The organism is Streptomyces sp. IBSBF 3136 (assembly GCF_036815105.1).
GTDB lineage: Bacteria > Actinomycetota > Actinomycetes > Streptomycetales > Streptomycetaceae > Streptomyces.
Window position 1 is genome coordinate 1 of sequence record NZ_JAJSZC010000042.1, and the last position, 43,542, is coordinate 43,542.

Annotated in this window: 36 protein-coding genes, 1 tRNA gene and 1 pseudogene; 15 read left to right on the top strand and 23 right to left on the bottom strand. The window is 71.9% G+C overall.

The window, feature by feature from the left end:
• Nucleotides 1-132: 132 nt before the first annotated feature.
• Both V7E45_RS11920 and V7E45_RS11925 read left to right on the top strand, forming a co-directional pair.
• Nucleotides 133-867 (top strand): IclR family transcriptional regulator, encoded by a 735-nt coding sequence (locus V7E45_RS11920; RefSeq protein WP_333774121.1) that lies wholly within the window; start codon nt 133-135, stop codon nt 865-867.
• 98 nt (nt 868-965) lie between these two features.
• Nucleotides 966-1,403 (top strand): SsgA family sporulation/cell division regulator, encoded by a 438-nt coding sequence (locus tag V7E45_RS11925; RefSeq protein WP_333774089.1) that lies wholly within the window; start codon nt 966-968, stop codon nt 1,401-1,403.
• A gap of 109 nt (nt 1,404-1,512) precedes the next feature.
• Here the strand turns inward: V7E45_RS11925 and V7E45_RS11930 are convergent, their stop codons facing one another.
• Complete coding sequence (locus tag V7E45_RS11930) at nt 1,513-3,102, bottom strand: YibE/F family protein (RefSeq protein ID WP_333774090.1); 1,590 nt, start codon at nt 3,100-3,102, stop codon at nt 1,513-1,515.
• 236 nt (nt 3,103-3,338) lie between these two features.
• Between V7E45_RS11930 and thiC the strand changes: the two genes are divergently transcribed.
• A complete protein-coding gene (thiC, locus tag V7E45_RS11935; protein WP_333774091.1) occupies nt 3,339-5,123 on the top strand; it encodes a phosphomethylpyrimidine synthase ThiC in 1,785 nt (594 codons plus the stop codon).
• Nucleotides 5,124-5,236: 113 nt separating this feature from the next.
• On the opposite strand, the gene V7E45_RS11940 is transcribed toward thiC, so the two are convergent.
• From V7E45_RS11940 to V7E45_RS11950, 3 genes are all read right to left on the bottom strand, one after another.
• A complete protein-coding gene (locus tag V7E45_RS11940; RefSeq protein ID WP_333774092.1) occupies nt 5,237-6,100 on the bottom strand; it encodes a hypothetical protein in 864 nt (287 codons plus the stop codon).
• Between the two features lie 182 nt (nt 6,101-6,282).
• Entirely contained in the window at nt 6,283-7,362 is a 1,080-nt protein-coding gene (locus V7E45_RS11945) for a metallophosphoesterase (RefSeq protein WP_333774093.1), read from the bottom strand.
• Nucleotides 7,363-7,658: 296 nt separating this feature from the next.
• Complete coding sequence (locus V7E45_RS11950; RefSeq protein ID WP_333774094.1) at nt 7,659-8,771, bottom strand: LacI family DNA-binding transcriptional regulator; 1,113 nt, start codon at nt 8,769-8,771, stop codon at nt 7,659-7,661.
• Nucleotides 8,772-9,199: 428 nt separating this feature from the next.
• On the opposite strand from V7E45_RS11950, the gene hisC reads away from it, so the two are divergent.
• On the top strand, nt 9,200-10,279 hold the full coding sequence (gene hisC / locus V7E45_RS11955) for a histidinol-phosphate transaminase (RefSeq protein WP_333774095.1): 1,080 nt from the start codon (nt 9,200-9,202) through the stop codon (nt 10,277-10,279).
• Between the two features lie 59 nt (nt 10,280-10,338).
• Here the strand turns inward: hisC and V7E45_RS11960 are convergent.
• A pseudogene (locus V7E45_RS11960) lies at nt 10,339-10,713 on the bottom strand (cyclophilin-like fold protein).
• A 168-nt stretch (nt 10,714-10,881) separates the two neighbouring features.
• Between V7E45_RS11960 and V7E45_RS11965 the strand changes: the two are divergent.
• The 3 genes from V7E45_RS11965 to cydD are packed head-to-tail and all read left to right on the top strand — an operon-like array spanning nt 10,882 to nt 17,084.
• Nucleotides 10,882-12,390, top strand: a complete 1,509-nt coding sequence (locus V7E45_RS11965; RefSeq protein ID WP_333774096.1) for a cytochrome ubiquinol oxidase subunit I — start codon at nt 10,882-10,884, stop codon at nt 12,388-12,390.
• A gap of 15 nt (nt 12,391-12,405) precedes the next feature.
• Nucleotides 12,406-13,425 (top strand): cytochrome d ubiquinol oxidase subunit II, encoded by a 1,020-nt coding sequence (gene cydB / locus V7E45_RS11970; RefSeq protein WP_333774097.1) that lies wholly within the window; start codon nt 12,406-12,408, stop codon nt 13,423-13,425.
• 59 nt (nt 13,426-13,484) lie between these two features.
• Nucleotides 13,485-17,084, top strand: a complete 3,600-nt coding sequence (cydD, locus tag V7E45_RS11975; RefSeq protein ID WP_333774098.1) for a thiol reductant ABC exporter subunit CydD — start codon at nt 13,485-13,487, stop codon at nt 17,082-17,084.
• A 43-nt stretch (nt 17,085-17,127) separates the two neighbouring features.
• On the opposite strand, the gene V7E45_RS11980 is transcribed toward cydD, so the two are convergent.
• The 6 genes from V7E45_RS11980 to V7E45_RS12005 form a co-directional block, all read right to left on the bottom strand.
• Nucleotides 17,128-18,015 carry a Cof-type HAD-IIB family hydrolase gene (locus V7E45_RS11980; RefSeq protein WP_333774099.1) on the bottom strand — a complete coding sequence of 296 codons (888 nt, stop codon included), beginning with the start codon at nt 18,013-18,015 and terminating at the stop codon, nt 17,128-17,130.
• Nucleotides 18,016-18,097: 82 nt separating this feature from the next.
• Nucleotides 18,098-19,000: an LLM class flavin-dependent oxidoreductase gene (locus tag V7E45_RS11985; protein WP_333774100.1), complete on the bottom strand. Its 903-nt coding sequence runs from the start codon at nt 18,998-19,000 to the stop codon at nt 18,098-18,100.
• A 70-nt stretch (nt 19,001-19,070) separates the two neighbouring features.
• Nucleotides 19,071-19,619 carry an RNA 2'-phosphotransferase gene (locus V7E45_RS11990; RefSeq protein WP_333774101.1) on the bottom strand — a complete coding sequence of 183 codons (549 nt, stop codon included), beginning with the start codon at nt 19,617-19,619 and terminating at the stop codon, nt 19,071-19,073.
• 110 nt (nt 19,620-19,729) lie between these two features.
• Nucleotides 19,730-20,710 (bottom strand): MerR family transcriptional regulator, encoded by a 981-nt coding sequence (locus V7E45_RS11995; protein WP_333774102.1) that lies wholly within the window; start codon nt 20,708-20,710, stop codon nt 19,730-19,732.
• On the bottom strand, nt 20,707-22,461 hold the full coding sequence (locus V7E45_RS12000) for an SDR family oxidoreductase (protein WP_333774103.1): 1,755 nt from the start codon (nt 22,459-22,461) through the stop codon (nt 20,707-20,709). The genes V7E45_RS11995 and V7E45_RS12000 overlap by 4 nt, the downstream gene beginning before the upstream one ends.
• Nucleotides 22,458-23,300: a M24 family metallopeptidase gene (locus V7E45_RS12005; RefSeq protein ID WP_333774104.1), complete on the bottom strand. Its 843-nt coding sequence runs from the start codon at nt 23,298-23,300 to the stop codon at nt 22,458-22,460. Before V7E45_RS12005 ends, V7E45_RS12000 begins: the two co-directional genes overlap by 4 nt.
• Nucleotides 23,301-23,534: 234 nt before the next feature.
• On the opposite strand from V7E45_RS12005, the gene V7E45_RS12010 reads away from it, so the two are divergent.
• The 6 genes from V7E45_RS12010 (at nt 23,535) to V7E45_RS12035 (ending at nt 27,759) form a co-directional block, all read left to right on the top strand.
• Nucleotides 23,535-24,497 carry an ABC transporter ATP-binding protein gene (locus tag V7E45_RS12010; protein ID WP_333774122.1) on the top strand — a complete coding sequence of 321 codons (963 nt, stop codon included), beginning with the start codon at nt 23,535-23,537 and terminating at the stop codon, nt 24,495-24,497.
• Nucleotides 24,487-25,404 carry an ABC transporter permease gene (locus V7E45_RS12015; RefSeq protein WP_333774105.1) on the top strand — a complete coding sequence of 306 codons (918 nt, stop codon included), beginning with the start codon at nt 24,487-24,489 and terminating at the stop codon, nt 25,402-25,404. The genes V7E45_RS12010 and V7E45_RS12015 overlap by 11 nt, the downstream gene beginning before the upstream one ends.
• Nucleotides 25,401-26,312 carry an ABC transporter ATP-binding protein gene (locus V7E45_RS12020; protein ID WP_333774106.1) on the top strand — a complete coding sequence of 304 codons (912 nt, stop codon included), beginning with the start codon at nt 25,401-25,403 and terminating at the stop codon, nt 26,310-26,312. Before V7E45_RS12015 ends, V7E45_RS12020 begins: the two co-directional genes overlap by 4 nt.
• Nucleotides 26,313-26,322: 10 nt before the next feature.
• Nucleotides 26,323-27,042, top strand: coding sequence for an ABC transporter permease (locus V7E45_RS12025; protein WP_333774107.1), 720 nt, complete (start codon nt 26,323-26,325; stop codon nt 27,040-27,042).
• Between the two features lie 130 nt (nt 27,043-27,172).
• Complete coding sequence (locus V7E45_RS12030) at nt 27,173-27,415, top strand: SGM_3592 family protein (protein WP_333774108.1); 243 nt, start codon at nt 27,173-27,175, stop codon at nt 27,413-27,415.
• 259 nt (nt 27,416-27,674) lie between these two features.
• A tRNA-Ser gene (locus tag V7E45_RS12035) sits at nt 27,675-27,759 on the top strand.
• 35 nt (nt 27,760-27,794) lie between these two features.
• Here the strand turns inward: V7E45_RS12035 and V7E45_RS12040 are convergent.
• The 9 genes from V7E45_RS12040 to V7E45_RS12080 form a co-directional block, all read right to left on the bottom strand.
• On the bottom strand, nt 27,795-28,598 hold the full coding sequence (locus tag V7E45_RS12040; protein WP_333774109.1) for an HAD family hydrolase: 804 nt from the start codon (nt 28,596-28,598) through the stop codon (nt 27,795-27,797).
• Entirely contained in the window at nt 28,595-29,872 is a 1,278-nt protein-coding gene (gene serS / locus V7E45_RS12045) for a serine--tRNA ligase (protein ID WP_333774110.1), read from the bottom strand. The genes V7E45_RS12040 and serS overlap by 4 nt, the downstream gene beginning before the upstream one ends.
• 552 nt (nt 29,873-30,424) lie before the next feature.
• Nucleotides 30,425-31,357: a prephenate dehydratase gene (gene pheA / locus V7E45_RS12050; protein WP_333774111.1), complete on the bottom strand. Its 933-nt coding sequence runs from the start codon at nt 31,355-31,357 to the stop codon at nt 30,425-30,427.
• Between the two features lie 81 nt (nt 31,358-31,438).
• Nucleotides 31,439-32,734, bottom strand: a complete 1,296-nt coding sequence (efeB, locus tag V7E45_RS12055; RefSeq protein WP_333774112.1) for an iron uptake transporter deferrochelatase/peroxidase subunit — start codon at nt 32,732-32,734, stop codon at nt 31,439-31,441.
• Between the two features lie 7 nt (nt 32,735-32,741).
• Nucleotides 32,742-34,688, bottom strand: a complete 1,947-nt coding sequence (locus V7E45_RS12060) for a copper resistance CopC/CopD family protein (RefSeq protein WP_333774113.1) — start codon at nt 34,686-34,688, stop codon at nt 32,742-32,744.
• A gap of 13 nt (nt 34,689-34,701) precedes the next feature.
• Nucleotides 34,702-35,175 (bottom strand): copper chaperone PCu(A)C, encoded by a 474-nt coding sequence (locus tag V7E45_RS12065; RefSeq protein WP_333774114.1) that lies wholly within the window; start codon nt 35,173-35,175, stop codon nt 34,702-34,704.
• On the bottom strand, nt 35,172-35,825 hold the full coding sequence (locus V7E45_RS12070) for an SCO family protein (RefSeq protein ID WP_333774115.1): 654 nt from the start codon (nt 35,823-35,825) through the stop codon (nt 35,172-35,174). The genes V7E45_RS12065 and V7E45_RS12070 overlap by 4 nt, the downstream gene beginning before the upstream one ends.
• Before the next feature lie 89 nt (nt 35,826-35,914).
• A complete protein-coding gene (locus tag V7E45_RS12075) occupies nt 35,915-36,658 on the bottom strand; it encodes a YcnI family copper-binding membrane protein (protein ID WP_333774116.1) in 744 nt (247 codons plus the stop codon).
• Nucleotides 36,659-36,873: 215 nt separating this feature from the next.
• On the bottom strand, nt 36,874-37,719 hold the full coding sequence (locus V7E45_RS12080) for a hypothetical protein (protein WP_333774117.1): 846 nt from the start codon (nt 37,717-37,719) through the stop codon (nt 36,874-36,876).
• A 265-nt stretch (nt 37,720-37,984) separates the two neighbouring features.
• Between V7E45_RS12080 and V7E45_RS12085 the strand changes: the two genes are divergently transcribed.
• Nucleotides 37,985-38,428, top strand: a complete 444-nt coding sequence (locus V7E45_RS12085) for an ATP-binding protein (protein ID WP_333774118.1) — start codon at nt 37,985-37,987, stop codon at nt 38,426-38,428.
• 38 nt (nt 38,429-38,466) lie between these two features.
• A complete protein-coding gene (locus tag V7E45_RS12090) occupies nt 38,467-39,039 on the top strand; it encodes a GNAT family N-acetyltransferase (RefSeq protein ID WP_443056016.1) in 573 nt (190 codons plus the stop codon).
• Between the two features lie 31 nt (nt 39,040-39,070).
• On the opposite strand, the gene pdxR is transcribed toward V7E45_RS12090, so the two are convergent.
• The 3 genes from pdxR to V7E45_RS12105 form a co-directional block, all read right to left on the bottom strand.
• The gene (gene pdxR / locus V7E45_RS12095) at nt 39,071-40,435 is read right to left on the bottom strand and encodes a MocR-like pyridoxine biosynthesis transcription factor PdxR (RefSeq protein ID WP_333774119.1); all 1,365 of its coding nucleotides are present in this window, start codon (nt 40,433-40,435) and stop codon (nt 39,071-39,073) included.
• A gap of 118 nt (nt 40,436-40,553) precedes the next feature.
• On the bottom strand, nt 40,554-42,059 hold the full coding sequence (locus V7E45_RS12100; protein WP_333774120.1) for an aminopeptidase P family protein: 1,506 nt from the start codon (nt 42,057-42,059) through the stop codon (nt 40,554-40,556).
• Nucleotides 42,060-42,218: 159 nt separating this feature from the next.
• On the bottom strand, nt 42,219-43,542 hold a 1,324-nt coding region (locus V7E45_RS12105; protein WP_443056017.1), incomplete at its 5' end, for a PP2C family protein-serine/threonine phosphatase.

Genomic DNA, 43,542 nt, shown 5'->3' on the forward strand with positions numbered 1-43,542 from the left:
GCCCCGTCCCGCTCCTGCGCTCCCCCGGTGCAGCGGCCCCCCGGCGCGGCCGTCCCGGGACAACCGCGCGCCGCGACCGTCGCCCCGTCACACCCCGCCGACGGCCCCGGGCACTCGTCCGCCGCGACCCTCATCGGATCCGTCCAGCGCGCGATGCGCCTGCTGGAGACCGTCGCGGACCACGAGTACGGCGCCCCCGCCAAACAGCTCGCCCGCGAGACCGGCCTCGCTCTGCCCACGACCTATCACCTGCTGCGCACCCTCGTGCACGAGGGCTATCTGCGCCGGGAGAAGGGGCTGTTCTTCCTCGGTGACGCGGCCGAGCGGCTCGGCAGCAGCGGAGCGAAGGAGAAACGTCGCAGCACGGTGGCGGACACCCTCGCGCACTGGCGGGATTCGATCGGTGTGCCGATGTACTACGCGATGTACCGGGACGGCGAGATCGAGGTCATGTGCGTCTCCGGCTCGCGCGAGGCGCCGGCGGTCGAGGAGTGGGCCGACTTCCGCGAGACCGGGCACGCCCACGCGATCGGCCAGTGCCTGCTCTCCCAACTGGACGAGGACGCCCGCCGGGACCACCTGGCCCGCTACCCGGTGCGGTCGCTGACGCCCTACACGGTGCGTGACAACCACGCCCTGATGCGCCGGCTGGCCAGGATGCCGCGGATGGGGCCGGTGGTGGAGCGCCAGGAGTACGCGCTCGGCACGGTCTGCGCGGCGATCCCGATCACGGTCGGCGCCACGGCGGCCACGATGGCCCTCTCCCTCCCCGCCCGTCAGGCGGAGCGGCTGCTGCCCGCCGCCCGCCTGCTGCAGGGCGAGATCGGGCGACATCTGGGGGCCCTTACCCTCTCTATCAGTATCTGAAAACTCACTCCTTGTGATCTCCCGAGTACTTTCAGCAAGATTTGACCACGGTCGAGGGATCAATCCCGGCCAGTCGATGTCATATGACGGGGTAGGCGATGCGCGAATCCGTACAGGCAGAAGTCATGATGAGCTTTCTCGTGTCCGAGGAGCTCTCCTTCCGCATTCCGGTGGAGTTGCGCTACGAGACCTGTGATCCCTATGCCGTGCGGCTCACCTTCCACCTCCCCGGTGATGCCCCCGTGACCTGGGCCTTCGGCCGGGAGCTGCTGATCGACGGGGTGGGGCGGCCGTGCGGGGAGGGCGATGTGCACATCGCTCCCGCCGATTCCGAGGTGCTGGGAGAGGTGCTGATCCGGCTTCAGGTCGGCTGTGACCACGCCCTGTTCCGCTCCTCGACGCCGCCGCTCGTGGCCTTCCTCGACCGTACGGACAAGCTCGTCCCGCTCGGCCAGGAGGGTGCGCTGGCGGACTTCGACGCCCACCTCGACGAGGCGCTGGACCGGATCCTGGCCGAGGAGCAGAGCGCGGGCTGAAACGCCACGGCGGAGCGGGGCGCGGCGGTGTCCGCCGAGCCGCGTCCGGGCCTGTGCGGGACCGCCAGACACTGCGCAGGAACGCTTCTTCAGGGGGCGCCCCCGCTGCTCACCGCTTCCGGCGGTGGCCCTTGCCGGTGCGCACGGGAGCTGTGTCCGTCCCCGGGGCCGCCTTCGCCGGTCCCGGCCGGTCGGCCGACACCACGACGGCGGCCAGGACCGTGGTGAGCGGGACGGACGCGACCAGGCCGATCGAACCGACCAGCGTGCGCACGATCTCCTCGGCCACCAGCTCACTGTTGGCCACCGTGCCCACGCTGCTCCGCGCGATCGAGAACAGCAGCAGCAAGGGGAGCGCGGCACCGGCGTAGGCGAGGACCAGGGTGTTGACCACCGAGGCGATGTGGTCCCGGCCGATCCGGATGCCCGCCCGGTACAGCCCGCGCCAGCCCATCGCCGGATTGGCCTCGTGCAGCTCCCAGACCGCCGAGGTCTGGGTCACCGTCACGTCGTCCAGGACGCCCAGCGATCCGATGATGACGCCGGCCAGCAGCAGACCGCTCATGTCGATCGACGGGTACAGGCCGTGGATCAGGCCGGTGCTGTCGTCCGTGTTGCCGGTGAGCGCGGCCCAGTCGATGAACTCCGAGCCGAGGAAACCGATCAGCAGGAGGGAGACGAGCGTGCCGAGCACCGCGACCGACGTACGGGCCGACAGCCCATGGCACATGTAGAGCGCGATGAGCATGATCGCGCTCGACCCGACGACGGCCACCAGCAGTGGGTTCGATCCCTGGAGGATCGCCGGCAGGATGAACAGGGTGAGCACCAGAAAGCTCACGGCGAGCGCGACCAGCGCCATGACGCCCCGCAGGCGGCCCACCACCACGACGGCGAGCGCGAAGATCCCCGCGAGCAGGGCCATCGGGAACTTCCGGCTCACGTCGGTCACGGAGTACTGCAGTTCCCTGGGCGCCGAGGGCTCGTAGGCGACCACGACCTTCTCGCCCAGGTGCAACTGCCGTGTCTGGTCGGGCTGCACGACCTCGGTGAACGTACGGCCCTTGTCCTTGCCGGTGTCGACCCTGACCGTGGCCTTCTTGCAGGTGCCCTTCGCCCCCTGCGGAGCCGTGCCGCCCGTGGTCCCGGCGGTGCCGCCGGCCGGGGCGCCGCCGCCGGAGGCGTTCACCGAACTGCAGCTGACCTCCACCACCCGGGCGACGGTGGCCTGCTGCGTCTGGCGGTCGAAGCCGACACCGGTGCGCTCGTGCGACGGGGCTCCCCCGGGCCACAGCACCACCAGGCCGACCACGACGGCCGCGGTGAACGGGATCAGGACGGCCGCGATGACCTTGCGCAGGTGCTTCGAGACGGGGGCGGCCGGCCCATGGTTGTGACTGTGACCGTGGCTGTGGCCTTGGCTCTGGCCGTGTGTACGGCCGTGACCGGGTGCCGGACCATGGCCGTGCGCCGGGTCATGCCCGGGGTCATGCCCGGAGTCACGGCCATGGCCTGGAACGGGGCCTGGGGCGGGGTGTGCGGGCCTCTGGTGGTGAACGGCGCCCCGGTCGTCGGGGCGGGCCCGCACCGACCCACCACGCGTTCCGTGGCCGTCATGGCCGTGTCCGTCGTCCTGTCCGGAGCCGCCTTCGTGCGGTGGCTCGGGCGGCGGATAGGGGTACTGGTCCATGGTGGTCACCGCCCGATCATCGCAAGAACGACAGAGGCCCTCTGTTCACCGCGCCCGAGTTGACGCTAGCGTGGAGGCACCTTTGCACACGCGGGAGCTCGGAGCACCGGGCTGAGAGGGCGCTGACCTCCGTATCAGCGATGTTTCACGTGGAACGTGTTTCACGGGAAGCATCGGCAGACGGAAGCCGCTGCGTCGACCGCCGAACCTGTTACCGGGTAATGCCGGCGTAGGGAGTAGGTCTCATGACCAACAAGGACGCACGCACGCCTGCCTCCGTTCAGGACGACACGTCCCAGGAGGCCGGGAAGTCCATCGGCTGGCACAAGGCGTATGTCGAGGGCACCCGCTCCGACCTGCGCGTGCCGGTCCGTCAGGTGCATCTCACCAACGGGCGGTCGGTCACGTTGTACGACACGTCGGGCCCGTACACCGATCCACTCGTCGAGACCGATGTCCGCAGGGGGCTGTCCCCCCTGCGGGAGAACTGGATCATCGCCCGCGGCGACACCGAGGAGTACGCGGGCCGTCCCGTCCGGCCCGAGGACGACGGCATCAAGCACACCGCACCGCGCGGCGGACTGCGCAACCTCGACGCGGTCTTCCCCGGCCGCCCGCGCCAGCCCCGCCGGGGCCGTGAGGGCCAGGCGGTCACGCAGCTCGCGTACGCACGCCGGGGCGAGATCACGCCGGAGATGGAGTTCGTGGCGCTCCGGGAGAACGTCGATCCCGAAGTGGTCCGTGAGGAGATCGCGGCGGGACGCGCGGTGCTGCCGGCCAACGTCAACCACCCGGAGATCGAGCCGATGATCATCGGCAAGCGGTTCCTGGTGAAGGTCAACGCCAACATCGGCAACTCCGCGGTCACTTCCTCCATCGAGGAGGAGGTCGAGAAGATGACCTGGGCGACCCGCTGGGGCGCCGACACCGTCATGGACCTCTCCACCGGCCGCAACATCCACACCACCCGCGAGTGGGTGCTGCGCAACTCCCCCGTCCCCATCGGCACGGTGCCGCTCTACCAGGCGCTGGAGAAGGTCGACGGCAAGGCCGAGGAACTGACCTGGGAGATCTACAAGGACACGGTCATCGAGCAGGCCGAGCAGGGCGTGGACTACATGACCGTCCACGCGGGTGTCCGCCTGCCGTACGTGCCGCTCACCGCCCGCCGCAAGACCGGCATCGTCTCGCGCGGCGGCTCCATCATGGCCGCGTGGTGCCTGGCGCACCACAAGGAATCGTTCCTGTACGAGAACTTCGAGGAGCTCTGCGAGATCCTCGCCGCCTACGACGTCACGTACTCGCTGGGCGACGGTCTCCGGCCGGGCTCGATCGCCGACGCCAACGACGAGGCGCAGTTCGCGGAGTTGCGCACCCTCGGGGAACTCAACCGGATCGCCAAGCGTTTTCACGTACAGACCATGATCGAGGGCCCGGGACACGTCCCGATGCACAAGATCAAGGAGAACATCGACCTTCAGCAGGAGATCTGCGATGAAGCTCCGTTCTATACGCTCGGCCCGCTGACCACGGACATCGCGCCGGCGTACGACCACATCACCTCCGGCATCGGCGCCGCGATGATCGCCTGGTGGGGCACCGCGATGCTCTGCTACGTGACGCCCAAGGAGCACCTGGGCCTGCCCAACCGCGACGACGTCAAGACCGGCGTCATAACCTACAAGATCGCCGCACACGCGGCCGATCTCGCCAAGGGCCACCCCGGTGCGCAGGAGTGGGACGACGCGCTGTCCGACGCCCGCTTCGAGTTCCGCTGGGAGGACCAGTTCAATCTCGCGCTGGACCCGGACACGGCACGGGAGTTCCACGACGAGACGTTGCCGGCCGAGCCCGCCAAGACGGCCCACTTCTGCTCGATGTGCGGGCCGAAGTTCTGCAGCATGAAGATCTCGCAGGACATCCGCCGTGAACACGGCGGCAGTCAGGCGGAGATCGAGGAGGGCATGGCCCAGAAGTCGAAGGAGTTCGCGGCCGCGGGCAACCGGGTGTACCTGCCGCTGGCGGACTGACACGCCCCGGAGGCGGGCTTTGCTCCCGGGCCTTCCCGGGACGCTGCGCCACCTCGGTCGGCACGGGGGAACCCGTTCGGCCCGCGCCCCTGGGAGGGGGCGCGAGCCGCGGGCTATTCCGGCTGGTGGTCCGGGCCGCCGAAGTCGGGGCTCGTGTAGTCGGGACTGGTGAAACTCGGACGGCCGGAGGCTGCGCCGTCGTCGGGGCTGCTGAAGCCGGGCCGGTCGTAGCCCAGGCGGGGCATGCGGCCGGCCGGGGGCTGGGGAGCGGTGCGGTGCAGGGTGGTCGGGCCGGGCTGGGCGAGGGCGTCCCGCAGGAACGGCAGGATGCCGCGCTCCAGCAGCGCCTCGTGCCAGGCGTCTCTGGCCCTGGCCACTTCCTCGCCCACCGCGCTGTGCGCCCCGGCCTCGTCGGAGGCGTTGTTGCGCAGGGCGGTGAGCAGCAGTCCGACCGCGGCGACGAGGATCGCGGCCGCGGCCATGGCGCCGAACGTCCAGCCGGCGGTGAGCATGGTCTGGGCGAAGCCCTGGCCCGGGTCCAGCATCTTCACGATGTAGCCGACGAGCAGGAAGATCACCGCGGCGGTGGCGGCGAGGACGGGTGCCAGCACCGCGATCACGGCGACGGCACCTGCTCCGGTCGTCTCGGCTGCCTCGCCGAGGCCGGCGGCGAGGCCGAGCGCGTCCGGACCCGGGCCGGCGGAGACCGAGGCGCGGTCGGTGGAAGCGGTGGACGGCGCCGGCCGGCGCAGTTCCTCCCGGGCCTTCACGTAGTGCTGGTACTCGGTCGCCGCGGCCGCCGCTATCAGCGCGGTGGCGTTGAGCGCCATGGTGCGCAGTTGTTCGGGGTTGAGCCGCTGTCCGACAGCGGCGAGTTCCGGTCGGTGTGGGGCCGAGCGCAGCGCCTCATCGAGGATCCGCTCGAATTCCTGGCGGTCCTCGCTCAGCAGGTGCTGCGGAACGCTGTTCATGTGCATCCCCCGATGCTCCGTAGGGGCTGGGGGCTCGCACGCCGGCGAGCCGTCGGGCAGAAACGGAGGGGAGCCTGCTACGGATAAGCCGATGGTAGAGCCGTGACGGCACACGGTGACAGGGGGTTTGCGGAAAAACCATGCCCACCTGCGGGCTTGTGGTCGGGGCTCGCCTCCCGGGTGAACCCTCAGGCGTCCAGCGGCAGTTGCTGGACCAGCAGTTTCCCGGCCATGGTGACGCCGCCGTCCATGGCGATGGCGAGTCCCTCGGCGTAGACGTGCGGGCCCACGACGACGGGGTCGCCGCCCTCCTCCTCGTCGTCCTCGGAGCCCACTTCGCCGAGCAGGTACGGAATGGGGCTGTGGCCGTGGACGACCCGGCTGCCGCCGTACATGTCGAGGAGGGAGCGCACGGCGTCGGCGCCGCCCTCGTCGCGGAAGGAGAATCGCTTGGTGAACTTGCGGAAGAGGTCCCAGACCTCGTCGGCGTCGTTGCGGGTCAGGGTCTCCCGGACGGTGTCGTTGACCGCCTCGATCGAGTCGCCGTAGTCGAGGTAGGCGGTGGTGTCGGAGTGGACGAGCAGATAGCCGTCCACCTCCTCGACGGCGTCGAGGCGGGCCATCCACTGCAGGTGGTGGTCCTGGAGGCGGTCCATGTCGGTCTTCTGGCCGCCGTTGAGCAGCCAGGCCGCCTGGAAGGTCGCGGTGCCGGCGCCGGAGTTGACGGGCGTGTCGCCGAACCGCTTGGCGCCGAGCAGCAGCAGCTCGTGGTTGCCCATGAGGGCCTTGCAGTAGCCGCCGGCCGCGGCCGCCTCGGCGGACAGCCGCATCACCAGGTCGATGACGCCGATGCCGTCGGGTCCGCGGTCGGTGAAGTCGCCGAGGAACCACAGCCGGGCGGTGCCCGCGCACCACTGGCCGGCGGCGTCGATCAGGCCCTTCTCCCGCAGGGCGGCCAGCAGTTCGTCCAGGTAACCGTGGACGTCGCCGACGACGTACAGCGGGCCGGGGCCGGTCGCGGCCACCGGGGCGGGGGCCGCGGCGGCCGGTTCCACAGGCACCTGGAGGGTGTCGCCGCGGTTGATGACGGGCAGGTCGCGCTGGGTGGGCGTGTAGCCCTCGGGGTAGCTCTCGTCCACGACGGGGGCGGTGTCGCCGGGAAGCTCGTGGACGTACGGACCGGTCTCGTGGACGTACGCGGGTACCCGGAAGTCGCGCAACGTCGCCGTCCGCTCCACCTCGGGTCCCTGACCGGCCCCCTGAGTCATCCGACCCCTCCACCATCGCGCCGCAGCTGCACCGCTCCGGACTGCCTGGTCGCAGCGGCCCCGCGGTGTCGTGCGCCCATCATAGGAATGAGCGTCGCGCCGTGTGATGACCCAGGGGTGGTGAATCAGAGCGGGACTCCGGTTCACCGCGGCTTTCGCCCCGTTTGGGCAGGGGTTCGACCGGCTGCCCGGCACATGCCGGCCGTGCGGAGCGACGGCCGACACGTGGTGCGAGGGCGCACGGAGTGGCGCGCGGTGTGCGGGCCGGACGCCCCGTTCGCCCTCGGGAGACCCCGCTAGCCCTTCTCCGGAGCCCGCGGCGGGCTGACGGTCGTGCGCGGGGGACGTCGCTGGGACGAGGTACGCACGATCAGCTCCGTCGGTATCACCTGCTCGACGGTGTGGTCCGACTCGACGCCCTCGATGGCGTCGATGAGGAGCTGCACGACCGCCGTGCCGATCCGGCGCGGCTTCAGGGAGAGGGTGGTGACGGGCGGCTCGGTGTTGGCGTACACGGTGGACTCGCTGCAGCAGACCAGCAGCAGGTCCTCCGGGACGCGCAGGCCGTAGCGGCGGGCCGCGGCGAGCAGATCGGTGCCGTTGGGGTCGAACAGGCCGTAGACGGCGTCGGGCCGGTCGGGGCGGGCGAGCAGCCGGTCGGCCGCGACGGCGCCCGCGCACGGGTCGTGGGCCGGGTAGGCCTCGTAGACCGGGTCCTGGCCGACGCGCTCGCACCAGCGCAGGTAGGCGGTGGTCGACAGGTGGGTGTAGGTGTCCGTCGTCGTGCCGGTGAGCAGGCCGATCCGGCGGGCGCCCGCGGCGGCGAGGTGGTCAAGGATGCCGAGGACGGCGGCCTCGTGGTCGTTGTCGACCCAGGCGGTGACCGGCAGGGTGCCGGCCGGGCGGCCGTCGGAGACGACCGGCAGGCCCTGCCGGACCAGCTCACTGACCACGGGGTCCTGGTCGGAGGGGTCGATGACGACGGTGCCGTCCAGCGCCACGTTGGACCACACGTCGTGCCGGGAGGTCGCGGGCAGGATGACGAGGGCGTAGCCGCGGGCCAGCGCGGCGGAGGTGGCGGCCCGGGCCATCTCGGCGAAGTAGGCGAACTCCGTGAAGGTGAAAGGTTCATCCCCGTACGTCGTCACGGTCAGGCCGATCAGCCCGGACTTGCCGGTACGGAGGGTGCGGGCGGCGGCCGAGGGGCGGTACCCCAGCCGGTCGGCCACCTCGCGGACATGGCGCCGGGTGGCATCCGGGAGCCGGCCCTTGCCGTTGAGGGCGTCGGAGACGGTCGTGATGGAGACCCCGGCGGCGGCGGCGACGTCTCTGATGCCTGCCCGGCCCGGCCGACTGCCTCGACGTGAGGTTTCCGCGCGGCTCACCTGGTGCTTCCCTGCTGCTGTCATGGCGAGCCGATAGTAGGGCTCATGCGGTGGGGTAGGGCGGACGCATATGCAGGCATTGACAGGCACGTTTCTGCATGGCCATACCTGGTCAACTACCTAAGAAATAAAGGCACTTGATCGCTTTCATGCAAGGACGTGTCGTGTCGACGCGCATAGGCCTGCCAAGTGCCGGATGTCTCGAAGAGGTCTCAACTCACCTTCACGGGTGATGCGCGCTACGGCGCGAGCCACCGGCGCGTAGATATATGTAGAGCGCGCCCCCGATGCATACCGCTTCGGGTGGTGATGCCCGTGATGCCGGTGGGGCGCATGAGGTTCGCCTCTTGCTGTCCCACACCTGTTCGCAAGGGCGCCGAATCCTCATAAGGTGAGCAGTATTGGAAGCCGGCGGCGTTGACGGTCCGCCGGTGGTCGCGAGGAGGACTGCGGTGAGCGAGACGAGCCCGAAGCTGCGCGCCGAGCTGGAGGGTATCCCCACCTACAAGCCGGGCAAGCCCGCCGCGGCCGGCGGGCCGGTCGCCTACAAGCTGTCCTCCAACGAGAACCCCTATCCGCCGCTGCCCGGGGTGCTGGAGAGCGTGACGGCGGCCGCCTGCGACTTCAACCGCTACCCGGACATGGCGTGCACCGGGCTGATGAACGAGCTGTCGGACCGCTTCGGCGTCCCGCTCTCCCACCTGGCCACCGGTACCGGTTCGGTGGGCGTGGCCCAGCAGCTGATCCAGGCGACCAGCGGCCCGGGCGACGAGGTGATGTACGCCTGGAGGTCCTTCGAGGCGTACCCGATCATCACGCAGGTCAGCGGTGCCCGGTCGGTGCAGGTCCCGCTGACGCCGGGCGATGTGCACGACCTGGACGCGATGGCGGACGCCATCACCGACCGGACGCGTCTGATCTTCGTCTGCAACCCCAACAACCCGACCGGCACGGTGGTGCGTCGGGCCGAGCTGGAGCGGTTCCTCGACCGGGTGCCCAGCGATGTGCTGGTGGTGCTGGACGAGGCCTACCGGGAGTTCATCCGCGACCCCGAGGTGCCCGACGGCGTGGAGCTGTACCGGGAGCGGCCCAACGTCTGTGTCCTGCGCACGTTCTCCAAGGCGTACGGCCTCGCGGGCCTGCGGGTCGGTTTCGCGATTGCGCACGACCCGGTGGCGGCGGCGCTGCGCAAGACGGCGGTTCCGTTCGGTGTCAGCCAGCTCGCGCAGGAGGCTGCCGTCGCCTCCCTGCGGGCCGAGGACGAGCTGCTGGGCCGGGTCGGCTCGCTGGTGTGCGAGCGCACGCGCGTGGTCGACGCGCTGCGCGCGCAGGGCTGGACGGTGCCCGAGACCCAGGCCAACTTCGTGTGGCTGCGGCTGGGGGAGCGCACGGTCTCGTTCGCGGCGGCCTGTGAGGAGCACGGTGTGGTCGTGCGGCCGTTCCCGGGCGAGGGTGTACGGGTGACGGTCGGGGAGACCGAGGCGAACGACATCTTCCTGAAGGTGGCGGAAGCGTTCCGCAAGGAGATCTGAGGGGTGCCGTAAGAGGTTCCCGGATCGGTTCGAAGGAGGGCCCCGCCTGGTGCGGGGCCCTACTCGTCCACAGACTCCACACGTACGGGGTCGCCGTCGCGCACGCTCGCCAGGATCTGGGCATCCCCGTCCACCTGTCCCAGGATGTTGCACGGGCTCGCCGGCCGGCACTCGTCGCCCCGGGAGACGGGCGTGGGCCCATAGGGGAGGGCGAGAGCGTCGCCGTCCGTCCAGAACGCCACGGTGCCCGGTTCCACGACCTCTCGGGCGTCCGTTTCACGTGAAACAGTGATGCCTGTATCGAAATAGACCTCCATGCCCCAGGTGTGAGCGGTGGAGGCGAGCGGCAGTGCCTTGGCGAGGGTCTGCGCGGTCGGCGTGTCGTCCAGGGTCGCGGTGAGGTGCCCCGAGGGTCAGGAGATACGTATCTGCATGGCGTGCAATTCAACAAGATGTTGAAATCGCCGCCAAGGCCCTGACGTGATGGCGCTAGCACCACCCCGCCCTACCGGACCGAAAATCAGTAGGTCATAATGGCTTGTGAATGTGAACGCATTCACAAGCGTGGGCCCGCCACCACGGCGAGGTAAGGAGCTGACGACGTGGAATTGGCATTGGCGCCGGAGACACTGGCGCGCTGGCAGTTCGGCATCACCACCGTCTACCACTTCCTGTTCGTCCCCCTGACGATCTCCCTGGCCGCGCTCACGGCCGGGCTGCAGACCGCCTGGGTCCGCACGGAGAAGGAGAAGTACCTCAGGGCGACGAAGTTCTGGGGCAAGCTCTTCCTGATCAACATCGCCATGGGCGTGGTCACCGGCATCGTCCAGGAGTTCCAGTTCGGCATGAACTGGTCGGACTACTCGCGCTTCGTCGGTGACATCTTCGGTGCCCCGCTCGCCTTCGAGGCCCTGATCGCGTTCTTCTTCGAGTCCACCTTCATCGGCCTGTGGATCTTCGGCTGGGACAAGTTGCCGAAGAGGATCCACCTCGCTTGCATCTGGCTGGTCTCGATCGGCACCGTCCTGTCGGCGTACTTCATCCTGGCGGCCAACTCCTGGATGCAGCACCCCGTCGGCTACAAGATCGACAAGGTGAAGGGCCGCGCCGAGCTGACCGACTTCTGGGCCGTGCTGACCCAGAACACCGCGCTCAGCCAGGCCTTTCACACCCTTTCCGCGGCCTTCCTGACCGGCGGTGCCTTCATGGTGGGCATCTCGGCCTACCACCTGGCCCGCAAGCGGCACATCCGGGAGATGAAGACCTCGCTGCGGCTCGGTCTGATCACCGTCGTCATCGCGGGCCTGCTCACCGCGGTCAGCGGTGACGTGCTCGGCAAGGTGATGTTCAAGCAGCAGCCGATGAAGATGGCGGCCGCCGAGGCGCTCTGGGACGGCCAGAAGCCTGCACCGTTCTCGATCTTCGCATACGGCGACGTCGACAAGGGTCACAACAGCGTGGCCATCGAGATCCCGGGCCTGCTGTCCTTCCTCGCCGACGACAACTTCAACTCGTACGTCCCCGGGATCAACGACGTCAACAAGGCCGAGCAGCAGAAGTTCGGGCCCGGCGACTACCGGCCCAACATCCCGGTGGCCTTCTGGGGCTTCCGCTGGATGATCGGCTTCGGCATGGCCTCTTTCGGGATCGGCCTGGCCGGCCTCTGGCTGACCCGCAAGAAGTTCATGCTGCCCCAGCACCTGAGGGTCGCCGACGACGAGGTGCCGCATCTGGTCCTGTTCAGGAACAAGGCACTCGGCCCGACGTTCACCACCTGGTACTGGCGCATCGCGATCTGGACCCTGGCCTTCCCGCTGATAGCCAACTCCTGGGGCTGGATCTTCACCGAGATGGGCCGCCAGCCGTGGGCCGTCTACGGCGTGCTGCAGACCCGACAGGCGGTCTCCCCCGGCGTCTCCCAGGGTGAGGTCCTCACGTCGATGATCGTCCTGACCTCGCTGTACGCCATCCTCGCGGTCGTCGAGGTCAAGCTGCTCGCCAAGTACGCCAAGGCGGGCCCGCCCGAGCTGACCGATGCCGACCTCAATCCGCCCACGAAGATCGGCGGCGACACCCGTGACGCCGACAAGCCGATGGCCTTCTCGTACTAGGCCGAGGGGACAGTCATGGAACTTCACGACGTCTGGTTCGTCCTGATCGCCGTCCTGTGGACCGGCTACTTCTTCCTGGAGGGCTTCGACTTCGGGGTCGGCATCCTCACCAAACTGCTCGCCCGCGACCGGCCCGAGCGCCGGGTGCTGATCAACACGATCGGGCCCGTCTGGGACGGTAACGAGGTCTGGCTGCTCACCGCGGGCGGCGCCACCTTCGCCGCCTTCCCGGAGTGGTACGCCACGCTGTTCTCGGGCTTCTACCTGCCGCTGCTCGCCATCCTGGTCTGCCTGATCGTCCGGGGTGTGGCCTTCGAGTACCGGGCGAAGCGGCCCGAGGAGAACTGGCAGCGCAACTGGGAGACGGCCATCTTCTGGACATCGCTCATCCCGGCGTTCCTGTGGGGCGTGGCCTTCGGGAACATCGTGGGGGGCGTGAAGATCGACCGGAACTTCGACTACGTCGGCACCGTGGGGGACCTGTTCAACCCGTACGCCCTGCTCGGTGGCCTCGTGACGCTCACGCTGTTCACCTTCCACGGAGCGGTGTTCACGGCGCTGAAGACGGTCGGGGACATCCGGCTGCGGGCCCGGAAGCTGGCGCTGCGGGTCGGTCTCGTCACGGCGGTGCTGGCGCTCGGCTTCCTGCTGTGGACCCAGGCGGACAGCGGTGACGGCAAGAGCCTCGTGGCCCTGATCGTGGCCGTCGCCGCCCTGCTGGCCGCTCTGGTGGCCAACCAGCTGGGGCGCGAGGGCTGGTCGTTCGCCCTGTCCGGCGTGACCATCGTGGCGTCCGTGGCGATGCTCTTCCTGTCGCTCTTCCCGAACGTCATGCCCTCCACGCTCAACGGGGACTGGAGCCTGACGGTCACCAACGCCTCGTCGAGCCCGTACACCCTGAAGATCATGACCTGGTGCGCGGCGATCGCCACTCCGCTCGTGCTGCTCTACCAGGGCTGGACGTACTGGGTGTTCCGCAAGCGGATCGGCACGCAGCACATCGCTCCCGAGGCTCCCGCCGGCGCCGCACACTGAGTCCGCCGAGGGTGTGTTTCACGTGAAACACACCCTCTGGACCGAAGGGCCTGTTTCACGTGAAACCGATCGATCCCCGCCTCCTGCGATACGCCCGTGCCACCCGCCTCTTCCTGGTGGCGGTCGTCGCCCTGGGAGCCCTCGGAGCCGTACTGGTCATCGCCCAGGCGATGCTCATCGCCGAGGTGGTGGTCGGAGCCTTCCAGCACGGGCAGCCGGTCTCCGGCCTGCGTACTCCCCTGCTGTTGCTCGCGGTCGTGGCCGTGGGCCGGGCGGTCGTCGCGTGGCTCACCGAGCTCGCGGCGCACCGGGCGAGCGCGGCCGTGAAGTCGGAGCTGCGAGGACGGCTGCTGGAACGCGCCGCCCGGTTGGGCCCCGGATGGCTGAGCGGGCAGCGGACCGGCTCGCTGGTGAACCTGGCCACCCGGGGCGTCGACGCCCTGGACGACTACTTCGCCCGCTACCTGCCGCAGTTGGGACTCGCGGTGGTCGTCCCGGTGGCCGTACTGGCGCGGATCGTCACCGAGGACTGGGTCTCGGCGGCCATCATCGTGGGCACCCTGCCGCTGATCCCCGTCTTCATGATGCTGATCGGCTGGGCCACCCAGTCCCGGATGGAGCGTCAGTGGCAGTTGCTCTCCCGGCTGTCCGGCCACTTCCTCGACGTGGTCGCCGGACTGCCCACCCTGAAGGTGTTCGGCCGGGCGAAGGCGCAGGCCGAGTCCATCCGGCGGATCACCGGCGAGTACCGCCAGGCCACCATGCGGACCCTGCGGATCGCCTTCCTCTCCTCCTTCGCCCTGGAACTGCTCGCCACGCTGTCGGTCGCGCTGGTCGCCGTGACCATCGGCATGCGCCTGGTGCACGGCGACATGGACCTCTACATCGGCCTGGTCATCCTGATCCTGGCGCCCGAGGCGTATCTGCCGCTGCGCCAAGTGGGCGCGCAGTACCACGCGGCGGCCGAGGGACTGGCGGCGGCCGAGGAGATCTTCGCCGTCCTGGAGACCCCGCTCCCTGCGTCCGGCACCGGGGCGGTCCCCGGGGGCCCGGTGGCCTTCGACGGGGTGTCGGTCCGTTACCCGGGGCGGTCGGCGAATGCCGTGACCGGGGTGTCTTTCACCGTCGAGCCCGGTGAGACCGTGGCGCTGGTCGGGCCGAGCGGCGCGGGCAAGTCGACCTTGGTGAACGCGCTGCTCGGCTTCGTGCGGCCCACCGCGGGCCGGGTACGGGTCGGGGGGACCGACCTCGCGGACCTCGACCTCGACGCATGGCGTTCGCAGGTCGCGTGGGTGCCCCAGCGGCCACATCTGTACGCCGGGACGATCGCGGAGAACGTGCGGCTGGCCCGGCCGGAGGCGGATGACCCCGCCGTGCGCCGGGCCCTCGCGGACGCGGGCGCGCTGGAGTTCGTGGACGGCCTGCCCGAGGGGGCCGACACGGTGCTCGGGGAGGACGGGGCCGGGCTGTCCGCCGGTCAGCGGCAGCGGCTCGCGCTGGCCCGTGCCTTTCTCGCCGACCGGCCCGTGCTGCTGCTGGACGAGCCGACGGCGGCGCTGGACGGGGCGACGGAGGCCGAGGTCGTGGCGGCGGTGCGGCGCCTCGCGGTGGGCCGCACGGTACTGCTCGTGGTGCACCGGCCGGCCCTGCTGGACGTGGCGGACCGCGTGGTGCGGCTGCACCTCCCCGAGACCCCGGCCGCCGGCCGGACCGGCGCCACCCCGGTCACCACCGAGCCGGCCGCCACCGGGTCGACCCTCACCGAGCCGGCCGGCGTCGCACCGGGCGGCCCGCGGCCCTCCGCCGCCGTGCCCGCCCCGCACGACGGCACCGGAGCCAGCGCCCTCGAAGCGGGCGCGGTGGACGGTTCTGGCGGGCCGGAGCCGGACTCGGGCTTCGCCGCTCCCCGGCGTCGGGTCCTGGCCCGGGTCCGGGCGTCGGCCGGCCCCCGGCGCGGCCGGCTGCTCCTCGCCCTGCTGCTCGGCAGCCTGGCGCTCGGCAGCGCCGTCGGACTGATGGCCACCTCCGGATGGCTCATCTCGCGGGCCTCGCAGCAGCCGCCGGTGCTGTACCTGATGGTGCCCGTGACTGCGACGCGGGCCTTCGGGATCGGGCGCGCCGTCTTCCGGTACGCCGAGCGGCTGGTGTCGCACGAGGCCGTGCTGCGGATGCTGGCCGAGACCCGGGTCGCCGTCCACCGGCGCCTGGAGCGGCTGGCGCCCGCGGGGCTGCGGTCGGCACGCCGTGGCGATCTGCTGTCCCGGCTGGTCGCCGACGTGGACGCGCTCCAGGACTACTGGCTGCGCTGGCTGCTGCCGTCCGGTGTCGCGGTCGTCGTCTCCACCGCCTCCGTCGCCTTCACGGCGTGGCTGTTGCCCGAGGCGGGGGCCGCGCTCGCGGCGGGGCTGCTCGCGGCCGGCGTGGGGGTTCCGTTGGTCACCGCGGCCGCGGCCCGGCGCACCGAGCGGCGCCTCGCGCCCGCCCGGGGCGTGCTCGCGACCCGGGTGGCGGACCTGCTCACCGGCACCGCCGAGCTGACCGTGGCCGGCGCGCTGCCGGCCCGGACGGCCGCGGCCCGGCGGGCCGACGGCACGCTCACCCGGATCGCCTCGCGCGCCGCCGCCGTCACCGCGCTCGGTGACGGCCTGATCGCGCTGCTGTCCGGTCTGACCGTCACCGCGGCCGCGCTGCTCGCCGCCCAGGCGGTGGCCGCGGGCCGGCTCGCCGGTGTCGCGACGGCCGTGGTGGTCCTCACCCCGCCGGCCGCTTTCGAGGCGGTGCTGGGGCTGCCACTGGCCGTGCGGCACCGGCAGCGGGTGCGGCGCAGCGCGGAGCGCGTGTACGAGGTGCTGGACGCCCCGGAGCCGGTGCGTGAGCCCGAACGGCCCCGGCAGGCGCCCGCGATGCCGTTCCCGGTCGTCGTCGGCGGGCTGACCGCCCGCTACCCGGGACAGCACCGGGACGCGCTCGCGGGGGTCGACCTCACGCTGGAGGAGGGGCGCCGGATCGCCGTCGTCGGCCCTTCCGGCTCGGGCAAGACGACGCTCGCCCAGGTGCTCCTGCGGTTCCTCGACCCCGGTGCGGGCTCGTACACGCTCGCCGGGGTGGACGCGTGCGCGCTCGCCGGTGACGACGTACGGCGGCTGGTCGGGCTGTGCGCCCAGGACGCGCACCTCTTCGACAGCAGCGTGCGCGAGAACCTGCTGCTCGCCCGGAAGGACGCCGACGAGGCCGAGCTGCGCGACGCGCTGGGCCGGGCCCGGCTGCTGGAGTGGGTGGACGGGCTGCCGGACGGCCTGGACACGCTGGTCGGGGAGCACGGGGCGCGGCTGTCCGGCGGGCAGCGGCAGCGGCTCGCGCTGGCCCGCGCGTTGCTCGCCGACTTCCCGGTGCTCGTCCTGGACGAGCCCGCCGAACACCTGGACCTGCCGACGGCGGACGCGCTCACCGCGGATCTGCTGGCCGCCACCGAGGGGCGTACGACGCTGCTGATCACCCACCGGCTGGCGGGTCTGGAAGCGGTCGACGAGGTGGTCGTGCTCGACGCGGGCCGGGTGGTGCAGCGCGGTCCGTACGCGGAACTGGCCGTCGTGGACGGGCCGCTGCGGACCATGGCCCGCCGGGAGCGGGCGGCCGAGTCGCTGGTGGGGGCGCTGTGACGGCGGGCCGCCGTCACCGGCGGCCCCCGGCCCGCGCGGCGGGTCAGCCGTGTTCGGCGAGGAGCCGCTCGATGACGACCGCGACGCCGTCGTCGTTGTTGGCGACCGTGCGGCCCGAGGCGGCGGCGATGGCGTCCGGGTGGGCGTTGCCCATCGCGTAGGACCGGCCGGCCCAGGTCAGCATCTCGACGTCGTTGGGCATGTCCCCGAACGCGACGACCTGCTCCTGCGAGATGCCGCGCTCGGCGCAGCACAGGGCGAGCGTGCTGGCCTTGGAGACGCCGGGTCCGCTGATCTCCAGCAGGGCGCTGGGGCTGGACCGGGTGACGTTGGCGCGGTCGCCGATCGCCTGGCGGGCGAGGGTGAGGAAGACGTCCGGGTCGAGGTCGGGGTGGTAGGCGAGGATCTTGAGGACGGGCTGGTCGGCGTCCGGGCCGTCGGCGGCGAGGAGGGCCTCGGCGGGCAGCAGGTTGTCCGGTATCTCCATGTGCAGCTTGGGATAGGCGGGCTCCTGGTGGAAGCCGTAGGTCTGCTCGACCGCGAACACCGTGCCGGGGGCCGCCCCGCGCAGCAGCCGTACGGTGTCCAGCGCGTTCCGGCGGGCCAGTTCGCGCACCTTCACGAACCGGTGGGTGCCCGGTCCGCCGTGCAGGTCGACCACGGCGGCGCCGTTGCCGCAGATCGCCAGGCCGTGCCCGTGGACGTGGTCGCTCACCACGTCCATCCAGCGGGCCGGGCGGCCGGTGACGAAGAAGACCTCGACGCCCGCGGCCTCGGCGGCGGCCAGCGCGGCGACCGTCCTCGGGGAGACCGACTTGTCGTCGCGCAGCAGAGTGCCGTCGAGGTCGGTGGCGATCAGCCGCGGCCTGAGGGCGGCGGCCGGGGTCCCGGGCTGTCTGGTCGCTGAGGTCACCGGCCCATTCTCGCGCATATGCCCGCACGGCCGTGCGGAAGTCCGCACAGATGAGTCCACGGACACATCGGGAATGGCCGACGGACGACGCCGCCGCCGATCAGGTCAGCTGGGCGAGCGCGTCCATGGCGATCCGCTCGAAGACCTTCTCGTCCGCGGCGAAGTCCGAGTCCGGGACGGGCCAGTGGACGACGATCTCGGTGAAGCCCAGTTCCCGGTGGCGGCCGGCGAAGTCCACGAAGGCGTCCAGGGACTCGAGCGGCCGGCCGCGGTCCGGGGTGAAGCCGGTGAGCAGGACCTTGTCCAGCTCGGCCACGTCCCGGCCGGCCGCGGCACACGCCTCGGACAGCTTCTCCAGCTGTCCGCGCAGGGCCTGGACGGACTCTTCCGGGGTGCCGGTCTCGTACAGCTTCGGGTCGCCGGTGGTCACCCAGGCCTGGCCGTGGCGCGCGGCGAGCCGCAGACCGCGGGGGCCGGTGGCCGCCACGGCGAAGGGCAGCCGGGGCCGCTGCACACAGCCGGGGATGTTGCGCGCCTCGTGCGCCGAGTAGAACCGGCCCTTGTACGACACCGCGTCCTCGGTGAGCAGCCGGTCGAGCAGCGGCACGAACTCGGCGAAGCGGTCGGCGCGCTCACGCGGCGTCCACGGCTCCTGGCCTAGGGCCGTCGCGTCGAAGCCGGTGCCGCCGGCGCCGATGCCCAGGGTGACGCGGCCGCCGGAGATGTCGTCCAGCGAGATCAGTTCCTTGGCGAGGGTCACCGGGTGCCGGAAGTTCGGGGAGGTGACCAGGGTGCCGAGGCGGAGCCGTTCGGTGGCGGCCGCGGCGGCGGTCAGCGTCGGCACGGCGCCGAACCACGGGCCGTCGCGGAAGCTGCGCCAGGACAGGTGGTCGTAGGTGTAGGCGGTGTGGAAGCCGAGCTGCTCGGCCCGCACCCAGGCCGAACGGCCACCCTCGTGCCAGCGGCGGTACGGCAGGATCACGGTGCTCAGACGCAGACTCATGCGGACGAGGGTACGGGGGGCCGGCGGCATGGGCCGAAACCGGTCACTTCGCGCGCCCGGGGGGCCACCGTCAGTGCGGACCGGGGAACCGCAGGTAGCGCGCCGGGACGGTTTCGGTGAGCCACACCCCGTTCGCGCTGACGTGGAAGACGTGGCCGTCGCGGTGCATGGCGCCGGCGTCCACGGCGAGCACGACGGGGCGGCCACGGCGCGCGCCGACCCGGGTCGCGGTCTCACGGTCGGCCGAGAGGTGCACGTCGTGCCTGCTCATGGGCTTGAGACCCTCGGCGCGGATCGCGTCCAGGCTGCGGGCCACGGTGCCGTGGTAGAGGTACGGCGGCGGGGTCGCCGGGGGCAGGCCGAGGTCGACCTCGACGCTGTGCCCCTGGCTGGCACGGATCCTGGTCCCCTCGATCGCGAAGCGCTGCTTGTCGTTGGCGGCCACCACGTGGTCGAGTTCCTCGCGGGTGAACCGGAAGCCGTGCGCGGCGGCCGCCGCGATCAGCGTGTCGATCTCCGTCCAGCCGCCCTCGTCGAGCGTGAGGCCGATGCGTTCCGGCTGGTGGCGCAGGTGTTTGGAGAGGTACTTCGACACCTTCACGGTGCGTCTTTCGTCCATCCCTCCAGCGTGCGGGAGAGACGCGGATCACGCAGGTCATTTTTTACGGGCAGGTTTGGTCCACAGGCAAGTGGGGTTATCCACAAGCCAATTGATTCGACTGTGGACAACTACGCGTCCGACGACGGCGGTTCGCCAAGTTCCGCTCCGGACGTACTCGGTGAGGTCAGGGCGTCCAATGCGCGTGCGTGTAGCTCGCGTTCGGCTGCCAAGGCGATGAACGCGGACGCGTGCTCGCGGCCAACCATGCGCTCCACGGCGCTGATCGTCTCCGTCGGCAGATCGACGGCACCTGTCGGCGGGCGCGCTTCGGGGCCCGTCTCGGTGACGAGGCGTGTGCGCAGGTGGCGTGCCGCGAACACCCGCATGGCCCGGGCCAGTTCCGCGTCCACGGTCTGCCGGGCCAGGGGTCTCAGCCGGCGCACCAGCCGGGCCGCTTCGGCGGCGTGCGCGTCGGTGCGGTGGGCCGGGTCGTCGAGGTAGCGCGCGAAGACGTGCTCGGTGGTGAACTCCAGGAAACGGGCGGCGATGTGCTCGACCTGTCCCCGCAACTCCCGCAGATGGGCGGAGATCGCGGACAACGGAACGCCCGCCGCGTGCAACTCCGCGGCGACGGCGAGTTCTTGGGGGCTCGGCACGAGGAAGGTGTCGGAGTCGCCGTCGACCGGTTCCAGCACGCCGAGCTCGACCGCCTCGGTCACGGCGTCCTCGTCGGGGGTGCCGCCGAAGCGGGCGTCGAGCTCCGCGCGGGTGAGCCGGACCGGTTCCTCGTCGGTCCAAGGGCCCTCCACCTCGGTGACCAGTCCGAGCACCCCGCCCAGGCCGCGGCCGCTGTCCCAGGCGTCCAGCAGCTCCCTGATCGAGGCCAGGGTGTAGCCGCGGTCCAGGAGGTGGCCGATCTGCTGGAGCCGGGTGAGGTGGACGTCGGAGTAGAGGTTGGCGCGGCCCTGCCGCTCCGGACGGGGGAGAAGTCCCTTGTCCTGGTAGGCGCGGATGGTCCGGACGGTGGTGCCGGTGCGGTGCGCGAGGTCGTCGATGCGGTAGGCCCGCCGGGCCGACGGGCCTGCCGGGCGGGCCGGTTCGCCGTTCACAGCCGGGGCTCCACCCGGGCCACCCTGCGCAACACCCCCGGCAGGAAACGTGACATGAGATGAGCGCCGCGAGCCTCGGGCGTCACCGGGACGACCGCCCTGTTGTGCGTCACCGCGTCCAGGACGGCCTTCGCGACCTTCTCCGGCGGGTAGTTGCGCAGGCCGTACAGGCGGGCCGAGCGCTGCCGGCGACGGCTCTCCTCGGCCTCGTCGACGCCGGTGAAGCGGGCCGTCGCGGTGATGTTGGTGTTGACGATCCCCGGGCAGATCGCCGTGACCCCGATGTCCTGCCCGGCCAGTTCGGCCCGCAGGCACTCGGAGAGCATCAGGACCGCCGCCTTGGAGGTGCTGTAGGCGGGCAGCGCACGTGAGGGCTGGTAGGCCGCCGCCGAGGCGATGTTGACGATGTGGCCGCCCTGGCCGCGCTCGGCCATGCGCGCGCCGAAGAGACGGCAGCCGTGGATCACTCCCCACAGGTTGACGTCCAGGACCTTGCGCCAGTCCTCGGTGGTCGTGGTGAAGAAGGAGCCCGACAGGCCGATCCCCGCGTTGTTGACCAGCACGTCGAGCACGCCGTGATTGCGGTGCACCCGCTCGGCGAGCTTCTCCATGGCGTGCTCGTCGGAGACGTCGGCCGTCTCCGCCCAGGCGTCGGGGGCGCCGATCAGCCGGGACAGCTCGGCGGTGCGGGCGGCGGCCTCGGCGTCGCGGTCGACGGCCACCACGCGCGCGCCGGCCTCGGCGAACGCGAACGCCGTGGCCCGCCCGATGCCGCTGCCCGCGCCGGTGACCAGGACCAGCTGTCCGCCGAACCGGTCGCCGTGGCGGCCGCCGGCGGCCGGAGCGGGGCGACCGCCCTCCACGGACGTCACGAACTCCTCGATCCAGGCGGCCACCTGGTCGGGGCGGGTGCGCGGGATCCAGTGCCTGGCGGGGAGCGTGCGGCGGGTCAGCCGCGGCACCCACTGCTCCAGGTCGTCGTACAGCCGCTCCGACAGGAACGCGTCGTCCAGGGGCGTGATGAGCTGCACGGGCGCGTGCGCGTACGCGTCGGGGCGCGGCCTGCGCAGCCGGGCGCGCACGTTGTCCCGGTACAGCCAGGCGCCGTGGGCCGCGTCGGAGGGCAGGGACGAGGTCGGGTAGTCGCCCGCGGGGACCTTCTCGGAGCGCTGGAGGATCTTCGGCCAGCGCCTGCCGAGCGGGCCGCGCCAGGCCAGCTCCGGCAGGGCGGGGGTGTGCAGCAGGTAGACGTACCAGGACCTGGCCCCCTGGCCGAGGAGCTGGCCCACCCGGCCCGGCGTGGGGCGCTTCACGCGCGCGTTGATCCAGTGCCCGAAGTGGTCGAGGGACGGCCCGGACATCGACGTGAAGGAGGCGATGCGGCCCTCCGTGCGGCCCACCGTGACGAACTCCCAGGACTGCACCGAGCCCCAGTCGTGGCCGACCAGGTGCACCGGGCGGTCCGGGCTCACCGCGTCGGCCACGGCCAGGAAGTCGTCCGTGAGCTTCGCCAGGGTGAAGCCGCCGCGCAGCGGGCGCGGTGCCGTGGACCGGCCGTGGCCCCGGACGTCGTACAGGACGACGTGGAAGCGGTCGGCCAGGCGCGCGGCGACCTCGGACCACACCTCCTTGCTGTCCGGGTAGCCGTGCACCAGCACCACGGTCGGCTGGTCGGGGTCGCCCAGTTCGGCCACGCACAGCTCGACCCCGCCGGTGCGCACCCGGCGCTCCCGCACACCCTTCAGTGTCACTTCGCCTCCGCCCAGCGCCGCACGTGCGGCAGATCGTCGTCCAGCCAGAAGGCGCTCTGTCCGGGGTCCCGGGAGTCGGTGACCACCAGGATCTCCTCGAACTTCGCGCCGGTGCCCCTGAAGCCCAGATGGGGTTCGACCGCCCACAGCCCCGGCCGCGGCGGGTGGTCGGAGAAGCGGTACGGCGACCACAGGGGGGACCAGCCCTCGCGGTGGCCGTGCAGGGCGTCGGCGGCCAGCCCCTTGAGGGACTGGGTGCCGAACCCGAACAGATGGGGTGACCAGCGGCGCTGCTTCACCCGGTCCACCTTGTGGGCGATCACGCCGAAGGGGTACGCGCGGTGCCGGTTGGCGTAGCCCTGGCGGACCATGAGCCGGTCCACGTCCTCGTAGATCGCGCGCAGCGGCCGCCGCTCGCGCACCTCGCGCAGGATCAGCTCGCGGTGCGCCTCCAGGTCGGCCATGAGCCGGTCCTGCACCGGGTTCACGCCGAGGGAACCGGAGTAGCCGATGTCGGCCGTGAACCCCTCGTGCACCGGGGCCATGTCCAGGATGAACGGCATCCCGGGCTCCAGCGCGCGGTCGGTCGGGAAGAACTGCAGCGGGACGCGGAAGCCCGCGAACGCCGTGCGGTCGCCGAACCAGGCGAACGGCAGGTGGAACCAGTCCCGCACCCCGCGCTCGCGCAGCCACTCGCGCTGCATCCGGGCCGCCTCGCGCTCGGTCACCCCCGGCTCAAGGCGTGCCGCGACCGCCTCCGCGCACTCGTAGGCGAGGCGCTGCACCCGTCTGAACCCGGCGAGCTCCGTGGAGAGTCCGCCGCTCACTGCCGTGGTCATGCCGCCCCGTCCCGTCGTCGTGTCGGCTGCGCTACGCGTCCGTAACTTGACACCGGTGAATGTGACAGTTGTTAGAGTCGGCGTCAATAGGAGGGTCCCGGGCTGTGGACGGCCGGCGGTAGATCTCAGGCACGGCGTCCCTTAGGGCCGGGTAATACCTGGGGCTGACGTCAAGACGGCTCTGTGGGCTGACGCCCGGGGGTGGACCGCGTCACTACCGTCGGGGACGTGACTGTGATCGCGACCGAAAGCCTGAGCAAGCGGTTCCCCCGGGTGACCGCGCTCGACCGGCTGTCCGTGGACATCGGACCCGGTGTGACCGGGCTCGTCGGTGCCAACGGCGCCGGCAAGTCCACCCTGATCAAGATCCTGCTGGGTCTGTCCCCCGCCACCGAGGGCCGCGCCGCGGTGCTCGGCCTCGACGTCGCCACCGAGGGCGCCGCCATCCGTGAGCGTGTGGGCTACATGCCGGAGCACGACTGCCTGCCGCCCGACGTCTCGGCCACCGAGTTCGTCGTCCACATGGCACGCATGTCCGGCCTGCCGCCCACCGCCGCGCGCGAGCGCACCGCGGACACGCTGCGCCACGTGGGCCTGTACGAGGAGCGCTACCGGCCCATCGGCGGCTACTCCACCGGCATGAAGCAGCGGGTCAAGCTCGCGCAGGCCCTGGTGCACGACCCCCGGCTGGTCTTCCTGGACGAGCCGACCAACGGCCTCGACCCGGTGGGCCGCGACGAGATGCTCGGGCTGATCCGCCGGATCCACACCGACTTCGGCATCTCGGTCCTGGTCACCTCCCACCTGCTGGGCGAACTGGAGCGCACCTGCGACCACGTCGTCGTCGTCGACGGCGGCAAGCTGCTGCGCTCCAGCTCCACCACGGACTTCACGCAGACCACGACGACGCTCGCGATCGAGGTCACCGACACCGACGAGCACCCCGACGGCACCCGCGCGGTCCGCGAGGCGCTGCACGCGCGCGGGGTGGCCGTCGAGGCCGGCAGCGGACTGCCGGGCGCCGGCCACGTCCTGCTGCTGACCGCGCAGGGCGAGGAGACGTACGACCTGGTGCGCGACGTGGTCGCCGACCTGGGGCTCGGCCTGGTGCGCATGGAGCAGCGCAGGCACCACATCTCCGAGGTCTTCACGAGCGAGGACGAGCAGCGCGAGGAGGCGGTCGGCCATGGCCGTTGAGCAGCCCACCCGGTCCCCCGGCACACCGCCGGGCGACCAGACCCGCATCCACAACATCGGGTACCGCAACTACGACGGCCCCCGCCTCGGCCGCTCCTACGCCACCCGCTCGCTCTACTCGCAGTCCCTGCGCGGCTCCTACGGCCTCGGCCGCTCGGTGAAGTCCAAGGTGCTGCCGATGCTGCTGTTCGTGGTGATGTGCGTGCCCGCGGCCATCATGGTCGCCGTCGCGGTCGCCACGAAGGCCAAGGACCTGCCCGTCGACTACACCCGCTACGCGATCATCATGCAGGCCGTCATCAGCCTGTACGTCGCCTCGCAGGCACCCCAGTCGGTCTCGCGGGACCTGCGCTTCAAGACCGTGCCGCTGTACTTCTCGCGGCCGATCGAGACCGCCGACTACGTGCGCGCCAAGTACGCGGCGCTGGCCTCGGCCCTGTTCGTGCTCACCGCCGCCCCGCTGCTCGTGCTCTACATCGGCGCGCTGCTGGCCAAGCTCGACTTCGCCGACCAGACCGAGGGATTCGCACAGGGACTGGTCTCCGTGGCTCTGCTCTCGCTGCTCTTCGCCGGTATCGGCCTGGTCATCGCCTCCGTCACCCCGCGGCGCGGCTTCGGCATCGCCGCCGTCATCGCCGTCATGACGATCTCCTACGGGGCGGTCTCCACGCTCCAGGCCATCGCCGAGAACCAGGACAACGCCGGCGCCATCCCCTGGATCGGCCTGTTCTCGCCGGTGACGCTCATCGACGGGGTCCAGTCCGCGTTCCTCGGCGCGACCTCCGCGTCCCCCGGCGCGGCCGGACCCTCCGACGCGCAGGGCGTCGTCTACGTCCTGGTCGTCCTCGGCCTGATCGCCGCCGCCTACGGCCTCCTGCTGCGCCGCTACCGGAAGGTGGGCCTGTGACCACGCTCTCCATCGACCACGTCTCCCGCTGGTTCGGCAACGTGGTCGCCGTCAACGACATCACCATGACCATCGGCCCGGGCGTCACCGGCCTGCTCGGCCCCAACGGCGCCGGGAAGTCCACCCTCATCAACATGATGGGCGGCTTCCTGGCCCCGTCCACCGGCACCGTCACCCTCGACGGGCAGCCCGTGTGGCGCAACGAGTCGATCTACAAGCACATCGGCATCGTCCCCGAGCGCGAGGCGATGTACGACTTCCTCACCGGCCGCGAGTTCGTCGTCGCCAACGCCGATCTCCACGGCCTGGGCGCGAAGGCCGCCCAGCGGGCGCTCGCGACGGTCGAGATGGAGTACGCGCAGGACCGCAAGATCCAGACGTACTCCAAGGGCATGCGCCAGCGCGTGAAGATGGCGAGCGCCCTGGTGCACGACCCGTCGCTGCTCCTGCTGGACGAGCCCTTCAACGGCATGGACCCGCGCCAGCGGATGCAGCTCATGGACCTGCTGCGGCGCATGGGCGACGAGGGCCGCACCGTGCTGTTCTCGTCCCACATCCTCGAGGAGGTCGAGCAGCTCGCCTGGCACATCGAGGTCGTCGTCGCCGGACGGCACGCGGCCGGCGGTGACTTCCGCAAGATCCGCCGTCTGATGACCGACCGTCCGCACCGCTACCTGGTGCGCTCCAGCGACGACCGCGCGCTCGCGGCCGCGCTGATCGCCGACCCCTCGACGTCGGGCATCGAGGTCGACGTCACCGAGGGTGCGCTGCGCATCCAGGCCGTGGACTTCGGCCGCTTCACCGCCCTGCTGCCCAAGGTCGCCCGCGACCACGGCATCCGGCTGCTCACGGTCTCGCCGTCCGACGAGTCCCTCGAGTCCGTGTTCTCGTATCTCGTCGCGGCGTAGGAGGCCGAAGATGTACGACCCCACAGTCGCCCGGCTCACCTACCGGGCCCTGCTCGGCCGTCGCCGTGCCCTCATCCTGGGCGCCCTGCCCGTACTGCTGATCGCGATCTCCGTCGTCGTCCGCGGCCTCGCGGGCGCCGACGACCAGACGGCCGCCGACCTGCTGGGCGGGCTGGCGCTCGCCACCATGGTGCCGATCATCGGCGTCATCGCCGGCACGGGCGCGATCGGGCCGGAGATCGACGACGGCTCGGTGGTGTACCTGCTGGCCAAGCCGGTGAAGCGGCCGACGATCATCTTCACCAAGCTGATCGTGGCGATCGCGGTGACGATGGTGTTCTCGGCCCTGCCGACGCTCGTCGCGGGCTTCATCCTCAACGGCAACGGGCAGCAGATCGCCGTCGCCTACACGGTGGCCGCCCTGGTCGCCTCGATCGCCTACGCGGCGATGTTCCTGCTGCTGGGCACCGTCTCCCGGCACGCGGTGGTGTTCGGTCTCGTCTACGCGCTGGTCTGGGAGGCGCTGTTCGGCTCCCTGGTGTCCGGCGCGCGCACGCTGAGCGTCCAGCAGTGGTCGCTCGCCGTCGCCCACAAGGTGGCCGGTGGGAACCTGGTCACCTCGGACGTCGGGCTGCCCACGGCGACGGTGCTGCTGGTCGTGGTCACCGTGCTCGCCACCTGGTACGCCGGGCAGAAGCTGCGGACGCTCACGCTCGCCGGCGAGGAGTGAGCCACTCCCGATCGCACGCGATCGCTTCTGATCAGTTCTGACGGGGGCTTCACCCCGGCCCGGGCACACTGGGCGAAGCGGAGGAACCGCGGCCGGGCGCACGCCCGGCCGAACGGTCAGGAGGCCTCGGATGGCGCAGGACACCCCCCGGTACGAGAGTGCCGGCAGGGACGGGGACGACGTCTGGGACGGGTTGGTCCTGGACGAGGACTTCGTGCGCGCCGCCGGGACCTCCGAGCCGTCGGCCCGGGCCCGGATGCTCGCCGCCCGTTGGCGGGCCGAGGAGCCCGAGCCGCGGCCCTGGCGGTCCGACGAGCCGCCGGCGGGCTGGTTCTTCAGCAAGGCCCGGCGGCGCGGATGGCGCCGCCGGTGACCGCCGCCCCCGGTTAATTCGGTGGCGGCGGACCGGGCGGCGGGGGCACAGTGGTCATGCACCGTCCGCCGGGAATGTCCCGGCGCCGTGAGCGGGGAGAGGAGCGGGGCGATGTCCATGCACGGCAGTACGTCCAGCTCCCGACAGGGCGGTCCGAGGCGGGCTCCGGAGTGATCCTCACTCCTCCGTAGAGCTCAGGGGACAGCCCGGGGCGGCCGCTTCGAGCACGCGACGTGTCTCTCGCGTGGGCCGCCCACCCGGAGGATTGGCCGAGTGGTAAGGCACTGGCTTGCTAAGCCATGGTCGGGGGCGACCCCGCGCACGTTCGATCCGTGCATCCTCCGCGAGATGTGGTCACCGTGGAAGCGCCGGCCGGCGCTCAGCCCAGCAACCGCTCCAGCACCAGCGCGATGCCGTCCTCCTCGTGGGAGGCCGTCACCTCGTCGGCCACCGCGCGCAGCTCCTCGTGGGCGTTGGCCATGGCCACGCCCCGGGCCGCCCAGGCGAACATCGGGATGTCGTTGGGCATGTCGCCGAAGGCGATCGTGTCGGCCGCCTTCAGACCCAGCCGGCGGGCCGCCAGGGACAGTCCCGTGGCCTTGGACAGCCCGAGCGGCAGCAGCTCCACGATGCCCTCGCCCGCCATGGCGACCGTGACGAAACCGCCGGCCGCGCGGCGGGCCACCGCCGCCAGCTCGTCGTCGCTCAGCTCCGGATGCTGTATGTAGATCTTGTTCAGCGGGGCGGCCCACAGATCCGACGCGTCCGTGAACGGCGTCGCCGGGAGCCGGCCGGTGACCGCGTAACCGGGCCCCACCAGCACCTCGCCGTCCAGGCCGTCCCGGCTCGCCGCCAGGTACAGCGGACCCACCTCGGCCTCGATCTTGGCCAGGGCCACGCCCGCCAGCTGCCGGTCCAGGGTGACGGAGGTCAGCAGGCGGTGCGCCCCGGCGTCGTACACCTGGGCGCCCTGACCGCAGACGGCGAGCCCGTCGTAGCCCAGGTCGTCCAGGATGTGCCGGGTCCAGGGGACCGCGCGTCCGGTGACGACGATGTGCGCCGCGCCCGCCGCGGTGGCCGCGGCGAGCGCCTCACGGGTGCGCTGTGAGATCGACTCGTCGGAGCGCAGCAGCGTTCCGTCGAGGTCGGTGGCGATGAGGCGGTACGGGAATCCGGCGCTCACTTGGCGACCGGCTCCAGGACCTCCCGGCCGCCCAGGTACGGGCGCAGTACCTCGGGGACCCAGACGGAACCGTCGGCCTGCTGGTGGTTCTCCAGGATCGCCACGATCGTGCGCGGTACGGCGCAGAGCGTGCCGTTCAGCGTCGCGAGCGGCCTGACCTGCTTGCCGTCGCGGAGCCGGATGGACAGGCGGCGGGACTGGAACTCGGTGCAGTCCGAGGTCGAGGTCAGCTCGCGGTACTTGCCCTGGGTCGGGACCCACGCCTCGCAGTCGTACTTACGCGAGGCCGAGGCGCCGAGGTCGGCGGAGGCGACGTCGATGACGCGGAACGGCAGCTCCAGCGAGGTCAGCCACTGCTTCTCCCACTCCAGGAGGCGCTTGTGCTCCTCCTGCGAGTCCTCGGGCATGACGTAGGAGAACATCTCGACCTTGTCGAACTGGTGCACGCGGAAGATGCCACGCGTGTCCTTGCCGTGCGAGCCGGCCTCGCGGCGGAAGCACGGGGAGAAGCCCGCGTAGCGCAGCGGCAGCCGGTCGGCGTCGATGATCTCGTCCATGTGGTACGCCGCGAGCGGGACCTCGGAGGTGCCGACCAGGTACAGGTCGTCCTTGTCGAGGTGGTAGACGTCCTGGGCCGCCTGGCCGAGGAAACCGGTGCCGGCCATGGACTGCGGGCGGACCAGCGCCGGGGTCAGCATCGGCGTGAAGCCGGCCGCCGTGGCCTGCGCGATCGCCGCGTTCACCAGGGCCAGCTCCAGCAGGGCGCCGACGCCGGTGAGGAAGTAGAAGCGGGAGCCGGAGACCTTGGCGCCGCGCTCGACGTCGATCGCGCCGAGGATCTGGCCCAGCTCCAGGTGGTCCTTGGGCTCGAAGCCCTCGGCGCCGAAGTCACGGATGGTGCCGTGCGTCTCCAGCGTGACGAAGTCCTCCTCGCCGCCGACGGGCACGTCGGGGTGGACGAGGTTGCCGAGCCGGAGCAGGAGCTGCTGGGTCTCGGCGTCGGCCGCGTCGCGCTCGGCGTCGGCGGCCTTGACGTCGGCCTTCAGCTGCTCGGCGCGCTTGAGCAGTTCGGCCTTCTCGTCGGCGGAGGCTTTGGGGATCAGCTTGCCGAGCTGCTTCTGCTCGGCTCGCAGCTCGTCGAAGCGGACGCCGGAGGACCTGCGCCGCTCGTCGGCAGACAGGAGGGAGTCGACGAGCGCGACGTCCTCTCCACGGGCGCGCTGGGACGCGCGCACACGGTCGGGGTCCTCACGGAGCAGGCGAAGGTCAATCACGGGGCCAAGGCTACCGGTGCGGACTCGCGGGCCACGACTCACTCTTGCGTCCCGCGCGCATACGTGCCGTTATGGGGCAAATGCACAAAGTGTCCGAGCGGTCAAGCGGGGTCGTCCCCTTCCCTGGGACGAAGCAGTCGGCGGGCCGTCGGTTGACCTGATTTCCTTGTGGAGAGGGGCACTTGGCGGGCCCGTTGTCCACAGGAATCCGTGCGCTCCGGAAAGTTATCCACAGGCTGTGCGGAAACTCTGTGGATTTCGGAATTGATCACTCCGGAAGTTATGGCCGGACTGGGGAATTCCCGGCCCAAACAGGGGTGACACCCACTTTCGGGTGGAAAGGGGTCCCCCCAAAAGATGAACCAAAGGAAACGGGTGGACGAAGGGTGACGTGCGGGACGGTGGCCGCATCCAGGACGTCCAGGGCGATTTGTCGACCGGATCGCCCTGCCGTGTCGACTTGTCCCCAGGTCGAGAAGCGGACCTGTGGATAACTCCTGTGGATAACGAAGATGCGCTGGTATGCCCGGCCGGAAGCGGGCTACGGGCGCCTCAGAACCGGCCGTCCTGGCAGCGCGCCACCCAGTCGGCCGCCGCCACGAACACCTCGTCCGAGGTTCCCGGCAGCCGGGGCCTCGCCTCGCCCGGCCGGATGTCCGCGCGGGGATAGGAACCGAGGAAACGAACCTGCAGACAGATCCGCTTCAGGCCCATCAGCGCTTCCGCCACCCGGCGGTCGGAGATATGGCCCTCGGCGTCGATGCAGAAGCAGTAGTTGCCGATGCCGGCGCCGGTGGGCCGGGACTGCAGCAGCATCAGGTTGATGCCCCGGGTGGCGAACTCACCGAGCAGGTCGCGCAGGGCGCCGGGGTGGTCGTCCCGCTGCCACAGCACCACCGAGGTCTTGTCGGCACCGGTCGGCGCCGCCGGCCGGGCCGGGCGGCCGACCAGCACGAACCGGGTCTGGGCGTTCTCCGCGTCGTGGATGCCCGTCTCCAGGGCCTCCAGGCCGTACCGGGCGGCGGCGAACTCACCGGCGAAGGCCGCGTCGTACCGGCCCTCCTGGACCAGCCGGGCCGCGTCCGCGTTCGAGGCCGCCGACTCCCAGTGGACCTCCGGGAGGTTCTTGCGCAGCCAGTTGCGCACCTGCGGCTGGGCGGCCGGGTGGGCGGAGACCGTCTTGATGTCCGTCAGCTTCGTGCCCGGTCGGACCAGCAGCGCGAAGGTGATCGACAGCAGCACCTCGCGGTAGATCATCAGCGGCTCGCCGGCGACCAGCTCGTCCAGGGTGGTGGTGATGCCGCCCTCGACGGAGTTCTCGATCGGTACGAACGCGGCCTCGGCCTCGCCGGCGCGCACCGCGTCCAACGCGGACTGCACCGACACGTACGGGATCAGTTCCCGGGTGGCGGCCTCCGGAAGCGTGCGCAGGGCCACTTCGGTGAAGGTGCCTTCGGGACCGAGATACGCATAGCTCGCTGGCATGTCCTCACCCTAATGGCCGTCGGTGGACGCGACTCCCTTGTCTCAGGGAAGCCACTCGACCGGGTGGTTTGAAACCCCTATTCACCCCTCCAGCAGCCGCTGGCCCACGTACTCCCCGTCGGCCGCTCCGCCGGGCACCGCGAACAGACCGCTCGCCTCGTGGCGGATGTACGTCGACAGGGCGTCCCCGCGGTCGAGCTTGCGCTGCACCGGCACGAAGCCGCGCAGCGGGTCCGCCTGCCAGCAGACGAACAGCAGCCCGGCGTCGGGCGCGCCGTCCGCGTCGATGCCGTCGTGGTAGGAGAACGGGCGCCGCAGCATGGCCGCGCCGCCGTTCCGGTCGGGCCGGGTGATCCGGGCGTGGGCGTTGGCCGGGACGACGTACTCGCCCTTGGCGTCGGTCTTCTCCAGGTCCATCGGGGTCGTCTCACCGCCCCCGGACAGGGGCGCCCCGTCGGCTTTGCGGCGCCCGATGACCGCCTCCTGAGCCGTCTGCGACAGCTTCTCCCAGTCGTCGAGGAGCATGCGGATACGGCGTACGACGGCATAGGAGCCGTTCGCCATCCAGGCGGGCTCGCCCGAGGCGGGCACGAAGATCCGCCGGTCGAAGTCGGTGTCGGAGGGCTTGGGGTTGCGGGTGCCGTCGACCTGGCCCATGAGGTTGCGGGCCGTCATCGGGTGGGCGGTCGCCCCCGGGGCGCGGTTGAAGCCGTTCATCTGCCAGCGCACCCGGGCCGCGCTCCCGGCGGCCTTCTGGATCGCCCGCAGCGCGTGGAAGGCGACCAGGGCGTCGTCGGCACCGATCTGCACCCACAGGTCCCCGTCGCTGCGCCGCCTGTCGAGCCGGTCGGAGGAGAAGTCGGGCAGCGGGTCGAGGGCGCCCGGCCGCTGCTTCTCCAGGCCGGTCCGGCCGAAGAAGCTGTGCCCGAAGCCGAAGGTGACGGTCAGCGAGGACGGTCCCGCGTCCCGGGCCACTCCGGTGTCGTCGTGCCCGGCCGGCTCACCGGCCATCAGCCGCTCGGCCGTGGCCGACCAGCGGCGCAGGAGGGCCGCCGCCTCCTTGCGGCCCGCGCCCGGCGTCAGGTCGAACGCGACGAGGTGGCCGCGGGCCTGGAGCCCCTCGGTGATGCCGGGCTGATGTTTCCCGTGAAACATCGCCCGGGCGGACCCCACCGAGGTCAGGGGAGTGGCCTGGGCGGGTGCCGCCGTGTAGCCCAGGGCCCCGCCGGCTGCGCCGAGCACGAGTCCGGTGGCACCGGCGGTGCCGAGCAGGGCGCGCCGGGAGACGCCCCGGCCCTGGTCACCGACGGTATCCGGGGTCGCGGGCGCGGCGGGGGCGGCGGGCGTACGGGCCTCGGGGAGGGACTGGTCGGGCATGGGTGGATCAGCCGATCTGCGCGTTCTTGGAGACGGTCACCTGGTCGATGTCGGAGGTACGCACGGTCACGGCGATCTTCCAGTCGCCGGCCATGGGGATCTGCACTCCGCCGGCCGACCAGTGGCCGGTGGTGAGGTGGTCGGGGGTCACCGGGAGCGGTCCGAGCTTCTTCGCCTCCAGGGTGAAGGCGACCTTCACCTCGGGGACGTCGAAGGCGCGCCCGTTGGGACGCTGGACGTAGACGTGCATGTCGTTGCCGCCGACGCGGGCCGGGTCGAGGTCGATCCGGACCAGGCCCTTGCCGTCGGTGCCACCGGTGTCGAAAGGCATGTCCAGGGTCAGCGCACCGGAGGAGTCGGCCGATGAGGACGAGGAGGCCGAGGAGGACGAGCTCGACGACGAGGTGGACGCCTTGGCGTCCAGTTCGGTGCGGCCCGGCTCGGTCTGCGTCAGCCAGGTGGTGACCGCGAGCAGCACGACCGCGACGCCCGCTTCGGCGAGCACCGAGCGGCGCAGGCCGAAACGGTTCGGGTCGGCGTCCCGCAGCCGCTTCTGCCGGGCAGCGTCGACCGCCGCCCGCTGCCGGGCGAGCTGGGCGGCGCGCGCGTCGTCACCGGAGGCGGCCTTCCGCCCGGACGGCTTCCCGGACGCGGAGCCGACCTGTTCCTTCTCGCGCTCCTTCTCGCGCTGCCGCGCCTTCCCGGTGGCCTTGGCGCCGGCCGTCTCCAGCAGCCGTCCCGCCCAGCGCCGCGAGATCCACGCGATGCCCACCAGAAGGGCCACGAGCCCGATCTTGACCAGCAGCAGCTGCCCGTACCTGGTCTCGGTGAACGCCGACCAGGAGCCGAGCTGGCGCCAGGACTGGTAGGTGCCGGTGGCGACGAGGACGACGACGGAGCCGAAGGCGACCCGGGAGAAGCGGTGCACGGCGGCGGACCCGACCGGGGTCTCGGCGGGTGCCCGGTACAGGGCGACCAGCAGGGCGGTCAGGCCGCCGAGCCAGGCGGCGACGGCCAGCAGGTGGAGCACGTCGACGGGCATGGCGATGCCCGGCTGGAGCCCGGTGGAGGCGTGCTCGGCCATGGCCCAGCTCGCCGCGAGCCCGGCGGCCACGACCACCCCGCCGACCGCGAGCCCGAAGGTCAGGTCCCGCTTCTCCGCGGGTTCCTCGCGGCGGTTGTAGGCGCCGAACAGGACGGCGATGAACAGCGCGGCGGCGGCGAGCAGCAGCAGCCGGGAGACCAGCGCGGCGCCGGTCTTGGTCTGCAGCACCTGACCGAGCAGGTTCAGGTCGAAGACGTCGCCGACCGTCCCGGAGGAGGTGTAGGAGCCGCGCAGGAGCAGTAGCCACAGGGTGGCCGCGGTGAGCGCGAGCCAGCCGCCGACGACGAGCCGCTGCACGGCCCGTACGCCCGAGCCGCGCTGCCAGCAGGCCAGCACGAAGGCGGCGCCGCCCGCCAGCACGATGAACCCGGCGTACGACACGTACCGCCCGACCGCGTACAGCGCGCCGACGACACCGCCGCCGGCCGTCGCTCCGACACCGGAGACCACGGTCTGCGAGGGCGCGCCGATGGAGAAGGTGTAGGCGCCGGAGACGGGGTGGCTGTCCGCCGAGACGACCTGGTAGGCGACCGTGTAGGTGCCCTTGGGCAGGCCGCCCTTGAGCTTCACGGCGTACGTCGTGCCGCCCGGGTTCACGGGCGCGCCCACCTCGACGTTCTTCCCCTTGGGGTCGAGCACCTGGAGCGAGTCGTCGTTCATCGCCACCTTCTCGGAGAAGGTGAGCGACACCTGGGTGGGTGCCTTGTCGACCACCACCCCCTGTGCGGGGTCGCTGCCGGTCAGCGCGGCGTGCGCGGAGGCCGGTCCGGCGCCCGCGAGCAGCGCGCCGGTGACGGTGATGAGCAGCAGCACCAGGGTGCGCAGGCGGGGGGCGATGGTCCGCGTCAAGGTGGTCCCTCCCTCAGTGGCCGGTCGACGGGTTGTACGTGGCGGACTTCACCGGCATCTCGACGGTGAGGGCACCGGACTTTTCGAAGGTGAGGCGCAGGGTGACCTTCTGGCCCCGTTCCGGCTTGTGCTTCAGCTTCTCGAACATCAGATGGTTGCCACCGCTTTTGAACACGAGTTGGCCATGGGCGGGTATGGCGAAGGAGGTCTTCTCCTCCATGGCCCCGCCGACGGTGCTGTGCATGGTGACCTGCCCGGCGACGTCGCTGGTCACCGAGGTCAGCTCGTCCTTGGCGCCGCCCTGGTTGCTGATCGTCAGGAAGCCGGCGGCCATGTCGGCGGAGACCGGCTGGGGCATGTACGGCCCGCTCACGGACAGCTCGGCCTTCGAGGAGCCGGAGCCGGAGCCGGTGTCCGTGCCGGAGCCGCAGCCCGCGAGGGCCAGGGCGCCGGCGAGCGCGGCCGCGGGCAGGAGCGCACGCCTCACGGCTTCGCTCCCTCGACGAGCTTGGGCAGGTCCTTGGTGTAGTCGTCGACCGTGGCGTCCTCGCCGTAGAGGACGTAGCCCCCGTCGGTCTTCGGGGAGAAGGCGATGACCTGGGTGCCGTGCACCGAGACGACCTTGCCGTGCTTGTCCTTGGTGGTCGGCTCGACGGAGATCCCCACGGACCGGGCGCCGGCCTGGATGGTGGAGAAGTCACCGGTCAGGCCGATGAACCCGGGGTCGATGCCCTTGAGCCACTTGCCGAGCTCGGCGGGGGTGTCACGGCCGGGGTCGGTGGTGACGAAGACCACCCTGAGCTTGTCCCGCTCGGCCTTGGGCAGCGCCTTCTCGGCGGCGACGGCGATGTTGCTCATCGTCGTCGGGCAGATGTCCGGGCAGTGCGTGTAGCCGAAGTAGAGCAGGGTGGGGTGGCCCTTGGTCTCGGCCCGCAGGTCGAACTTCTTGCCGTGGGTGTCGGTGAGGACCAGGTCGGGCTTCTCGAACGGCTGGTCGAGGACGGTGGCGGCCTTGCCCGAGCCGGACTCCTCGGAGACCACGGCGACGGGTGACTTGCCGTCGCCGCCGCCGCAGGCGGAGAGGGAAAGGGTGGCGGCGGCGAGCAGCGCCGCAGCGGCGAACGTCTTCTTGCGCATAGAAAAATGTCCCAGATGTCAGAACTCCGGCGCGCACCGGGGTCGAACGACAGCGTCGCACGACCCCGGGTGCGCGTGCGGAACGGTGGTCAGGCGGTCCGGCGGCGGCCCGCGAGGACGCCGTAGCCGACGCCCGCGATCCCGGTGACGATGCCGATCACGCCGAGCACACGTGCGGTGGTGTCACTGCCGCCCTTCGCGTCCGTGTCGGCGGCGGCCGCCTCGGTCCTGCCGCCCGTCTTGCCGTCGGTCTCGTCGGAGGCGTCGTCGGCGGTGGAGGTGCCGTGGTGGTCACCGGTGGCGGCGGACAGCTCCAGCACGGGGGCCGGGTTCTCGGGCTCCTCCTTGCCGTCCTGGGCCACCTCGATCCAGCGCACGACCTCCTTGTTCGAGTACGTCTGGATCGCCTTGAACACGAGCTGGTCGGTGTCCTCGGGCAGGGTGCCGACGGAGAGCGGGAACTTCTGGAAGTAGCCGGGCTCGACGCCCTTGCCGTCGGCGGTCCAGGTGACCTTGGTGACGGCCTCGTCGATCTTCTTGCCGTGCATGGTCAGGGGCTTGGCGAGCTTGGACCGGGTGACGTCGATCTTCCAGCCCGGCAGCGGCTGCGGCATCACGGAGGCGATGGGGTGGTCGGCCGGGAAGTTCACCTCGACCCTGGTGGTCGAGGCGTCGTCGCGCTCGTTGGGGACCTTGAAGTCGACGACCGCGTAGCCGCCCTTGGCGGCCGCACCCTCGGGCTGCACGGTGACGTGCGCGAAGGCGGGGCCCGACAGGGCGAGGACGGCGGTGCCCGCGACGGCGGTGGCGGCGGCGATACGAGAAGCCCTCATGACAGGGAGCACTCCACTCTGAATGAGTTCCGGCGGGAGTCCCGGTGGGGACGGCCGGTGCGAATCCGGTGCGAATCCGGAAGGGGGATACGCGCGGGCGTGGCCGGCCTCGTGGCCTTATGGCTCGTCGGAGCGCACGCGCGCGTGCCGCGCGACGGCGGCCCCTCCCGTCCGGTTCGCCGTCTCCGGCTCCGGTGGAGTGTGGTCGCGTCGCGTCAGGCGGCGAGAAGGAACGCGGCGGCGGGCGGGCCGCGCCGGATCACCGTGTGCTGGAGCGCGGTGGTGTGCGGGGCGGGTGCCTCGTCCCGGGCGGTCCGAGGGGCGCGCGGGCCGGGCCCGGTCGGGGGCAGCAGCCCGGCGCACAGGGCGCGGACCAGCGCGAACGCCCCGCGCAGGGAACGTACGAGCGCGGCCTCGGCGACTCCGTGCGCCGACAGCTCGATCAGCCGCAGCAGGGCCAGGTCGCCCCGGCGCAGCAGCCAGCCGGCGACGACGGCCGCGAGGACGTGACCGAGCAGCATCGGCAGGGAGGGCAGCAGCGACGTCCAGGAGCCGGCGGTGCCGGTCGCGCCGGTCGCGCCGTTCATGTGCGGCATGGCCGGCATGGCGCCGACGGCCCGGCCCGAGGGGTCGATGAGGTGGGCGTCGAGCAGCAGCCGGTAGGCGTGCCCGGGGGTCAGCACCGAGGGGCCGGACCCGCACACGAGCCGCGCGGCCCGCTCGACCAGGGCCGTGTCGCTCAGCGACGCGTCCGCCGGGCCCATCGTCATCGTGCCGGCCGCCGTGTGCTGCCCCAGTCCGAACAGCGTGTGCAGCACGGTCTGCCCGAGCGCCAGGAGCACGGCGATGCCCGGCAGCGAACGGGCGCGTCCGGCGAGCGGTGCCACGAGCAGCATGGAGCCCGCGAATCCCGCGCCGAGCGTCCACAGCGGAACGCGTGCGCAGGAGGCCATGGTGTGCCCGGCCGCGGCCAGCACGACACAGACCGCGGCGAACACCGCGGCCCGCAGGATCCGGAGCCCGGCTCCGGGACGCGCCGTGCGCGGGTGGGGGGCAGTCATGGCGGCCCCATCATCGCACTGGCCGCGCACAGGACCGGCATCGCACTGGCCGCGCCCAGGACCGGCGGCAGGTCACCGGATCCCGCCACGGCGGGATCGCCGCCGTGACCGGAAGATCATCCTCCGCCGGGAGTCGTCCCTCATACACCGATTCCTCCCGCGACGCATCGACCTTATGGGCACAGTCACGTCGACGGTGTGCTTACGGTCGCACACGGGCGGCAATAGGTAACGGTATGTCGAGCCGCGGCCTGGAGGCTGGAGCATGAGCATCTGGTGGTCACTCCAACTGCGCCGCGAGGCCGCGAGCGTGCCGCTCGCCAGGCGGCTGCTGATCGGCACGATGGAGACGGCGGGCGTCGACCCGGACGTCTCCTACGACCTGTCCGTCGCCCTCAGCGAGGCCTGCGCCAACGCGGTGGAGCACGGCGGGGACGCCGCGCGCGGCTGCTCGGAGGCCTACCGGGTGACCGCCTACCTCGACGGTGAGAAGTGCCGGATCGAGGTGACCGACTCAGGACCCGGAACGATCCGTGCCCAGGACGTCCGGCCGGCCCGCCCGGACGCCGAGCACGGCCGGGGACTGTGCCTGATCCGGGAACTCGCCGACCACGTGCACATCGGCGCCCGGCCGGGCCGCGGCGGGACGGTGGTGAGCTTCGACAAGATCCTCAAGTGGAAGAAAGATCCTTCCCTGCTCACGGCATGAGGGACGCCGTTCGGAAACCCCGCCGTTAAGGTGCGCGCATGCTTGTCGAAGCCATGGAGAACAGGGAATTGGCGGGTGGCGTGGTGCTGCGTCCGCTCGCCGCGGCCGACGCCTTCGCACTCGTCTCCGCCTATACGGAGAATCGTGCGCATCTTGAACCGTGGGAACCGGTCAGACCGGAGTCCTTCTTCACCGCCGAGGGCCAGGCGGAGCGCATCGACGGGCTGCTGCGGCAGCGTGCCGACGGCGCCGTGATGCCGTGGGTGTTCGAGGCGCCGGACGGCCGGATCGTCGGGGCGACCACCCTGTCCGGGATCTCCCGGGGCCCGTTCTGCAGCTCGTACCTCGGGTACTGGGTCGCGGCCGACCAGCAGAACAGGGGGCTGGCCAGCGCGGCGGTGGCGCAGGTCTGCCGGATCGCCCGGGACACCTTGGGGCTGCACCGGATCGAGGCGTCCACGCTGACCGAGAACACCGCCTCCCAGCGGGTGCTCGGGAAATGCGGGTTCGAACCGATCGGGCTCGCCCCCAAGTACCTGCACATCAACGACGAGTGGCGGGACTGTCGGCTCTTCCAGCGCGTGCTGCACGACGGTCCGCCCGCGCCCTGAGCCCCTCGGGGGCCCGCTCGCTCTCACGCGGTCAGGCGTCGAGGACCCCGGCCAGCGCCTCCAGCGCCTCCGGGTACAGCCGCTCCCGGGGGGTGCCGTAGCCGACGACCAGGCCCTGCGGCCGGTCCTCGCCGGGGGTGTGCCAGTGGGTGCCCAGACGGCCGACGGCGAGCCCGACGGCCTCGGCCCGGGCCAGGGCCGCCTCCTCGTCCGGGACGTCGACCAGCGCGTGCAGTCCGGCCGCGATGCCCCGTACCTGCCGCCGGGACCCCAGCCGGTCGAGCAGTTGGTCCCGGCGGCGCCGGTAGCGCAGCCGGCACGCGCGCACGTGCCGGTCGTAGGCATGGCTGCCGATCAGCTCGGCGAGCGCGAGCTGGCCGATGGTCTCGGTGTGGTGGTCGCTGTGCAGCTTGGCGTCGGCGACCGCGTCGGCCAGCCGCGGAGGCAGCACCATCCAGCCGAGCCGCAGCGCCGGGCCGAGCGTCTTGGACGCGGTGCCCAGGTAGACGACCTGATGCGGGGCCATGCCCTGCAACGCGCCCACCGGCTGGCGGTCGTAGCGGAACTCGCCGTCGTAGTCGTCCTCGACGATGAGCCCACCCCGCGCGCGTGCCCAGTCGGTGAGCGCGCGGCGCCGCTCGGGGTGCAGCGTCACCCCGGTCGGGTACTGGTGGGCCGGGGTGACCACCACGGCGGCCGCGTCGCCCAGCTCCGCAGGCCGCACCCCGCGCTCGTCCACCCGCACCGGCCGTACGGTCCCGCCGTTGCGCCGCACCACCTCCCGGTGGAACGGCAGCCCCGGGTCCTCCATGGCGACCGTGGCGCCGTCCAGCACCCGGGTGAGGAGCGCGAGCCCCTGGACGTACCCGGAGGTGATCACGATCCGCTCCGGCGGGGCGAGCACCCCGCGCGCCCGTCCCAGATAACCGGAGAGCGCGGTGCGCAGTTCGATCCGGCCGCGCGGGTCGCCGTAGTCGTACGCCAGGGAGGGCGCCGTCGCTATGGCGCGGCGCAGCGCGCGCAGCCAGGCCGCGGCCGGGAACGCGCCGACGTCCGGGCTGCCGGGACGCAGGTCCAGACGCGGGGCACGCGCGTGTGCCGCCGTCCCCGGCTCCTGCGCCTCCACGGCCGGCAGCTCGGCGACCTGGGTGCCCGAGCCCTGCCGGGCCGTCAGGTAGCCCTCGGCGACGAGCTGGTCGTACGCGGCCTTGGCGGTGCCGCGCGAGATGCCCAGCTCCGTCGCGAGCCGCCGGGTGGCGGGCAGCCGGGTGCCGGGCGTGAGCCGCCCGTCCCGCACGGCGTCCCTGAGCGCCCGCTCCAGACCGACGCGGCGGCCGTCCGCCGCGTCGGGTTCGAGATGCAGGTCGACCCCGACACCGGACCAGAAGTCGTCCACGAGAACCCTCCCCCTAGGCACGTGAAAGCCGGCGTGCGCGGACACGCCGATGGCCGGGCACCTCCTGGGTGCCCGGCCATTCAGTGTCTTATCAGACCGATCAGACCGATCAGACCGATCAGCCCTTCAGAGACGCCATCCACGCCTCGACCTCGTCGGAGCGCCGCGGCAGGCCCGCCGAGAGGTTCCGGTTGCCGTCCTCGGTGACGAGGATGTCGTCCTCGATGCGGACGCCGATGCCCCGGTACTCCTCGGGCACCGTCAGGTCGTCGGCCTGGAAGTACAGGCCGGGCTCGACGGTGAGCACCATGCCGGCCTCCAGCGTGCCGTCCACGTACGTCTCCACGCGGGCGGCCGCGCAGTCGTGGACGTCCATGCCGAGCATGTGGCCGGTGCCGTGCAGGGTCCAGCGGCGCTGGAGCCCCAGCTCCAGGACGCGCTCGACCGGGCCCTCGACCAGGCCCCACTCGACGAGCCGCTCGGCGAGCACCCGCTGGGCGGCGTCGTGGAAGTCGCGGTACTTGGCGCCGGGCTTCACGGCCGCGATGCCGGCCTCCTGGGCGTCGTACACGGCGTCGTAGATCTTCTTCTGGAGCTCGCTGTACGTGCCGTTGACCGGCAGCGTGCGGGTGACGTCCGCGGTGTACAGCGTGTGCGTCTCCACGCCCGCGTCCAGCAGGAGCAGGTCGCCGGAGCGGACCGGGCCGTCGTTGCGCACCCAGTGCAGGGTGCAGGCGTGCGGGCCGGCCGCGCAGATGGAGCCGTAGCCGACGTCGTTGCCCTCCACGCGCGCGCGGAGGAAGAAGGTGCCCTCGATGTAGCGCTCGCTCGTCGCCTCGGCCTTGTCCAGGACCTTCACGACGTCCTCGAAGCCGCGGACGGTGGAGTCGACGGCCTTCTGCAGCTCGCCGATCTCGAACTCGTCCTTCAGCAGGCGGGCCTCGGAGAGGAAGACGCGCAGCTCCTCGTCGCGCTCGGCGGTGACCTTGTCGGTCAGCGCCGCCTCGACGCCGGCGTCGTAGCCGCGCACGACCCGCACCGGTCCGGTGGCCTCGCGCAGCTTGTCGGTCAGCTCGCGCACGTCGGCGGCCGGGATGCCGTACAGCGCCTCCGACTCGGTGAGCGAGTGCCGGCGGCCGACCCACAGCTCGCCCTGGCCGGAGAGCCAGAACTCGCCGTTCTCGCGGTCGGAGCGCGGCAGCAGGTAGATCGTCTCCCGGTGGCCCTCGGCGGTGGGCTCCAGCACCAGGACGCCGTCCTCGGTCTGGTTGCCGGTGAGGTAGGCGTACTCGACGGAGGCGCGGAAGGAGTACTCCGTGTCGTTCGAGCGGGTCTTCAGGTTGCCGGCGGGGATCACCAGGCGCTCGCCCGGGAAGCGGGCGGAGAGCGCGGCGCGGCGGCGCGCGGTCTCGGCGGCCTGCGCGATCGGCTTCAGGTCACGCAGCTCCGTGTCGGCCCAGCCCGCCTTCATGTTCTCGGCAAGCTCGTCGGAGACGCCCGGGTACAGGCCGTTCTTCCGCTGCTTGACGGTCTCCTCGGACTCGGTCTCCGGGCCCTCCGCGGTGGCGGAATCGGGTACAGCCGGGTTGAGCTCGTCGGACACGTGATCCTCCTCGGTACGCATGTGATCTCCCCCCGGGCCCGCGACGCTCATGCTTGTGGCCGAGCGGGGACCTCCATCATCGTACGGTCGCACCGGGAGCGGCCCGGGGCCGGAAGACCTGTTATGCCTGGCCATGCCGACCGCAGGGCCCGAAGGCACGGGATTTCGCGGCGGAACTCCTCAGTCGAAGCGGGCCGCGAGCAGGACCACGTCCTCCCCGCCGCCGTCCCCCGCTCCGGCGTGCGCCCCGCCGGGAGTCGCCCCGGCGTCCGGGCCGTCCGGCAGGACGGTGTGCAGCACGTGGTCGGCGATGGCCCCGGGGTCGCGGCGCAGCGCGCGCGGGACGCTCGCGGCCGCCGCGCGCAGCCGGGCGAAGGCGCGGTCCGTGGGGTCGCCGGTACGGTGCAGCAGCCCGTCGGTGTAGAGCAGCACGGTCTCCCCGGCCTCGGCCTGGATCTCCACGCTGGGCGCCTCCCAGCAGGCGAGCATGCCGAGCGGCGCGGAGACGGACGTCTCGGCGAACTCGGTGCGCCGCTCGCCGATCAGCAGGGGCGGGCTGTGCCCGGCGCCGGCCATGGTGATCTTGCGTAGGGCGGGTTCGCAGTAGGCGAAGAGGGCGGTGGCCGAGCGAGCCGGCTCGGTGAGCCGCAGCAGCAGCTCCAGGTCGGACAGGACGGCGACCGGGTCCTCGCCCTCCATCACGGCGTACGCACGCAGCGAGGCGCGCAGCCGGCCCATGGCGGCCACCGCGCTGGGGCCCGAGCCGGTGACCGAGCCGACGGACAGGCCGAGGGCGGCGTCGGGCAGCGGCAGCGCGTCGTACCAGTCGCCGCCGCCGCGCGTCCCGGTGCGGTGCCGGGCGGCGAGCTGGACGCCGGCCACCCGGGGCAGCCGGGAGGGGAGCAGTTCCTCGGCGATGGTGGCCATGCACGCGCGCGTGCGCTCCACCTCCACCAGCCGGGCCAGGTGCTCGGCCGCGTGCCGTACGTAGAGGCCGGCCAGGTGGCGGCGGCGCTCGTCCGGCTCCGCGGGTTCGTCGTAGAGCCACACGGCGGCGCCGAGGCGGCCCGCCGACGCGGTGGACAGCGGGAGCGCGTAGCTGGCCGCGTAGCCGAGGCGGGCGGCCACCTCGCGGTGGCGGGGGTCGAGGCCGTCCTCGGCGAGCAGGTCGGCGTGCACGATCTCGGTGTCGGCGCCGGTCTCCAGGAGGCTGCCGTAGGGCAGGGAGCCGCGCGGCACGGTCTCGATGTGGCCGAGGTCGGCGCGGCCGAGGCCGAGGCCGAGGGTGGTGCGGGGGCCGAGCCCGTCGGCCGGCTCCAGGACGACCAGGCCGCGGCGGGCGCCGACCAGCGCGGACCCCGCGCGCAGCAGTTCGTGAAGGGCCGGCTCCAGGGCGTCGGTGCGGGCCAGACGCTCGGTCAGCTCGTGCAGGGTCGTGAGGTCGGAGACCCAGCCAGCCAGCCGGTCCTGGAGCAGGGCGCAGGGCGGGGGGCCGCCGGGGACG

Bases quoted from the DNA above. Each gene is read 5' to 3' on its own strand.
- V7E45_RS11945 (WP_333774093.1), bottom strand. From the start codon at position 7,362: ATGACTCAGGGGGCCGGTCAGGGACCCGAGGTGGAGCGGACGGCGACG.
- V7E45_RS12090 (WP_443056016.1), top strand. From the start codon at position 38,467: ATGCTTGTCGAAGCCATGGAGAACAGGGAATTGGCGGGTGGCGTGGTG.
- V7E45_RS12075 (WP_333774116.1), bottom strand. From the start codon at position 36,658: ATGAGGGCTTCTCGTATCGCCGCCGCCACCGCCGTCGCGGGCACCGCC.
- V7E45_RS12100 (WP_333774120.1), bottom strand. From the start codon at position 42,059: ATGCGTACCGAGGAGGATCACGTGTCCGACGAGCTCAACCCGGCTGTA.
- pheA (WP_333774111.1), bottom strand. From the start codon at position 31,357: ATGCCAGCGAGCTATGCGTATCTCGGTCCCGAAGGCACCTTCACCGAA.
- V7E45_RS12030 (WP_333774108.1), top strand. From the start codon at position 27,173: ATGGCGCAGGACACCCCCCGGTACGAGAGTGCCGGCAGGGACGGGGAC.
- thiC (WP_333774091.1), top strand. From the start codon at position 3,339: ATGACCAACAAGGACGCACGCACGCCTGCCTCCGTTCAGGACGACACG.
- V7E45_RS12025 (WP_333774107.1), top strand. From the start codon at position 26,323: ATGTACGACCCCACAGTCGCCCGGCTCACCTACCGGGCCCTGCTCGGC.
- V7E45_RS12080 (WP_333774117.1), bottom strand. From the start codon at position 37,719: ATGACTGCCCCCCACCCGCGCACGGCGCGTCCCGGAGCCGGGCTCCGG.
- V7E45_RS12015 (WP_333774105.1), top strand. From the start codon at position 24,487: ATGGCCGTTGAGCAGCCCACCCGGTCCCCCGGCACACCGCCGGGCGAC.
- V7E45_RS11985 (WP_333774100.1), bottom strand. From the start codon at position 19,000: ATGAGTCTGCGTCTGAGCACCGTGATCCTGCCGTACCGCCGCTGGCAC.
- V7E45_RS12005 (WP_333774104.1), bottom strand. From the start codon at position 23,300: ATGACCACGGCAGTGAGCGGCGGACTCTCCACGGAGCTCGCCGGGTTC.
- V7E45_RS12085 (WP_333774118.1), top strand. From the start codon at position 37,985: ATGAGCATCTGGTGGTCACTCCAACTGCGCCGCGAGGCCGCGAGCGTG.
- V7E45_RS11980 (WP_333774099.1), bottom strand. From the start codon at position 18,015: ATGCGCGAGAATGGGCCGGTGACCTCAGCGACCAGACAGCCCGGGACC.
- V7E45_RS11925 (WP_333774089.1), top strand. From the start codon at position 966: ATGCGCGAATCCGTACAGGCAGAAGTCATGATGAGCTTTCTCGTGTCC.
- V7E45_RS11940 (WP_333774092.1), bottom strand. From the start codon at position 6,100: ATGCACATGAACAGCGTTCCGCAGCACCTGCTGAGCGAGGACCGCCAG.
- V7E45_RS12070 (WP_333774115.1), bottom strand. From the start codon at position 35,825: ATGCGCAAGAAGACGTTCGCCGCTGCGGCGCTGCTCGCCGCCGCCACC.
- cydB (WP_333774097.1), top strand. From the start codon at position 12,406: ATGGAACTTCACGACGTCTGGTTCGTCCTGATCGCCGTCCTGTGGACC.
- V7E45_RS11950 (WP_333774094.1), bottom strand. From the start codon at position 8,771: ATGACAGCAGCAGGGAAGCACCAGGTGAGCCGCGCGGAAACCTCACGT.
- efeB (WP_333774112.1), bottom strand. From the start codon at position 32,734: ATGCCCGACCAGTCCCTCCCCGAGGCCCGTACGCCCGCCGCCCCCGCC.
- V7E45_RS11990 (WP_333774101.1), bottom strand. From the start codon at position 19,619: ATGGACGAAAGACGCACCGTGAAGGTGTCGAAGTACCTCTCCAAACAC.